Origin of the sequence: Joostella atrarenae, from assembly GCF_021764745.1 — a bacterium.
GTDB classification, from domain to species: domain Bacteria; phylum Bacteroidota; class Bacteroidia; order Flavobacteriales; family Flavobacteriaceae; genus Galbibacter; species Galbibacter atrarenae.
The window spans coordinates 173014-230684 of sequence record NZ_JAETXX010000006.1; the positions used below are offsets into that span (position 1 = coordinate 173014).

Genomic DNA, 57671 nt, shown 5'->3' on the forward strand with positions numbered 1-57671 from the left:
ATAACGACTTAGCAAAAGACGTTCCAACGAGTAGTGAACCCATTAATCCAGGTCCGCGCGTAAAAGCTATTGCAGCTAACTGTTTTTTATCGATATTTGCCTTGCTCAAAGCTTGATGCACTACAGGGACAATATTTTGTTGATGCGCTCTAGAAGCAAGTTCTGGAACTACGCCACCATATTCTTCGTGAATTTTTTGGCTAGCCACAACATTGCTAAGCACTTTATCGTTGTGAAGAACAGCTGCAGAAGTGTCATCGCAAGAAGATTCTATAGCTAGTATGTAAACATCTTGAGTATTCATGCTATATTTGAACTGGAATTAAGTGGCAAAGGTAAAACATTAAAATCTATCAGAAAACTAAGAAAAATATTATTTAGAATACTCCTTGTTGTCATCTTAATATTGGTGTTGGCAAGTATTTTTCTGTCCCTACCATTTGTGCAAACTTCTATTGCAAAAAGAGCTACAAACTATTTAAATGAGACATTTAATACACACATTTTTATAGATGGTGTGCAGTTTATGCCTTTTTTTGGAGATGTAAATATAAAAGGGGTTTATGTTGAAGATTATAAACAAGACACTTTAGTTTATATAAATAAATTAAATACTTCCATTTTAAGTTTACAAAATATAGTAAAAGGAGATTTAGAATTTGGAGATATAAAAGCAGATGAGTTATTGCTGAATCTTAAAATTCATAAAGGAGAAGATAATACGAATTTAAATGTTTTTGTTGATAAATTAGATAAAGGAGAGGGAGACCCTGAGAATCCATTTTTAATGACTTCTTCTCATATTTCCGTAAAGAAAAGTGAATTCCGTTTGGTGGATGAAAATAAAGAGACACCTCTTATTTTAGGATTAGAAGATCTTCATATTGAAGCTGATGATTTTCAGATTTTAGGACCTAAAGTTACTGTGGATATAAATCAATTGGATTTTACCTCTAAAAAGGGAGTTGTTGTAAATCAATTAAAAACAAACTTTTCTTATTCTAAAACGGAAATGAGACTGGATGAATTTTCCTTAGAAACTCCAGAATCATTTATTCAAGGGGATATCGTTTTTAATTATGAGGTTGAAGATTTTAAAGACTTTTTAAATAAAGTGAATCTAAAAGGTAACTTTAAAGAGTCTACCGTAGCATTGGATGAGATAAATCTTTATTTCAATGAATTTGGTAAAGGAAGAGAGGTTAGATTGTCATCAGATTTTGAAGGAGTTTTAAACAAACTCTCAATGAATAATCTCGATATGACTTCTGAGAATACCATTATAGATGGAGATTTTGTTTTTAATAATTTATTTGAAAAAGCAAAACCTTTTAGCATCGAAGCAAAGGTTAATAATGTATCTTCTAATTATTATCAGTTAACCAATTTATTGCCTGGAATTCTAGGTAAAACTTTGCCTTCTTCATTTAGTAGATTAGGGCAGCTTTCTATATTTGGAAATATGACAATTACGGAGCAATCTGTATATGCTAAAGTAAATTTGATTTCAGATATTGGGAAAGGGTATTCCGACTTAACGCTTACTAATATTGATAATATCGATAATGCTTCTTATGATGGATTTCTTTCATTACAGGATTTTGATATGGGAATTTTTCTGGAAGATGAGTCCCTTGGATTAACAAATTTAGATGTTAATGTAGATGGACTTGGATTTAAGCAGGAAGTGCTCAATACAGAAATTATAGGAGAGATATATAGCGTTGATTATAATGGATATAAATATAGTAATGTAAAGGTTTCAGGAATTCTTAAAGACCAATTATTTGATGGGTCCGTAACTTCAAAAGACAAGAACTTTGATATAGCTTTTAAAGGGCTTGCAGATCTTTCTGGAGAGACCAATGAGTTTAAATTTGTGGCTTCCGTAAATAATATAGACCTAAATAGATTGAATTTTGTTAGCAGGGATAGTATTTCCGTATTTAAAGGGAATATTGTAGCAGATATGGCTGGAAATACGCTCTATGATCTTGCTGGGGAGATTAGCTTCAATAAGACTAACTATGTAAACCAGAATGACAGTTATTATTTTGATGATTTTACAGTCACTTCAGAATTTAAAGGTGTAGAGCGAATTATTACAGTTAATTCTCCGGATATTATTACAGGATCTTTAAAAGGTAAATATCGAGTTAGAGAACTCGGGAATCTTGTTAAGAATTCTATAGGTAGTATTTATACAAATTATAAACCAGAGGAAGTAGCTCCAGGACAATATGTAGACTTTAACTTTAAGATTTATAATAAAATTGTAGAGGTCTTTTTCCCGAAGATAGAATTTGGTAGTAATACTCTTATAAAGGGAAGCATTGTTGCTGATGAAGGGGATTTTAAATTGAGTTTTAATTCACCTAAAATTAATGCGAATGGAAATATTTTTGATAATATTGAAATTCAAATCGATAATAAAAATCCACTTTACAACACATATGTAGAAGTTAAAAATATCGATTCTAATATCTATGATGTTAATGATTTCTCACTGATAAATACTAAGATTAACGACACCCTATTTTTTAGAACTGAGTTTAAAGGAGGGAAGGAGTTTAATGATGTTTACAATCTTAATTTCTATCATACATTTAATAATAAGCAAGAATCTGTTATCGGATTAAAACGTTCACAACTAGGTTTTAAAGGACGCGATTGGATTATTAATGAAAACAACGATACCGATAATAAAGTGAGCTTTAGTAAGACGTTAGACACCGTGAATATTAGTCAGGTGGTAATGAATTACAAAGAGGAACAAATAAGTTTAGAAGGTACCATAATTGATAGTACATATAAAGATATCGACCTTGAATTCGATAAGGTTACTTTAGATAAAATCATTCCAGATATAGATAGTCTAAAATTAGACGGAACAGTAGATGGTTATCTTAATATCTTACAGCGAAATAGTAATTATACGCCTTCTTCGAATGTGAAAATTTCAAACTTCGAAGTGAATGATTATAAGTTAGGAAATCTTTTCCTTTCTATTCTTGGGAATGATAACTTAACCAAGTTTGGTGTAAACGCTAAAATTGTAAATCAAGATAGAGAATCTTTGAATATTCTCGGAGATATTATTTCTACTGAAGAGCAAACGGAATTAGATTTAAGGGGGCATTTGGAGAATTTAAATCTAAGTGTTTTAAGTCCTTTAGGGGGAGATGTTATTTCTAATATGCGGGGATTTGCTTCTGGAGATTTTAAAATGACAGGTCCTATCGATAATCCAGATATGGACGGTGGGTTACAAATTACCGATGGAGGTTTAAAGATTCCGTATCTAAATGTAGACCTTGATTTCGAAAAGATTGCCGATGTTAGTTTAGAGGGGCGTTCCTTTAAATTCGATAATGTTGGTATTACAGACACCCAATATAATACTGAAGCTACGCTAAATGGATCTATAACATACGATTATTTTAGAGATTGGTATTTAGATTTAAATTTAGACACCAATGGCGAGCGGTTTTTGGTGCTTAATACAAGAGGCGAAGAGGAGTCTTTATATTACGGAACAGGATTTATAAGTGGAGATGCTCAGATTTATGGGCTCACCAATAAGATCATAAATATCGATGTGAATGCTAAAACGGAGAGAGGGACAACTTTTGTAATTCCGTTAAGTGATATTACAGAAATTGGAGATACTTCTATTATTAATTTTATCGATAAAGGAGAAACTGAAGAAGAGGCTTTTCAGCAAAAATTAGCAGAGGTAAAAGGGGTAGAGATGCAATTTGATCTCGATGTAACTCCAGAAGCCGAAATTGAAATTATTATAGATCCAAAGACAAGAAGTACTCTAAAAGGAACTGGAGCGGGAAGTTTATTAATAGAAATAAATACCAACGGTAAGTTTAGGATGTATGGTGACTTTATAACCTATACAGGAGAATATTTGTTTAAATATGGCGGTTTTATAAACAAACGCTTCGTTGTACAGCCAGGGGGAACCATCAACTGGGAGGGAGATCCTTTAGACGATGTAGATATGAATATTGCAGCTAAATATTCACTCTACGCAAATCCAGCCGTATTGTTAGAGAATAGTCAGCTTACAAGGAAAATCGAAACGGACGTTATCATAGAGCTTCAGGGGCAACTTATGCAGCCATCTTTAGATTATACTATCAATTTTCCATCTGCAAATGCTGTTATAAATGCAGAGTTACAATACCGATTAGATGATAATGCAAAAAGGGAGCTTCAAGCCTTCTCTTTATTGTCGCAAGGAGTGTTTTTAAATGAGTTAAGTATTAATCAGACAGCTGTAACGGGGAATTTAGTACAAACAGCTTCGAGTTTATTCAATCAAGTTTTAAATTCTGGTGATGGTAAGTTTGATGTAGGTGTTTCTTATGATATTGGAGAGCGAAACCCAGAATTAGATTTTGTTACAGAAGATCGTTTGGGAGTTACCGTTTCTACACAGATTAGTGATAGGATACTTATAAACGGAAAAATTGGAGTTCCAGTTGGTGGAGTTACAGAAACAGTTGTTGCAGGAGATGTAGAAATACAAATTCTTTTAAATGAAGAAGGAAGTTTAACAGCAAGGATATTCAATCGTGAAGATGAGATTCAGCAATTCTTTGCACAACAGCAAGGATACACTCAGGGAATGGGAATTTCATATCAAGTAGAGTTTGATACTTTTAGAGAACTCATGAAAAAAATATTTGTTGGTAATAAAGATAAAAAGGAAGAGAAAAAAGCCCCAGAAAAAAAGGAAGAAAAGAAAGACGATTCTATGGGGAATGGTTTAGTTAATTTTAGAACTAAAAAAAGTAAGGAATCACCTTAGATTTCGTCTAAAGAAGAGCAATACGATTTTCGTAATTCTTCAGAATTATATTTTAGCAATTCATACTTCTTGATTTTCAATCATAATTTTTTAGTATTTTATCTTTCTGAAGCGTTTTTTTCTTGAAAATCGGAAAATAACTCACATAAAAAATAACAGAATTGTTAAGAATTTATCAACGAAAACGATTGAAACTTTCATTATTGTATTTTTAATTAAAACAATATGAGAAAATTGAAATTTCTTTGGTAGTTTTACGATTCAAATAATTTAATTAATGTCTACAAACATCAAAAAAATAGGAGTTTTGACGTCTGGTGGCGATGCGCCAGGAATGAATGCTGCACTTCGTGCGGTAGTAAGAACTTGTGCATACCATAATATAGAATGTGTTGGGATCTACAGAGGATACCAAGGACTTATTGAAGGAGATTTAGAAGCATTAGACGCAAGAAGTGTAAGAAATATAATTAACCGTGGAGGTACGATTCTTAAATCGGCAAGATCCAAAGATTTTAGAACTAAAGAAGGAAGAGCTAAAGCACATGAGCAGCTTATAGCTAATGAAATTGATGCCTTAGTTTTAATTGGAGGTGACGGTACTTTCACTGGAGGAATGATTTTTAATGAAGAATATGGGTATCCTGTTATTGGAATCCCTGGAACTATAGATAACGATATCGATGGTACAACCTTTACTTTGGGTTACGATACAGCTTTAAATACAGTTGTAGATGCTATTGATAGAATTAGAGATACAGCGAGTTCACACGATCGTTTGTTTTTTATTGAAGTAATGGGACGCGATTGCGGACAATTAGCTTTAAATTCTGGAGTAGGAGCAGGAGCAGAAGAAATTCTTATTCCTGAAGCAAATCTAGGATTAGATCGCTTATTACATTCTTTAGAACGTAGTAGAAATAGTGGAAAAACATCTAGTATTGTTGTGGTTGCTGAAGGAGATAAATCTGGGAAGAATGTTTTCGAACTAGCAGAATATGTAGAAGAAAACCTTCCAAATTACGACATTAGAGTTTCTGTATTAGGACATATGCAGCGTGGAGGATCACCTTCTTGCTTTGACCGTGTGTTAGCTAGTAGAATGGGAGTTCGTGCGGTAGAATCGCTTATGGAAGGTAAATCAAACTTAATGGTAGGACTTATTAAGGATGAAATTGTATTAACACCAATAGAACAAGCAATCAAAGGGAAGTCGTCAATAGATGCTGAGCTGATGAGAGTTTGTGAAATAATGTCAACATAAAAAGTAATTAATCAACACACCTCTCGGGGTAAAAACGAGAAATAAAGCCACTTAGTGGTAATTAATAATTAATAATTAAAAATAAGAGTAAACATGTCAACAGTTAAGATTGGGATAAACGGATTTGGACGTATTGGAAGATTAGTTTTTAGAGCTACTGTAAAAAGACCAAATGTCGAGATTGTAGGAATAAACGATTTATTAGATGTAGAGCATTTAGCATATTTATTAGAATATGATTCTGTACACGGTAGATTTGATGGAAAGATTGAGGTAAAAGACGGAAACTTAGTTGTAGACGGAAAAACAATCAGAATTACTTCAGAAAGAGATCCTAAAAACTTAAAATGGGACGCTGTAGATGCAGATATCGTTGCTGAGTGTACAGGTATTTTTACAACTTTAGAAACTGCTCAATATCATTTAGATGCAGGAACTAAGAAAGTTGTTATCTCTGCACCTTCTAAAGATGCTCCAATGTTTGTAATGGGAGTAAATCATAAAGATGCTAAAGCTTCAGACAAAATCGTTTCTAACGCTTCTTGTACTACAAACTGTTTAGCACCTATTACTAAAGTATTACATGATAACTTCGGAATCGAAGAAGGATTGATGACAACAGTTCACGCTACTACTGCAACGCAGTTAACAGTAGATGGACCGACTAAAAAAGATTACAGAGGTGGGCGTAGCGCTATGCTAAATATTATTCCAGCTTCTACAGGAGCAGCAAAAGCTGTTGCTAAAGTAATTCCAGCTATGGAAGGGAAACTAACAGGTATGGCTTTTAGAGTGCCAACTGCAGATGTTTCTGTTGTGGATCTTACTGTGAAGTTAGGAAAAGAAACTTCTTACGAAGAAATTAAAAAAGTAATGAAGTCTGCTTCTGAAAATGAACTAAAAGGAATTTTAGGATATACAGATGAATTAGTAGTTTCTCAAGATTTTATAGGGGAAACTTGTACTAGTGTATTTGATGCTGATGCAGGAATTGAATTAAATTCTAAGTTTTTCAAAGTTATATCTTGGTATGACAACGAAACTGGATACTCTAATAAATTGGTAGATTTAGCAGAATATATTACTGCACTATAAATTTATATAGGATCTAAAGAAAAGTAATCTAAACAAGATTACAATTTTATTAAGATCTGCTTATTAAACTAACTCAAGAGCTAACTATTTGGTAGGTTATAAGCCTTAATACAATTATTAAGGCTTATTCTTACTGATTTTCGAGAAACCTAAAGCAGACTTAATAGTTTTTCAGGAAGCTATTAATTTAATTTTAACGTATGATTTTAATTGTAGATAGTGGTGCAACAAAATCTGATTGGATCGCATTAGATGAAGAAGGGAACAAGTTATTTGTAACAAAGACCTTAGGGTTAAGTCCTGAAGTATTAACAAAGGAAATTATAGACGAACGTCTAGCAAATAATTTTGAACTCTATAAACATCGTAAAGAAGTAACACAACTATATTTTTATGGAGCTGGTTGTGGTACAGATAGAATGCGAAAATTTTTAAAAGGTATTTTTGTAGAGTACTTTCCTGAAGCTAAAATTTCAGTAAAAGAAGATACATATGCTGCTATTTACGCTACTGTAGATCCAGATCAACATGCAATTGTATGTATATTGGGAACTGGTTCTAATTGTAGCTATTGGGATGGTAAAGAATTGTTCCAGAAAGTAACCTCACTAGGATATATTTTAATGGACGATTGTAGTGGTAATTATTTTGGAAGACAACTTCTAAGAGATTTTTACTACCATAAAATACCAAAAAAATTAGCCGAGAAATTTGCAAGTGAATACGATCTAGAAGAAGATAGTATAAAAAATCATTTGTATAAGCAACCGAATCCAAATACCTATTTGGCAACGTTTGCTAAGTTTTTGATCCAAAACAAGGATGAAGAATATTCTCAAGCTTTAATCAGAAAGGGAATGCAGTTATTTATAGATAACTCTATTACCCAATTTGAACAAGCAAAAGATGTTCCTGTTCATTTTATTGGAAGTATTGCTTATTATCTACAAGATGAGTTAAAACAAGCGCTTTCTGAAAATGGATTGTCTATTGGTAAGGTTTTAAGAAGACCTATTGATGGATTAGTGGAATATCATAAATCTGTTCTTTTTGAATAGTATATAAAATATATAATTAAAAGGCTGCTTACAAGATTCTAAGCAGCCTTTTTGTTTTGTAAATAATTCAACGAAGCGCTATTTTTATAGCTTCAAAGCATATAAGTATGAATATTATTTAATATTCTCTTCGAAAAATAAACTTTGATTCCCAACGCGATCTACCGCAGTAATTCCAACTTTTATTAAAGGATTTTTAGAGTCCCCTTCATAAAATGGGAGTGAGGTTGAAAAATCATTTCTATTGAGTATTATATAATCCCAGTTTTTACCTTTGTATTTAAAGTAAACAACATATCTAAATATTTCTTTTTTTGTAGAATGTTTCCATTCTAAGTTAATGATTTCATCTTTTTGCTCGACTCTCAAAGTAGGTTGCAGTGGAGGGATGTTGTCTAACCATGGACTAGGCGGAACGATAGTTTTTTTAGCATATGGCTTTTCTTTAATGGCTATAGAAAGCGAATCATATTTAATGAGAGGACCTATACTCCAATGTACGGATCCTTTGCTTTTAGGTGTTATTCCTCGAGTTATCATAATTTGATTGATAACTTCATCCGCATTTTTTTCTCCTCCTCCACGATCCATTTTTATACCTGGCCAAAGATGTCTTTGTTGAGTGTTTTCATTTTCCCACCAGCCTAGTAGTTCAGGAAAGCTTTGTCCAATCTTATTGGTTTCCCAATATAACTGTGGGGTAAAATAATCAATCCATCCTTTATTAAGCCATAGTTTAGCATCTGCATAAAGTTTATCATATTGATCAAATCCAACAACAGACTGAGGATATCCAGGTCTCCATATTCCAAATGGACTTAAACCAAATTTTATAGAAGGATTTTCTTCTTTAATAGCTTCATAAACCATTTTTATAAAACTGTTCACATTGTCTCTTCTCCAATCGCCTCTAGAAAGTTCCCCGCCTGAATTTAAATATTGTTGCCAACTTTTGTCATCAGGAAAATCTTTACCATTATTATAAGAATCATATGGATAAAAATAATCATCAAAATGTACTCCGTCGATATCATATCTCTTTACAATATCTTTAACTACTGCTAGAGAATGTTCTTTGGTGCCTTCTAAGGAAGGGTCCATCCAATACATTCCATTCTCGAGTTTTACTACAAGCTCTGGATGCATTTTTACGATAGATTTTTCGGTAATTTGTTTTCCTTGAGTATGATGAGCTCTATATGGATTAAGCCATACATGAAGTTCAATACCCCTTTTATGAGCCTCTTCAATCCAGAATTCTAATGGGTCGTAATATGGAGATGGAGCTTCACCTTGTTTTCCAGATAAATAATAAGACCAAGGCTCTAAGTTGCTTTTGTACAAAGCGTCTGCTTGTGGTCTTACTTGAAAAATGGCAGCATTATAGTTATGTTGCTCTAAAAAATCTAAAAGTTTAATAGCTTCGTCTTTTTGCACTTTCGTAGAAAGGCCTGGTTTACTTGGCCAGTTGATATTTGCCACTGTTGCTATCCAAGCGGCTCTAAATTCCTCAATATTATAGGGAGTTTTTGGGTTCCAAATTTGATTACGTTGTTTTTTGTTTGATAGGTTTACGCCATCTTTTTTATTATAGTATGTTAAGGTTGCCTCAGATTTACAAGAGATTATAAATAAGAAAAGGAGTAGTGAGTAAATTATTTTTTTAGTCATTGTTAAGTGTTGGAAGGAATATTTAAATTTAATTATATTAAAATCATATAAGCTCTCCTTTAAAATAAGAGAACTTATATGATAGTTTCTATAGTTACCAGCCAGGGTTTTGTTCTAAAACAACTCCTTGGTCGCTGTATAGTTTTATTTGGTCTAATGGAATAGGGCTTAAATAAACTCTAGGATTGTCGAAAACTCTAGCTGATTCTTGGGCTGATGCTGGGATAATATATCCTTGGTCACCTTCCGTAAGACTAATACTTTCGAGATTAGCATCTGGATAATCAGATTTTACAATCCAAGCACCTCTATTTATATCTTCATTTTCAATCATATCTGTATATTCGAGCTTTTTCCACCTTCTTAAGTCGTCTAATCTAAAGCCTTCCATCATCAGTTCTATTCTTCGTTCTCTTCTTATTTCCCAAAGAATAGGAGTTACATCAGAATCTCTATTAGGGTCATCGTAGGTTGTTCCGTTTACAGCAACCGAGGATCCTGATACTTGTAAGTGAGGTAAATTAACCCCTGTTCGATCTCTTAATACATTGATAGAAATATTTATATCTTGTTGGGATAGAGAAGGGCCTCCAACAGAAGCTAACTCTGCTGCAGCTTCTGCATAATTAACTAATACCTCTCCATATCTAATTATAGGGGCATCTGTTGGATTTAGATTTGAACTGCCTTCTGGGTCATCTTTTATTTCTTCATTTAAAAACTTATGAACAGCATAACCAGTTGTAGAGAAATTGAAGTCTATTCCATTTATTCTTAAAACATTAGGTACAAAGGTTTCATACATCCTAGCGTCTCTGTTGGACATAGCATTCTCAACTCCCATATCACCTTGATAAGCAGGAGATATATCGATTGGAAGACCATCATTAGCTAAATAAGATTCAAAGGCATTTTTAGAAGCCCCTGTTTGTGGTTCTTTATTATTATAACTATTTAGAGAGTGAGTTAATAAGCCTGCTTCATATTCTCTAAATAAAATCACTTCTGGGTTACTAGCTAAATCTAAAGAGTTAAAAACATTTCTATAATTACCTAAAGAGTAATTACCACCATCTATTACTTGTTTTGCCGCCCATTTTGCAGCTTCTAGATATTCTGCTGCTTTACTAGTGTTATTTTCATGATATTTTTGCCATGTACCTTCAAATAAGAATATTCTTGACATATAGGCTAGTACAACATCTCTGTTCACTTCACTTCCTTGTGCATCAACTGTAGTTCTTACATTATTTGCAGCAAACTGGAAATCTTCTAGAACTTTATCCATAACGAAAGATCTATCGTCTCTTTCTTTATATAACAATTCTGAATCATTTTCGGACAACTCCTCATCGTAATAAGGGACATCTCCAAACCTGTTAACTAGATCGTGATACTCCATTCCTCTGAAGAATCTTCCAACACCTGTCCAATGGTTAATTGCTTCTTCTTCCATCGGAACAGTCTGAACTCTATTAATAAAAATATTTGCTTTTCTAACGTAGCTAAAAGACCAACCTCCTCCAGAGGCAGGTACTTGTTGTTGAAATTGAGGTGGATTCGTAGGAGCAAAATCATCATTTAGAGATTGTCCAGAGAAATAGCTACCCCAAGTATATCCAGAACCATATCCCCTAAAGTATCCTGTATAAAACCCAAAGGCAAAAGTTCTTACATTTCCTTCATTTGTCCAGTAGGTTTCATCAACTAGTAAATCTTTTGGAGGCTGATCTAAAAAATCATCTTCACAACCAAAAAATGATATCAAGGATACTAGAATTATTGATAATCTATATATATTTTTCATCGCTTACATTTTTAAATTAAAAAGTTAATTGTAGACCAAAAGATAAAGATCTTCTGAATGGATATACTCTCCCGTAAGAAGAGGTGTCGTTTAGCCCCGCAGTAGTGTAGTCTACTTCAGGGTCTACTGGAATTTGACTTCCTGTAAACTCAAATAGATTTTCTCCACTAAAATAAACTCTAAAACGCTCAATATTTATTTTTGAAGTTAACGATTGTGGAATGGTGTAACCAAAGGTTAAGTTTTTCATTCTTAAGTAAGATAAGTCTAATAAATATTTAGTTTGTGGCAAAAAGTTCATAGAGCCATTAGATTGTTGTTGGTCATTAGGCCTTGGGTAATATGCATCGGTATTTTCTGGTGTCCAATAATCCAGTTGGTGCTCATACCATGCTTCTGCATAGCGATATCCAGGAATAAAAACAGGACCATTAGCCCAGAAGTCTCTTTTCCCAACACCTTGCATAAAAAAACTTAAATCGAAACCTTTCCAATCTGCTCCAAATTGAAAACCATATTGATAGCGAGGTGTAGTATTTCCAATAACTTTCATGTCGCCAGTATCTCCAACAGTAGCAGACCCATAATCAATTACTCCGTCTCCGTTTTGATCTTTATATTTAATATCTCCTGGTCCATAATTAAACCATCCATTAGTTTCATATAGCTCTTGGCTAGGTACTCCGTCTGCATAACTTCCGTCAGAATTAAAATCTCCTTCATTAAAGAAACGATCAGTCTCATACCCCCAAATTTCTCCTAGTTGCTTTCCTTCGTAGTAGGAGTAAATACCTTTAGTAGTATTTGCATATTTTGTTATTTCCTCTTTATAATCACTTAAGGTGGCAGTAGCATTGATATTTAGTCCGTTTTTAAATTGATGTCTAAAATTAATAGCTAGTTCCCAACCAGTGGTTTGTAATTCTCCGTAGTTTCTAACAGGAGATGAGGTTCCAAATGAGCTAGGTAATGTTACTCCAGGACTATGCATATCTGAAACTGTACGCTCGTACCAATCGAAAACAACACCTAGTTTGTCGTTAAAAAACTTAGCGTCAAAACCAAGATCTAATGTTGTGATTGTCTCCCAAGTTAGAGATGAAGGTATAGCTCCAGGTGTTCCTGTGGTTACTTGGTTCTGTCCATCTATAAGCCATCCAGAATTATACGATGACATTATTCTGTAAATGTTTGATAGATAAGTATTTTGATTTCCTACTGAACCGTATGATCCTCTGAATTTAAAAAACGACAAGGTAGGTTTTAGGCTTTCCATAAATTTTTCCTCAGTTATAACGTATCCAGCTGAAAAGGAAGGGAAATACCCCCATTTTTTATCACTCGATAATCTTGAAGAACCATCATATCTTGCATTAACCTCTAATAATATTTTATTTTTATAGCTATAATTAACACGGCTGAAGAAACCTAACGTAGTCCACTTATCTCTATCACCACCAACAAATTGATCTCCTGTTGCTAAATCTAACTCTCCTTGATCAGGGTTTAATAGATTTCTTCTTTGTGAATATTGAAACCAATCTTCATATTCTTCTAAATCCCCACCAACTGTAAATTTAAAATCATGTACGTCATTAAAAGAAGCACTATAATTAGTAAACATTTTTGCCGTATTTCTTCTACTCCATTCAGAATTGTACTGTACCCTATCGTAAGCAGGGCTGCTATATGGACCATATGAAAAATCTGCTCCTTGGGCCCAAAAATTATAAGCATAAAGAGTACCACCTGTTTGATGTTCATGCTCCTCTTCTCTGTCATGTGTGAAATCAAGGTTGATGGACAAATCTTTGATTGGTTTAATAGTAGTACCAAGATTTAATCGAGATAATGAATAATCTTTTTCATTCATTTTTGCTTGTTCAACTTCAGATATATGATTTCTAAATGGTTTTCCATCTACTGTACCGTAAGGATAGTACGCTGGCCATCTAGTGGTGTAGTACCATGCATCGTAAGTTGCAGAACCAAATTTAAAAGGTTCTGTGGTGATAGAATTTGTGTTTAAAACTTTTGCTCTTATATCTAACCAGTCTGTAACGCTTGTATTAATACTCAAATTAACATTATAGCGTTTGTATTCATCAGGGTTCGTTTTATAAACTCCACCTTGATTTAAATATCCTAATCCTAAATAGTAGTTAGTACGTTCGCTTCCCCCTGAAACAGAAACATCATGCTTTTGTTGTAATGCCCAATCATCTACAAACATTTCTCCAGGATCCCAGGATCTATAAAAAAATAGTCTTCCGTCTCTTACCTCATAATCACGTCCTTCAACCATTTCCATTCCTAGATCTTGCCCTCCATAAAGGTTTTCCCATTCTTTCATTTTTTCAATAGCAGTTTGGTCTAAGTACATTCCGACCAATCCAAAAGCATCTAAAGAAGGAATTCTTCTATTGACAGCAGCAAAGGCCATTTCTGCTCCTTCTGCTGCTGGAGCAACTTTAGGGGTTTCTGTAGGAGTTGCCCATGAAAAGTTGTTTGAGTAGCTCACCGTAGGTGTTCTTTGTCTATTACCACTTTTGGTTGTAATAAGAATAACTCCCCAAGCCCCACGAGCTCCGTAAATAGAAGTAGAAGCAGCATCCTTTAATACAGATATATCTTTTACATCTTCTGGATTAATGGATTGTAAACTCGGAATTTCAACATTATCGACTAAGATAAGTGGGCTAGCTCCTCCTGAAGTACCTAAGGTACCTACTGAACCACGTAGCTTAATAATTGGATCTTGCCCAATTTGTCCACTTGCTGATTGAATTGTTAACCCCGGAGACACTCCTTGTAGTCCTCTTCCTATATCTGTTATGGGTCTTGATTCTAATACCTTACTATCAATAGTAGCTACAGCACCAGTTAAATTTCTTTTTTTCTGATTACCATAACCTACTACGACTACTTCATCTAAACCTGTAACGTCCATTTTTAGCTCTACACTGATATATGATTGTCCTTTAATAGGCATTTCTAGTGTAATATAGCCTAGGTACGAAAACACTAAGGTACCATTCGATTGCGAGGCAATGTTTATGGAGTACTTACCGTCAAAATCAGTAGCAACACCATTTTTTGTTCCTTTTTCTACAACGCTTACTCCAGGAAGTGGGACTCCGTCAGAATCTAATACACTACCTGTAATTGGTCTGGTTTGTCCCATTAGGGATAAGGATGAAATAATTGCAAAAAACAGCAATAATTTGTTGAGTTTTTTTTTCATAACTAGTTCTTTAAGTTGGTTTGTTGTGATATAAAACATTTATTTTCAATGCATTAATTTATTTTTTTAAAATTGTTAAATAAATGTTATATCATTAAAATTAAAAATAAATTTATGAAAAATGCTTTTTTTTGCAACTTTTGTTTGTTTTTTGCAACTTTTTACAATAAAAAGTAAAAACTATTCTTTAAAATGGTATTTTTATTATTTTTATATAGTTTAATTGTGATATGTTAAAAGCAGAAAGGAAGCAGATTATATTAAATGAAGTTCGAATTCATAATCGAATTTTACTTAATGATATTTCAGAGGTTCTCAAGGTGTCAGTGGATACAATTAGGAGAGATGTTACTGAACTGCATAAGGAGAATAAATTAAAGAAAGTTCACGGAGGGGCTATATCACTTGGTTTTGATAATTATAATTTTAAAAGAGATGATATTTATTCTCTTGAAAAAAAATCTAAAATAGCAGCAAAAGCAATAAATTTAATTAAAAAAGGTCAAGTCGTTTTATTAAGTGGAGGAACAACTAATATGGAATTGGCAAGACTATTACCTCCAGATCTTCATATAACATGTTTTACTCCAAGTCTTCCTGTGGCAAATCTTTTACTTACTAAACAAAATATTGAGCTTATTTTTATAGGGGGGAAAGTTTCCAAGAGCTCACAAATTTCTATCGGAGGAGAGGCGTTAAATTTATTATCTAATATTAAGGCGGACATTTGTTTTTTAGGGACTAATTCTATTGATGTTAATTTTGGGTTGACTGAATTTGATTGGGATATAGTTCAGTTGAAAAAAGCGATGATTCGAGCATCTAAGAAAGTCGTTTGTCCAGTAATTTCTGAAAAATTGAATACTATTCAACGTTATAAAATATGTGATATGGAGGAAGTCGATATTTTAATAACTGAGCTACCATCAAATAGTAATAAGTTGAAGGCTTTGAAGGAAAGAAAAATCTTACTTATGTGATTTTAAAGCATGAAATTTAATTTGAAAACTTATTTAATATTCTCTTCGAAAAATAAGCTTTGATTCCCAACGCAATCTACCGCAGTAATTCCAACTTTTTCAATTTTATGTTTGTTAGCATTTGTTACGGGGAGTCTGTATGAGATATTGCTTTCATTTAAAATAATGTAATCCCAACCTTTCTCAGCATATTTATAATAAAGTACATATTTAGAAATATCCTTTTTATTGGGGTGATTCCATACCATATTTACTTGTCCTGCTCTTAAAGTTACATTTATATTTGGCCTTTGTGGTGGTGTATTATCTAACCATGGGCTAGGAGGGACTAATGCTTTTTTAGCATAAGATTGTTGTTTAATGCCTTCTGCTAGCGATTGGTATTTTAAAAGAGGACCGATGCTCCAATGAATAGCTCCTTTGCTTTCAGGAAGAATCTCTCGAGTTAGTTTCAGTTGATTTACAATCTCTATGGTATTCTGTTCATCTCCATCAAGATCCATTTTTAAACCAGGCCATAAGTGTCTATGAAGTGTGTTTTCTCCTTCCCACCATTTTAATAAATCAGGGAAACGCTGTCCCTCTTTATCTATTTTCCAATATAATTGTGGAGCGATATAATCTATCCAGCCTTTGTTGAGCCATAATTTTGCATCAGCATAAAGTTGATTATAAGCATCAAAACCTACAACAGATGCAGGGTATCCTGGTCTCCATATTCCAAACGGACTAATTCCGAATTTGACATCTTTTTTTTCAGTTTTTATCGCTTTGTAGACCATTTCTACAAAACTATTTACATTGTCTCTTCTCCAATCACCTCTAGAAAGTTTACCGCCTGATTTTAAGTATTGTTGCCAACTCTTATCATCTGGAAAATCTTTTCCATTGTTATAAGAATCATATGGGTAAAAGTAATCATCAAAATGTACTCCATCGATATCATATCTCCTTACAATATCTTTAACTACTGCTAGCGAGTGGGCTTTAGTTTCTTCCAAATAAGGATCCATCCACCACATTCCGTTTTCTAATTCTACAACGAGTTCAGGATTCTTTTTTACGATGGAGACGTCACTTATCTCATTATTTTTAGAATGATGTGCTCTGTATGGGTTAAGCCATACATGGAGCTCAATACCTCTTTTATGTGCCTCTTCAATCCAAAATTCTAAAGGGTCGTAATAGGGAGAAGGTGCTATTCCTTGCTTTCCAGTTAAATAATGAGACCAAGGCTCTAGCGTACTTCTATATAATGCATCTGCTTGTGGTCTCACTTGAAAAATAGCAGCATTATAATTATGGGTTTCTAAGAAATCCAAGAGCTTTACAGCTTCATCTTTTTGTGCTTCCGTAGAAAGCCCTGGTTTACTTGGCCAGTTTATATTTGCCACTGTTGCTATCCAAGCAGCTCTAAATTCCTCTATATTAATTGGAGTTTTGGCGTCCCATTTTTTGTAGACTCCGTTTTCGTTAGGGATACTCCAATCTTCATTTTTTTCAACAGGAGCTTTAGGAGGCTTTGGGGTAGTTGGTTTTGTAGCTACCTTGGTAGATTTACAAGATGCACATATTATAATAAGCGCTACTATTCTAAAACTAAATTTTAGTAAAGACTTCATAAATACAAAATTGACGGTATAGAAAGTGTATCTATTTTTTACTGAAAACGATTCAGTTAAAAAAAGAAATTACTTTTAAAATAGAATAGAGGAGTCGCTAATAAGTTTATTGGGGTAACTATTATTTAACAGCAATCATAGAAATTTCTACGTTTACACTTTTTGGTAGTGTTTTCACAGCAACTGTTTCTCTAGCGGGAGCAGTAGCTTCATCAAAATAAGCTCCGTAGATAGCGTTTATTTTAGCAAAATCGTTCATGTCGTTTAAAAAAATAGAACTTTTCACTACATTCTCAAAGGTCATATCAGCAGCAGAAAGAACAGCTTCTAAGTTTTTCATAACTAATTTCGCTTCGTCTTCAACACCACTTGTAATTAATTCATTAGTTTCTGGATTGATGGCAATCTGACCAGAAATAAAGAGGGTGTCGTTTGCTAAAACAGCTTGGTTGTATGGTCCTAATGGAGCTGGTGCTTTATCGGTGTTGATTATTTTTTTCATCTGAAAAATGTTTTATAAATTATAATGTTTTGTCTGGTTCACTTCTCTTTTCCCACTTAAGGTCACTCAACATAGAAGACTTGATTCCGATGAAGAAAAACCATGATGCTCGAGAGCTAAATGGTACCCAGTTAAAGTTAAGTCGGAAACTCTTTAAATCTCTCGCAAACCTTAATTGTGTGTAGGTAAATCCGTTGTTTTTAAAATCGTAACCAGAAGATACTCCTACTTTCCATTGTGGGGTAAGGTCTATATTCCCTGAAAACATCAGGGAGTTGTTGGTAATTTCATTCTGCCTATTGCTATTGGAATAAGTTAAGGAGTATGCGAGCCTTAAATCCCAAGGGAGCTTTGCAGAATAAGCCTCTGTGGGCACTTCTTCTTTATCTTCTTTATCTTCGTCAGCAAAAGTACGATCGTCACTAAAATCTTGCGCACGCCCAAATAAATCATCATCACGACCACCACTTTCTGTGTTGTCCATCTTCTTTTTATCATCATCACCAGAGAAAGTCTTGCTATTAATAGAATAACTAACATTCATATTGGCGCTTGTCATTCTAAATAAACTCCCTCCATTTTCGTAGTTAAAAAGGTCTATTCTCGTACCATTATTATCAATGGCGTAAGGATCTAAAGTAGCACCGAAGTTAACACTCATTTTATTTTGAAAGAACTGTGTACCTCCACTAACTCTAACGGGGCTCCATGGAAGAGAATCTGCAACAATGTTATATCCTGTGCTAAAGTTTAAGTTGTTAAGCAACATCACTTTTTTAGGCTCTGTGGCTGTAGTATCTTTATCTCTTACTTTGGCTTCTACAACATTACTTAGCGAAAGACCAATGTTATTCGAGTTACTTAAGCTTGGAGTACCATATAGTCCGTCTTCAAAAGGGGAGTATAGTTGTTTAACTCCGTCCTCATCTACATATTCATCGTAATACTGCTCAAAAGAAGGTGTGTATCCATAACTTACAGAAGGCCTCATGGTATGCCTAATAGCCTGTATTTTTTTATCTTCACCGAAATTAAAAGTACCATAAAGAGTGGTTCCTATACTAGCATTTAAATTGTATGTTCCAAAACGATCAAATCCACTTAGCGTATCGATGGTAGCATCTTCTAGTAATTCATCGTAGTCATTACGCTTTATGGTTTTTAATTGCCAAACTTCATTATAATTTGCTCCTACGGAAGTACTAAAGAATTTAAAGATTTTAAAGTTTGTGCTAATCGGAATGGTGTGTTGAAAAGCAGACTTCGCATCATCAAACATTTCACTTTTAAAAAGCAACGTATCTATTGTACTAATTCTATTTTCTGCCTTGAAATTATATTGAAAATTCACATTTTGAATAATTCCCCTTTTGGTACCATCCTTTTTTGCAAACGGATAAATACGTTCCATGCTTGCTTGTAAACTAGGAAGCGTCATGTTTACCGATTGGTCGTTCGTATTTTGCTGAATGGAAGTAGTGGCATTTAAATTCACCATCGGGTAGGATGGAAAAGTTTTGTTATATGAAATGGACGACTGCAAGGTGTTATTCAAGAAATTCGGTGTATTCAATTGGTTAAAAGAATCTTGGTAATACTGGCTACTACCAAAGTTAACAGAAGCAGAAAGTCTTGAATTTGGACTTGCTTTTGCGTCTTGACTATGATTCCATTGAATATTGTAAATAGTTCCCCTGCTATAATCTGGGAAACCACGCTGGCTGGTTATATTATTTTCATACCTAAGCCTCACAGATCCACGGTACCTATACCTTTTAGCATAGTTGGTTTCTGTTCGCAATCCATAACTTCCGTTGGTGTAATAATCCCCAAGAACAGCAAGATCAAAATAGTCACTAATAGCAAAATAGTAACCTCCATTCTGTAAGGAGTATCCTCTAGAATTGGTTTGTCCAGGTGTAGGCATTATAATCCCAGAATTTCGTCTTTCTTGAGACATTGGAAAATATGCAAAAGGTACCGCTATTGGTGTCGGTACATCTGCAATATACATATTACTAAACCCAGCTATAATCTTTTTATTGGGAACAAATTTACCCTTACGAACTCGTATATAATAATCAGGATTGTCTACATCTTCCGAAGTAGTTATTTTTCCTTCCTTTAAAAAATATACAGAGTCATTTTCTTTTTTTACAATCTCCGCAAAAACATTCATAGATTCTCCAACAGATTGCTCCGTTCTAGAATTGAAAATAAGAGCTTTCTTGGTGTCGAAATTAAACCGAATAGAATCGGGTTCTATAACACTGTTTCCTTGTTTAAAGTATGGAGGTTGTGATAATTCTCCTGTAGAATCTTTAATTCGACCAGCATAAACTTCGTTGGTTGTATAGTCAATCACTATTATTCCTGATTTCAATTCGTAATCTTGGTAATAGATTTCTGCCTCATTATACAGGTAGATTTTCTTCTCCACCCGACTCATTTTCATGTAATCTTTAGCCTTGTATTTTATTTTTCCTTGAAGAAAACCTTGTTTTGTAGTGTCTTTAGCAATCGTATCTCTTGCTGTGGTATCTATTACAGCAGTATTCGTCAATACTTCGTCAGCACTAATGTTTACAGTGTCTTTTGGTTCTTCTTGGAACTGAATATCGAGTGCTTGAACCTGAGGTCTTTCTTGCGCATAAAAGACACCACTGATAAACAGAGTGAATAGCGCTAAAAGTATGTTATGTTTCTTTGCTTGCAAAGCTTTTAATCCTATTTTTGTATAAAGAGTGGCGCGGTTTTTGCCCTGCCAAACATACGCATATTTTTTTGTCTGTTTGTTATACATTAACAAATTTTAATCAAATAAATAACAGCTATAAACCGTTATTATTTTATGAATAGTTTTTTTAGTACGATTTTTTTATTGATAAGCTTAAGCTTGTCGCAGTCTATATATTCTTCGGATATTACTCCTCCGAATGATGGTAAATTTATTGTCGTTTTAGATGCTGGACATGGGGGGCATGATCCTGGGAATTTAGGTAACGGATTCAAAGAGAAAGAGATTGCTTTGAAAATTGTACTTCAGGTTGGAGAAATCTTAAGTCGCAATCCAAATATTAAAGTCGTTTACACACGTAAAGATGATAGTTTTGTAGATTTATATGTACGTGGAAAAATTGCGAACGAAGCTAAAGCTGATCTTTTTGTTTCTGTACATTGTAATTCTCATAATTCTAGCGCTCACGGTACAGAAACTTTTGTTCTTGGACTTCATGTCAACGAAAGGAATTTTGACGTAGCAAAAAAGGAGAACTCCGTAATTTATTTGGAGGACGATTATGAGGTTAATTATGCAGGTTATGATATCAACTCTCCAGAGTCTTTTATTGGACTTACAATTATGCAAGAAGAGTTTTTAGATCAGAGTATATTGTTGGCAAAATCGATTCAAGATAATTTCACAGGAAAATTAAAACGTGTAAATAGAGGAGTAAAGCAAGCAGGGTTTATTGTATTGCATCAAACATTTATGCCAAGTGTTTTAATAGAAACTGGCTTTTTAACCTACAAACCTGAAGGTTCTTATTTAAATTCAGGAAAAGGGAAATCGGATATGGCTACTTCTATTGCAGATGCAATTCTTAATTATAAACGTGCTGTAGATGAAAATGTAGGAGATGATTTTTCTTTTGAAGTGAAAGACCATTTGCCGCCATCTGGTTCTAGTTCTGTAGCAACAGCAGCTTCAAATAATAGTATGGAAGGAGTTACTTTTAGGGTGCAAATAGCTGCCGGATCTAAATCCATTCAGACAAAAGCATACAATTTTAAAGGTTTATCACCTATCAGCAAAGAAAAGGAAGGCAATATTTATCGTTATTATTATGGTGAAGTTACTACTTATGATCAAGTGAAGGTATTGCAGCAGCAAGCAATAAAGAAGGGTTATAAAAGTAGTTTTGTTGTAGCTTTTAAAAATGGTGAGAAAGTAAAAGTGAAGTCAGTAATTAATTCAATGTAAAATTAGAACCAATCTTAATAAATTATTTCTAATTTTGTTGTTTACAGTTAAAAAATAAAAGCTTTTGAAATTAACTAAAGAATTAAAAACTGGAATTATAGTAATAGGGGGAATTGTCTTGTTTATCTTAGGCTTTTCATTTTTAAAAGGAAATAAGTTATTTAATTCTACCCGTACTTACCATGCTGTTTACAAAAATGTAGACGGGCTAGCTTCTGGAACTACGGTAACTATAAATGGTTTGCCTGTAGGAAGTGTGAATGATATTGATTTTAAAAATAGCAAAGGGGATTTGGTGATTACTTTTTCTGTAAACAACGATTTCCAATTTTCTAAAAATAGTATAGCTGAAATATTTGATACTGGAATTATTGGAGGTAAAAGTCTTCGTGTAGTTCCTGTGTATGATAATAGCGAGCAATCTAAAGACGGAGATACTTTAAGGAGTAATATTCAACCTGGAATTACAGAATTGGTTACTCAGAAGTTATCGCCACTCCAGAAAAGTTTAGATGCTGTATTAAAAAATGCAGATTCTGTAATGGTTGGTGTAGACGATATTTTGGATGAAGATAGTAGAGCCAGTATTAAGAATAGTATTAAAAATTTAGATGAAGTAATAGCGAATTTTAGTGAAGCCTCTGGTTCTCTAAATGTGTTACTTTCTGAAAATAAAGACAAGCTGAATCGTTCTATCTCTAATATGGATAATTTAACTACGAATCTCTCTAATGTAAGCGATTCTTTAGCAAAAGCAGATGTAGGAGCTGCTATTGGTGACCTTCAAAGTAGTATGGCGAAGTTGAATAATATCATGACGAAGATTGAGTCTGGAGACGGTTCAGTAGGGAAGTTACTTAATGATGAAGAGTTGTATACCAATTTAACAGATGCTTCTATGGAGTTAGAATTGCTTTTAGAAGATCTTAGATTGAATCCGAAGCGTTACGTACATTTCTCATTATTTGGAAAGAAAGCGAAGCCATACGAAGAACCAGCACCAGAAGAAGAAACTAATTAATATATAGATGAATTATATTCCACAAATACTTTTTGCAGTACTCCTAATTGTAGGCTTTGGATATTTTGCTAATAACATTAAAAAATTAGTTAGAAATATAAAGCTTGGAAAAGCCGTAGATCGAACAGATAATAAAGATATCCGTTGGAAAAATATGGCTCGTATTGCTTTAGGTCAGCAAAAAATGGTGGTGAAACCTATCGCAGGATTTCTTCATATAATAGTATATGTAGGTTTTATAATTATCAATATTGAAGTATTAGAAATTATTATAGACGGACTTTTTGGTACACACAGAATATTTGCACCTCTAGGATCTGTATATGACTTTTTAATTGGTTCTTTTGAAATATTAGCGCTACTAGTAATTGTATCGGTAACCATTTTTTGGATCCGTAGAAACATAATAAAATTAAAGCGATTCTTTTATTCTGAAATGAGAGGATGGCCTAAAAATGATGGGAATATCATTCTTTATTTCGAAGTAGTATTGATGCTTTTATTCTTAACGATGAATGGGGCAGATTATACACTCCAATTAATGGATGCTCCTCATTATGTAAAAGCAGGAGCTTTTCCTGTAAGTCAGTTGTTTGTTCCTCTCTTTGAGAATATGGAGCAATCTTCTCTAATTTTAGTAGAGAGAACAGCATGGTGGCTTCATATAATTGGGATATTAATTTTCCTTAACTACTTATATTTCTCTAAACATTTACATATTCTTTTGGCATTTCCAAACACATGGTTTGCAAACATCAATCCGAAAGGGCAATTTGATAATTTAGAGTCGGTTACCAAAGAAGTAAAATTAATGATGGATCCAGATGCCGATCCATTTGCTGCACCAGCGGAAGGTGATATGGATGAAGAACCAGAAAAATTTGGAGCTTCAGATGTATCAGACTTAAATTGGGTACAGCTATTAAATGCATATACCTGTACAGAATGTGGGCGTTGTACAAGCGAATGTCCAGCAAGTCAGACAGGAAAAAAATTATCTCCTCGTAAAATCATGATGGATACCAGAGATCGATTAGAGGAGGTAGGAAAAAATATCGATGCCAATAAAGGTACGTTTGTAGACGATGGTAAGCAATTGTTAGATGATTACATTACGCAAGAAGAATTGTGGGCTTGTACCACTTGTAATGCGTGTGTAGAAGCTTGCCCCGTTAGTATTAGTCCGCTATCAATAATTATGGATATGCGCCGTTATTTAGTAATGGAGCAATCTGCAGCACCAATGGAGCTGAATAATATGATGGGGAATATTGAGAATAACGGAGCGCCATGGCCATACAACCAAATGGATCGATTAAATTGGAAAAATGATTAATATTCACCAACAAACATAACTAAATAATGAACAAAGAAGAAGTTGAAAATTTGCTTAATGAAAAATTAGAAGACGGGGAACATATAAGTCCTGTTTTACCAAAAGGAATTAAAAATTATTTAATCGATATAGACGGAACTATCTGTGATGATATTCCTAATGAAGAGCCAGAGCGTATGGCAACAGCACAAGTTTATCCTGATGCTTTAAAAACGCTAAACAAATGGTTTGAAGAAGGACATATTATTTACTTCTTTACTTCTCGTACAGAAGATCATAGAAAAACAACCGAAGATTGGTTAAACAAACATGGTTTTAAATATCATGGAATGGTAATGGGGAAACCAAGAGGTGGAAACTACCATTGGATAGACAATCACTTGGTAAAAGCTACTCGTTACAACGGAAGGTTTACAGATCTTATTGATAAGGAAGTAACAATCCAAGTTTTTGATGACGGAAAGCACGATTAATAATTGATTTTATATCAAATTATAATCGCTTAAATAAAATGTAAATGTCTGCTCGAGTGGAATTAAAAATAAGCTATTTTAGCTCCACTCGAAAGGATATTTTTTAATACTGAAGCATAATAAATTAAGGAAAACAGCATGAGTGAAGCAATAAATGTGCCTACAATGGCAGGGATGATGGCGGAAGGAAAAACTCCAGAAGTATTATTTTGGGTAGGTTGTTCTGGAAGTTTTGATGACAGAGCTAAAAAGATCACAAAAGCCTTTGTTAAGCTTTTAAATAAAGCAAAGGTAGATTTTGCTGTTTTAGGAACCGAAGAGAGTTGTACAGGAGATCCTGCAAAGCGCTCTGGTAATGAAATGTTGTTTCAGATGCAGGCAATGACAAACATTGAGGTGTTAAATGGTTATGAGGTTAAGAAAATTGTAACTGCTTGTCCGCATTGTTTTAATACAATTAAAAATGAATATCCTTCTTTAGGAGGGAGTTATGAAGTAATTCACCATACACAATTTTTACGTTCTCTTTTAGAAGAAGGACGACTTACTATTGAAGGAGGAAAGTTTAAAGGTAAAAGAATCACCTTCCACGATCCTTGTTACTTAGGAAGAGCGAATGATGTGTATGAAGCACCACGTGAATTAATTCAGAAGCTAGAAGCAGAACTAGTAGAAATGAAAAGCTGCAGAAAAAAAGGATTATGCTGTGGAGCTGGAGGTGCACAAATGTTTAAAGAGCCAGAAAAAGGAAATAAAGACATTAATATAGAACGTACAGAGCAAGCCATAGAAGCAAAACCAGATATTATTGCTGCTGGTTGTCCTTTCTGTAATACCATGCTTACAGATGGTGTAAAAGGAAAAGATAAAGAAGCAAGCATCGATGTAATGGATGTAGCGGAACTTATAGCAAATGCAGAAGATTTATAGCTTTTAAGCTAGAATCTTAGAATAAAAATAACTCACTTAGTGAGAAAATAAGAAAAGGAATCTTTTTAAAATTAAAAGAAAATGTACGTAGCTTTCAACGATTTAACAGAATCTGCAAGAGTTTGGATTTACCAAGCCAATAGAAGTTTTACCAAAGAAGAAATTGAAGAATTAAAAAATAGATTAGAATCTTTTATAGAGCAATGGACAGCTCATGGAGCAAACCTAAAGGCTTCTTTTGAGATCCGTTATAAAAGATTTATAATAATAGCATTAGATCAAGAGTTTAATGTAGCTAGTGGATGTTCTATCGACGCCTCAGTTCGATTTATCCAACAGCTAGAGCAGGATTATAATGTGACCCTGCTTGATAAAATGAATGTCTCCTACAGACAAGGTGATTTTATTGCCTACAAGCCCCTTATCGATTTTAAGAAAATGGCCAAACAAAAGGCTGTGTCTCAAAACACGATTGTATTTAATAATTTAGTAACCAATAAAGAAGAATATCAGAATTATTGGGAAGTGCCTGCTAGAGATAGTTGGCACGCGAGATTTATGAATTAACTTTTAAAGGTAGAGAACATACTTTTAAATATAATTCGTCGTTTTTTGTGCAGCAAAATCAATTTCTATTCACAGAAATTATCCTTTTTAATAAAAATTATTAAATGATTTTAAAAAAAAGTGTTTTTGTTGTTGTATTACTTTTAGCCGCTTTAAAAGGCTATTCTCAACAAAAAGATCCGTTAGAAACGAAAGATTATCAACAGCAGCAAGAATGGGTTGATAGTATATATAATTCCTTAACGCTTCAAGAAAAAGTAGGACAATTATTTATGATCCGCGCTTTTTCAGATAAAGGAAGTGCTCATATAGAGGGAGTAAAAAAATTAGTATCAGATTATCAAGTAGGAGGTGTTATATTTTCTACAGGGGGACCTTTCCGTCAAGCTAAATTAAATAACGAATTACAGGAGTTATCTAAAGTTAAGATGTTAATGTCTATGGATGCCGAGTGGGGATTATCCATGCGCTTGGATTCTACATTTGCTTTTCCATACAACATGGTTTTAGGAGCAGTAAAAGATAACGACTTAATAAGGCAGGTAGGAAAGCATATTGGAGAGCATACAAAACGTTTGGGGATGCATATTAATTTTGCTCCTGATGTAGATATCAATACAAACCCTAAGAACCCAATTATAGGAAACCGCTCTTTTGGAGAAAATAGAGATAAGGTTACAGAAAAAGCATTGGCTTTTATGGATGGGATGCAATCTGCAGGTGTTTTGGCAAATGCTAAGCATTTTCCTGGACATGGAGATACAGAACAAGATTCTCATAAAACCTTGCCTACTATTACTTTCAGTAAAGAAAGAATAGACAGCGTAGAGTTATATCCATACAAACAATTAATTCCGAACGGACTTGCCAGCGTTATGGTGGCACATTTAAATGTACCTAGTTTGGAGTCGCGTCCTGGTTATCCATCTTCTATTTCAGAAGGGATTGTAACAGGATTATTAAAAGAGAAGCTTCAGTTTAACGGACTCATTTTTACTGATGCTTTGGAAATGAAAGGTGTTGCAAACTATGCAGATTCAGGAAATGTAGATCTTTCTGCTTTTTTAGCAGGAAATGATATGCTTTTAATTTCTGGAGATACTCCGTTAGGAATTACAAAACTTATTGAAGCTTATAATAATGGGGTTATTACTGAAGAGCGATTAGCATATTCAGTAAAGAAAGTTTTAAGAGCAAAATACAAAGTAGGTTTGAATAATTATAAGCCTGTTGATACTCATAATTTATATGAAGACTTAAACCGTGTAGAGGATTCTATTTTGTATGAAGAAGTAATGGAAAATGCTATTACTGTAGCAAAAAATGAAGATCAGATAGTTCCGCTTCGAGATTTAGATAAAAAAAGTATTGCTTATGTAGGACTAGGGGATGGCGATAATAAGACTTTTGTAAACACGCTAAAGAAATATACAAAAGTAAGCTATATCCATGCAGATAATTTAGCAGATCTTACCAATAGAATTAAGCCTTATGATTTAGTGATTATTGGTCATCATAGAAGTACTGAAACACCTTGGAAAGCAGCTGATATTTCTGATCAAGATAAGGTTTGGATCTATGAAATAGCAAGGCAGAAAAAAGTTATTTTAGATGCTTTTGTAAAACCATATGCATTATTAGACTTACAGAGTATAGATAATATTGAGACTATTATTGTTAGTTATTTAAACGATCCTATTTCTCAAGAGAAATCTGCGGAGCTTATTTTTGGAGCCATAGCCTCAAAAGGGAGTTTACCAGTAATGGCACACGAAAAGCTACCAGAAAACAGAGGTTTTTTAACAAACTCATTATCAAGATTGGGGTATAGTGTTCCAGAACGAGTGGGAATGAATGCTAAGACTCTAAAAAAGGTCGATTCTGTAATGAAAACTGCAATTAGCGGAGGAGTTACTCCTGGGGGGCAAATTTTAATCGCTAGGCAAGGAAAAGTAATTTATAACAAGAGCTTCGGAAAGTTTTCTTATGGCGCTGATGCCGAGCCTGTAACAAACAATAATTTATACGATCTAGCTTCTTTAACAAAAATAACAGCCACCCTTCCAAATATTATGCAATTGGTAGAAAAGGGGGAATTAACCTTTAATTCTACTTTGGGAGAAATGTTGCCAGAATTGAAAGGGAGTAATAAGAGTGATTTAAGGTTGTTAGCCGTTTTATCTCATTACGCACGTTTAAAGCCTTGGATTCCTTTTTACCTGAGTACCATAGATAAAGGAACAAAAAAGCCTTTACCAGAATATTATAAGGAGAATCCAACTAAAAATTTTAATACACAAGTAGCAGACCATTTATATATCAGAAACGATTATAAAGACTCTATTATAGATCAGATAAAAGAGAGTGAGTTGCTAACTAGACTTCAGTACAGATATAGTGATCTCCCTTTTTTATTGTTACAACGTTATTTAGAAAATTATTATAATCGCCCTTTAGATAAAATTGCCCAAGATCATTTTTATAAATCTTTGGGGATGAATTACACAACTTATAATCCGCTTGATAAATTTGGAAAAGGGGAGATTGTTCCTACGGAAGTAGACGATTATTTTAGACATCAGACCATTCAAGGCTATGTTCACGATATGGGAGCAGCAATGTTAGGTGGTGTTGGTGGTCACGCCGGACTCTTTAGTACATCAAACGATTTAGCAAAGATGATGCAGATGTATCTTCAAAAGGGATATTACGGAGGGAAGCGTTATTTTAGTTCAGAAACATTAGATAAATTCAATACCTGCTATTATTGCGATAAAATGAATAGAAGAGGTGTAGGCTTTGATAAACCTCAGTTAGGGGAATCTGGACCTACTTGTGGGTGTGTATCAATGACAAGTTTTGGACATAGTGGATTTACAGGAACCTATGCGTGGGTAGATCCAGAAGATAGCCTTGTATATATCTTTTTATCAAATAGAACCTATCCAACCATGACCAATAGGAAATTAATTTCGGAAGGAACACGTACTGTAATTCAGGAGATTATCTATGAAGCAATAGAAAGATAGTAAAAATTGTACTTGTTTTTGTAAATAGAAATCGTTTCTACCGACTTAGTTTTAAGATAATTTATAGAAAGTATATTGATTAGAATACTACCTTAGTTAAATCAATGGAAATCTAAACTAAGACTTTTAAAGAAAGAAATATGCGAATAGGGATTGTATGTTATCCAACATTTGGTGGTAGTGGAGTAGTAGCCACAGAGTTAGGAATGGCTTTAGCTACACGAGGACATGAAATTCATTTTATCACCTATAAACAACCTGTTCGTTTAGCTTTATTAAGTGGAAAAATTCATTTCCACGAAGTAAATGTTCCAGAATACCCGTTATTTCATTATCAGCCCTATGAACTTGCTCTATCGAGTAAATTAGTAGATATGGTAAAGCTCCATAAGTTGGAAGTTTTACACGTTCATTACGCTATTCCCCATGCATATGCAGCTTATATGGCAAAAAAGATGCTAAAAACAGAAGGCATTGAGATTCCTATTGTTACCACCTTGCATGGAACAGATATAACTTTAGTAGGAAACCACCCATTTTATAAGCCCGCTGTTACTTTTAGTATCAATGAATCGGATGTAGTAACTTCTGTTTCTGAAAGCCTAAAAATGGATACGATACGATTGTTCGATATCAAAAAGAAAATCCATGTGATTCCTAATTTTATAGATGTCTCTAAATACAACCATCCATTTACCGATTGCCAACGTGGAATGATGGCTCAAGATAATGAACGTATTATTACACATATTAGTAACTTTAGAAAGGTAAAAAGAATTCCTGATGTTATTAATATTTTTTATGGAATTCAAAAAGAAGTCCCTGCCAAATTAATTATGGTAGGAGAAGGTCCAGAAAGAGAATCAGCAGAAGCCTTATGTGATAAACTCGGAATAGGGAATAAGGTTGTTTTCTTGGGGAATAGTAACGAAGTAGATAAGATACTTTGTTTTTCAGATTTATTCTTACTGCCTTCAGAAACAGAGAGTTTTGGTCTAGCTGCTTTGGAAGCCATGGTAAATGAAGTCCCTGTAATTTCTAGTAATACAGGAGGTATTCCAGAAGTGAATAAAGAAGGATATAGTGGTTACCTAAGTAATGTTGGCGATGTAGAATCTATGACCACCAATGCTATTAAGATTCTAAAAGATCCAACTGTTTTGGATACCTATAAAAAGCAAGCAAGAACTCAAGCTACCATGTTCGATATTCATAAAATCGTACCTATGTACGAAGAGATCTACGAAAAAGCATATCGTAAAGTTTTTAGTGCTAGCTAACAGTAATTACTTTTTTTGTAAAATAACTTACTTATTTTAAGTTAGTTATGTGTTTATGTACAATCTTTGTAAGATACACCTCTCTAAACGAGTATTTCTTCTATTGTTTAGTAAAAAATCTATATAATTATTTGTTTTTAAGGTAAATATGAATTACTATTGAGTATATATTTAGCGATTGGGTATTTTTATTCTCTTTCAAAGGTTGTTTAAATGATATAAAATAGTAGTTGAGACGTCAACTTAAAAAATCACTACACTTCCACTAAGAGCGAAATTATCCAGGAGTTTAAAACATTTAACTAGTATTAATTTATTAAAATTTTAAACAAATGGGATCATTTAGAGCCAGCCTTCAATTAGGCGGAAAAGAATTCGATGTATTGTATTCAGATTATGCATTCAGTAGAGATACTGATAAAAAAGGTAAACCAGCATCCAATGTATATGGAGGTCGTGTTACTTTAGAGGTAGAATCTACAGAAGATACTTCTGTAATCGAAGCGATGCTAAACAGTCAGTTTAAGGCTGTGGATGGAAAAATCATCTACAAGAAAACAGAAGAAGATGCTAAGATGAAAGAAGTAGAATTTAAAAATGCTTACTTAGTATACTACAAAGAGATATTAGATGTTAACGGAGATATTCCAATGAAGATTCGTTTTACAGTTTCTGCGGAAGAGATTGTTATTGGTAATGCTTCTATTGACAACCGTTGGCCAAAAGCATAATGCAAACGTATAGCAACTACCATACAATATGTTCGGAGTAGGCTATACATAAATTTGCTATTGTAAACCTTATAAAGGCGGTTTTCAAAACAGAAGGAGCAAGTTGCTTCCCACGTTTTAGAAACCGCCTTTGTTTTTATGTAATAAAAAGACATATAATTATATGAATGATGAGACTAAGTTAGATCGGTTAAAAGTTTACTTACAAGAATCAGTAAATACAGCATGGCATTTAACGAAGAATAGTCAGTTGTCTCATGATGAATCTTTTGGAGATGCTTTGGGTAAGGACATAAAGTTCTTATTAGATAATGACTCTGAATTACCTAATATATTAAATGATATAGCTTTTGAAGAGTACCAAGAATTAGAGCAAGAAATCCCAATAGATCCACCAAATTTTAGAGAATTTATACGTAGCACAGGAACAGCTAATTATGTAGAGGTTTTTGTAGGTAATAAATGGGAAATGGTACCTAGTGATGCATATATTGATTTTGCTACAACGTCAAACAACGGGTTTAGAGTAACAATATCACACAATGGGAATTATAGGGAAATAGTACATACTCCTGCAGCAGAAGATGTAGAAGCTTATATCAAGGAAAATAGTACTATACAAGTTACCGAAGTAAAAGATTTTGATTGGAAAAGTTTTGGTGGACAAGTATATAATAGAACAACAGATAATGTAGGAATGTTAGATGATGCTGCTTCCGTTTATATGAGTATTCCAAAAGAATTTAAGCGGCATTATGCCTACAAAATATCTAAAGTTGCTAAAACAGTTGGGCAACCAGCCAAGGCAGGTAAAATATTTCAAGGAGCAAAGAGGCTAGGTAAAATAGGAAAAAAACTAGGGCCTATAGGGGATGTTCTTACTGTTGGGAATATTGGATATGAAGTTTTATCAGATATCTGGGACGCCCATACGGTAGTAGATGGAACTCTTTTGGTAGTTGGTATTGCTGCTACTGCTGCAGGAGCACCAGCCGTTTTGATTGGAATTGCTATTTACGGTATATTAGACTATGCGTTTGATATAAGTGAAGGATTGGATAAATACATTGGGAGAGATTCGGGTTTTTGGGATAACAAACCCCTAAGAGATTTTCCTTCGAGTAGAGAACCGCTGTTTAGAGAGATACAAATAGATAAAACTTATGTAGCGCCTAAGTATAACCCTTTAAAAGAGTTAAAGAGATAATGTATAAATTTTTATTCAAAAGATTACTCTTGTCATTCTATAGTTTTGCAAGACGATGGGTAAACAAGAAGTTACCAGAAAATGTGATTCCTTTTACCTTACAAACCTTTTTGTCATCTTTTACCTTTCAAGTTTCAGGATTATATTTTGTTATATTAGGTTCTATTGATTTTAAATTTAAAAGCTTTCCTCCAATTTTTTTAGGAATAGTAATTATAGCGTTAGGGATAGGTTATGGATTTCGAAAAATGGCTAAAAAGGCAATTTTTAAATGGAATATAGAAAAGGAGTATAAAAAATTAAGTAAAGACGAACGTAAAAGAAAGAACACCTTTGCTTTTTTATTTTTCTGGGGTAGTTTCGCATTGTTTTTTTATTTAACGGTAAGATTTGCTGAGGGTTATTTGGTTAATTAATAAAGAGCCAAAATGTATCAATTTTTGTTTAAAAGATTACTTTTTGCTAATTATAGTTTTGCAAGACGGTGGGTGAACAAGAAGCTACCAGAAAATGTAGTCCCAGCAGCAGTGTATACATTTCTGACATCTTTTACCTTTCAAGCCATGGGTCTATACTGTATTATATTAGGTTCTATTGATTTTAAATTTAAAAGCTTTCCTCCAATATTTTTAGGAATAGTAATTATAGCATTAGGGATAGGTTATGGATTTCGAAAAATGGCTAAAAAGGCAATTTTTAAATGGGGAATAGAAAAGGAGTATAAAAAATTGAGTAAAGACGAACGTAGAAGGAAAAACACCTTTGCTTTTTTATTTTTTTGGGGAAGTTTTGCTTTTATGTTCTATATGGGGGTAAAATATTTAGAAGGTTATTTGGTTAACTAATAAATAATCAAAATGCATAAATTTTTATTTAAGAGATTGCTGTTTTCATGTTTTCTCTATAAATAACAGTGGTTTTATTGAGGAACATTAAAACAAGTAGTTCCTGTATATCAATAGAGTTTTTGATTGGCTTTTATATTACATGTAGTTTGTATGTGATTTTATTAGGTGTATCAGCATATAATTTTAAAATTTCACACCTTTTCCTATAAGTTGTGCTACCAAGTATTTAATACTATAAAATTATTGATTAATGGGGTGTAAATTAAAAAAAGAAACTAAGTAAGTATGAAAATTAAAGAAATAAATACTCAAGTAAGTATCGATGGGAAGCAATTAAAACGCTTTGAGAACATAGTATTGAAGCAAGCAATTAATCATCATCATTATTTTAGAGTTGTAGTAGATCATGATACTATAGAGTCTTTTGGTTCACACACACTGGAAGCTTCAAAAGAATGGTTAGGAAAATCTTTGATTATTACATTTGATGATACTGAATTTTTAGGTGTAATTACCAATGTAAAGATGTCGCATCAAAATGGTCATCATGGAGTTCTTTTAGTCTCTGGATACTCCAAAACAATCTTATTAGAACAAGGGGAGCATACCTTTTCTTGGCTTAATAAGAGTTTATACAATATTGTAAAAGATACTGTAGAAGTTACCAACATACAGGCACAAATACAGCCCAAACACACACGCGCACTTTCTTATGAATCTCAATATGGAGAGAGTCATTTTAAGTTTCTTCAGCGTTTGGCAAAGCAGCATAACGAATGGTTGTATTATGATGGGATAAAGCTCGTTTTTGGAAAACCTACCATAAGTGAGGTTACTTCCTTAGAATACGGTAGAGAACTCACTAATATTTCCATAGGAATAAATGCGAGCGCCAATAGTTACAATATATTCTCGTACAATAGTTTGTACGATACCAAGAATGAAGGAAAGACAAAGAACGATGTAGAAGGTCTTAACGAGTTAGGAATGGAAGCCTTTAATACTTCCCTAGAAATATTTAATACCATACCAAATAGTCATTCTGTAGTGCGTACCAAAGATAAGGGAGAGCTAGAGAGTGCTTTAAAAAACAAACAAGCAGCAGCGGTGGCCGATTTAAATGTATTGGAGGCCGACTGTAATGTGCAAAACTTAACGGTGGGGAGTATTATAAAAATAAGCTCCGCTATGAACCTTGGGAAAGCAGGTTTTGATATTAAGAATTATGGGGAGTATTTAATTATAGAAATCACCCACGAAGCGGCAAGTACCAATACTTATACATGCCACTTTAAAGCCATTCCAAGTGGTGTGGCTATTTTACCAGAGCCAAAAGTAAGCATGCCAAAGGCAAATATACAAATGGCAACGGTGGTATCTAATGAAGATCCACAAGGCAAGGGGCGTGTGGAAGTACAGTTTCAATGGCAAAAATACGAACAGAAAACAGCATGGCTGCGTGTAATGACTCCAGATGCAGGACAGAGTGAGCACCATGCACAGAACCGCGGACATGTATTTATCCCTGAAGAAGGCGATCAAGTAATGGTAGGGTTCCGATATGGAGACCCAAACCGTCCGTTTGTAATGGGGAGTGTATTTAATGGGACTACCGGTGCTGGAGGTAAAAACCTAAACACCCATAAAAGTATTATTACCCGATCTGGGCATGTTATAGAGTTTAATGATACCGATAAACAAGAAAGCATAACTATTACCGATAAAAATAAAAACATCATTTTTATTGATACTGCTAACTCTAGTATACGTATAAGTGCTCCTGAAAATATAAGTATGAGCGCAAAAAATATAGATATAACTGCTAGTGAAAACTTAACAGCCAGTGCAGGAGAGAATATAGGAATAAATGCTGGTGATGATATTACGATGGGTGCAGGTAGTGATGCTACTATTACTGCAAGCGAAGATTTAAGCATCTTGGCAAAGAATATTACAGAGCAAGCTAGTGAGAATTTTGAATCATTGGCTGTAAATCTAGATGAGCATGCCGATATCATATCCAAGAACACTTCAAAAGAGGATATAGAACTTAACAGTTCTGGCAATGTTAAGAGTAACACAGGTGATAAAGTAAACTTGTTTTAGGATGGCTGGAAATATTTTAAAGACAGGCAAGGTCATTACTAAGACAGCAGAGAAGATGACCCTAAACGCTAATAATGGAGATCTTATTTTAAATGCAGCTAAAAGTGTTAAATACTCTGCTAAAAAGGATATTATTTATGATAGTTACGTAGCACCCGAAGCCCAGCAAAGGGAAGAACTATTAGTAACTAAAGTAACTTGTGATGTTACAGAAGTAGAAATAGGCAAAACTTACACGTTTAAAGCAGTACAGTTTTCAAGGAAACCAAAAGATAAAAAAGAGCTAGAAAAAGTAAAATGGGCATATCAATTAGATGATGAAGGCATAAAAGATTTTCCAAAACAAGGACGTGTAGTTGGGAGTACCGTTGTAAAAGAGGTTACTATTAGCGACGAAGTTTGGGACAATAACAAAGTGAAAGTTTATGCTTATTTGCAAAAAGCAACAGATGATGTTAGTGCCGTGTGTGTAGTTAAGCTTACCGAAGTAATAAGATTAATTATAACTAATGAAAAGACAGGGTATTCAATACAAGGACTAAAGGGTTTAGATTATACTTTTTCAGACCCTGTTGTTGTTGTTCCAACCTATAAGACAGAGATTGTAAAAGCAAAAGTAGATTTTAAAAACAACATAAAACATTCAGAAGTTATTGATTCATTTAGCGTTACTAGAGATGCATGGTATAATTTAGGAAAAACTAAAGATGAAAAATATAAATTATTAAATAGGGCATTCGTTCCTGCTGATTATTCTAGCAACTTATATAGTGTTTTTTGGATACCAAGTTACCCAAACCCAATGCATATTTCATCTAAATTAGATGCTTTTATTTTTACTCGTTTTGGGGAAAGAAAAATACCTGCACAGCCTTTAAGTACTCAATTTAATATTGACGGTACACCAATTGATGGAGCTAGAGCTGATGAGAATTTTGCTACAGATATAATGATTCATGTTGGTGGTGTATATGAAGTTGGAGGTTACGACCATGTTGGAGGGTCATATGGCTGTTTTGCTTATACACCTAAAGATGATATATATGGAACACCTGAATTAGCTGAATTAGCTTCAAAGAATGATGACTATGATGACAAAGTTTCAAATAAGGATTGGGAAGATGTCGCAAACAAAATAAAAACACTTTCTTTTTTAGCAAAAATAAAGTTGCAAATTGAATTAAAAGAAAGGGATGAAAATAAAAATTATTTTCCACCAAAAGTATTAAGTGATTAAAGATGAAGAAAGGTTTAATTATAATAGGTCTGGTTTTGGGAGTGCTTATCGTTTTATTTGATGCTTCGCTTGCATATGCTGAAACTGCACCAATTAATAAGCAATGGGGTTTTTCTATTCCAAATAAAACAGCTTTTATTTTAAGGCTTACAGCAGTGAGTCTATTTGGTGGGTTTTTAGGATGGGTAATTCATAAGATTTCAAAAAAAAGATGAAAGTCTATGATTCTGCTAAAAAATAGCGAGGACTATAATTTTTAATGCCTTTAAAAAAAGAACTATGAATCAAGCCCCATACATACTAGAAAATCCTCCAAAACGGCATCCCGTTTCAGATAAGAGAACCTACAATGTAAGTATACAAACAAGTATTATAGGTGTAGAGAAGCCTGTAAAAAAAACTATAACTTATTTATTAGACATCTCGTATGAGAATCATTTTTTTTCTTTTATCAAGGGTAAGACAACTGTAGATGGTGCTCCTGTTCCAACCAAAATAAATGAGCTATACCTTAAAGCAACTGAATCTTTAAATGCTATTGAGTTTCGTTGTACCGAACAAGGTAATGTAAATGAACTTTATAAGTATCGTCATTTGTTAAAAAAATGGGAACAAGTAAAAAGCATCATAAAGAAAGAGTTTACAGGAGCGTCCGTAGATCAGTTAATAACTAGATTAGATGTTACATATAATAACAAGCAGACATTGATACAGCGTATAAATTCGAATATTGTATTACAAACATTTTATCGTTCTTTTTTAAATGATTATTTGGTGTATTATGGAAAGAGTAGAGCAACATTTAATTGTAGCGGTATTTTAGGAAATAATCTATTACCCTTTGCATCTGAAAAAACACTAAGCTTAAAAAATGAGCAATTGTATGTACAAACAGACGCTAGCTTAAACAAAGCAAAAATAAATACCGAACAACTAGAAGCTTATTTTAAAAATAAAGTTGAGGGCTTTAATTTAGACAATTTAGAAATAAGTATACAAGACTGCACCCTTTTAGATTATAAAAGTGTTTGGATAAATCAAAGTACAGTTACTAAAATTGTACAAGTTGGCAATTACAAAAAGCAAGTTATACTAACTTTACAAAACGTATAATCTTATGGAAGACGATCCAATAATACATACAAGAAAACCAGGAGATAGTCCATGGAGTTTAGCAGAAAAATATATTTCTGATTATAAGAAACACCACCCAAATACATCAATCAAAGAGCTCTTTAATAAAATAAAGGACGCTAACAAAATGTATGTGGATTGGGGCAAGTATAAGGAAGAGCCTATTTTAATTCCTATGGATATTCCAAAGGAAGAAGAAACAACAGCCCAAGAAACCAGTAGCGAAACTACTTCAGAAAGCACTAGCACTACAGAAACAGAAGGAACAACCACACAAGAATCTTCAGGGAAACCAAATAAAGCAGGCATATACCCAATATGTAATGGTGCAGAATGTATGTGTGATCAAAGTAAAGAGAAACTGCCAGCATTATTAAAAGTAATAAGTCATGGACATGTTTATATAAACGATAAAGATGGAGCAGAAAAGTTAATAGCCACTACAAACGATTTACCTTTACCTTTTGAAAAACAAGCCAATACTTTTGGTACGTGTTTAAAGCAGCCTTTAGGTTTTGGACAATACAAAGCCTGTATACCTAATATAACCAAATGGGATAAAAGTTACCAAGCCATAAAATTAGCGCAAGCAGGAAATGGCGAAGCTTTATTAGAGGAGAGCGAAGGCGAATGTAGTTTTAAAGGTAAAATAACTTTTACTACTCATGGGCAGAGCCAAGTAGTAACTATATCAGATGTTTCTCAGGTATCACCAGAAGTAGCACAAATGCTTTTAGGAGGTTTGCTGGATGAGGAGGAAATAGAAAAGTTAGCAAAAGGTGAGTTTGAAGACAAGGAGTCAATAGAAATATTAGACATTAACGTAAAAGGGGCATTAGCTCCAGATGATACTGGTACGTATAGGATAAACCAAGAGCTGTCAAAATTAACATTTCAGGTTAATAATCCTAAAACAATAACCAAGGAACAAGCATCAGCCATAAATTGGGCAGTATATGTTAAAAATAAAAATGGAATTTATAGGCATCATCATACGTTTATAGATCATGGAAAGACTTTTGTTTTTCCTTATCGCACTTTAGGAACATATGCAATAGAAGCCTATGGTGATACCAAAAAGTTTGATACTAATACAGGTAAAGGAGTAGCCAGTAACTTACTAGAGATAGCATACCAGCAAATAAAAGGATTAACTCTTTATGGAAATGAAGATAACCGCACACACATAAAGCAGATTCGACCTAAAGAAACAATTGTTATAGCTACTGATACGCTATTTCCAGATGGTACAGCAATAAAACATAAAGATATTTATTGGGAAGTTATTTGTAATAAAGAGTCTATTGATTTTGAAAGAGTAACAGGTTCGACGCAAATAAAAATAAAACCACAACTAAATACTAGCAGAAAAGAGGTTACTGTTAATGCAGCTCTAAATGGTAAAACAGAAAGCATAACTTTTACAATTAAAAATAATGTAGTTGCTAGGGTGAGTGCAGATAAAAATACGATTAGCGTTTTAAATCAGGGTGAATCTGCTAAAGAACGTCATCAAGTTACCTTTACCGCACATTATGTATTGCCATATAATCAAGCATTGGGCGATGCTCCACCCAAATGGTGCATTTATGATAAAGGTGAAGCAGCAAACGATAATAATATAGTAGCAAACGAAAATGGGTTAACCTATACAGGTACATCCGAGAAAGAAGGGGAGTGGCATGTAGAAGCTTTTGCAAAATATCCAAATGGAACCAACGCTACGATAAAGGCTATTCAACCCAAAATTACCAAAGCCTACTGGGCTGATAAAAATGGTAATTCAATAAGTAAAAGTGGTTTTGAACATAAAGTGTATATCCATATAGAAACCGTAGGTTTACAAGGAGAACAACTACAACCAAATGTTTGGTTTGGTAAAAAGGGGAGCACTTCCTATACAAAGCAACAAGCAAACTGTATAGAAATAGAAAAAGTAAATGGTATTATAAACCAAGGTTTTAAATTACCAAAGTATGAAAAAACAGATAATTTAGAATATTTTTTTACTATTGAAGAGTTTGGTTTTTATGTACAAGGTACAGACCAATTTCCAAAGGCCAACAATGAATATATAATATCGGACAATTGCACACCAAAATACCTAAATGTAAGTAGCAAGAAAAAAATAACAGGCTTAAAAATTTATGAAAGCGATGGAAGTTTACATACAGGTATCATTAAGTATGGCGATACCGTAAATATAAAACTTAGCAGCAGAAATTTTGTTGGAGAAACCTTAAACTTTGAAGTATTTGAAGATGTAAAGCAAGACAACTATACCGACAATTATAGTAGCTATGATACTATGGATGATGTTAATAAAAACATCACTGTCTGTGTAGAAATAGATGACGAAGGTAATGGTGAGACTACTTTTGCAATACCTCAAACATGGGAGAGTGAACATAAAGTAGGCAAGGAAGGTATTCCGCGTATGTTTTATCTTAAATGTAAAGAAACCGAAGAAGAGTTTCCAAGAGCCTATTTTATTAAAAATGTAAACCAAGGCACCGAAGAAAAAAAGCAAAAAAATGACTATGAGCTAGACATAGGGATCTTTTCAGGAGGTTATGTAGTACATAAGCGCATAAATGCCCTCATGCTAAAAGTAGCCACGTCTGTAGAATTAAGCGAAGCTACTGAAAAAAATAATGCTGTTATCCTTGGGGAGGAGTTAACTCCTATTGAAAAAAACAACCTCGCAACTTGTGAGCCTTTAAGCTGGGGAAAGAAACTCTCTTGTGATGAAAGAAAAAAAGTTATCGAAATTGCTGAAAGATTACAAGCAGACCCAAATATTTTTATGTGTGCTATGGCTCTGGAAACAGGTGGTAAATTCGACCCTTCAATTCAAAATAAAAAAACTAAAGCTACAGGTTTAATACAATTTATGCCAGATACAGCTAGAGGCCTTGACACTAGTGTTCAAGAATTAAAAAAAATGACTGTTTTAGAGCAACTAGACTATGTTGAGAAGCATTTAAAATCAAAAAAGGGAAAGTTAAATACATTAGTTGATTTTTATTTAGCAATACTTTTTCCTGTTGATTGTGGTAAAGGTAACGAGCCTAACCATATTGTGTTTGATAAAACCTTAGAGTTAGATTATAAAAATAATGAGGTAGTAAAAAACACAAAATATTATAGATACTATGGTTACGATGCAAATTCAGCATTTCACAAAGAGAAGCCAGAAAATAACAAAACATATGTTTGGGAAATTAAAAAAGAGATTGAAAGATGGGAACTACAAGGAAAAGGATTTGTTAATAAGTGTAAAAGAGATACAAGTAATTGTAAATATGGTAGTAGTACTGCATTTGCTGAAGGAGTTTGCCCAGATTGCGGACAAGTACATATTGATTTGAGAGGAGATAATAATAAATGGAAAACTCAAGAACCTCAGGAATGTTGGAAAGCTTGTATTGATATTTTAACAAATTATTCTTTACCTCACTTGTCTGGATATCCACAAAATAGAATTTTAGTTTCCAAGCAGGAAGGAACAACGATGAGTAGCTTAAATGATTATCAAATGGGAATTGATTATATTGATAATCAATTAAAATTGAAGAATCCTGTACTAGTGGGTGTAGACCGTTCAGTGAAGATATCTACATATAATTCTCATAAAGCAACAGATCATTTTGTTGTTATAGTTGGTAAAATATGTAAAGACTCTAAAGTTAGTTACATATTTTATGAAGTAGGAACAAGTCATAAAGATAAAGGAACAAGTTCTTTAAATTTACTTTCATTAGAAGACAATTTTATAAAAGGATCTCCTGTTTATAATTCAGCTCATAAGTATACAGTAACAGAAATAAGAAAGAATAAATGATGAAGAAAGCAACTATAATCTTTATATGCTCTATCATAATGATTGGGTGTGAGACAAACAGTAGCATTGATTATTATAAAAAATATTTATTAGGTTCAAATTATTATAGATTAGATGAGTATAATTCAAAACTTGTAATTTTTGAAAGCTGTGCAGCATCTGTACCTTCTTTTAAATTTTACACAGACAGTCTTTATCAGAATTGGGGACAAGAGTCCTACTATCTTTACATAAAAAAGATAGATTTTAAAAATAACATAATGTCTATTAAAGCATCATATTCAAAAAAAGAAAAATCTTTTGAAGAAGTAATTTTCTTATTAGACACTGTGAATAAAACAGTAAAGTATAATAATCAAATATATATTGACTCATTATACTCAAATAAATATGAATATGTAAAAGAACCTTGTATTAATTGTTGGGATAAGGAAACTTGTAACAAATTAGCTCTTGAAGAAAAAGAAAGAAAGGAAAGACCATTATATATTAAAAATTGGCAAGGTGTTTATAGTTTTAATTATCATATTATTCATATGGGTGAAGAATTTAAAGGCATTGTTAAATTTTATCTAAAAGAAACTTTATATGTTTTGTTTGATGAGGATAAAGAATCTTTAGAAATTGTAAAGGCAACCAAGGACACATTAAAATTACAAAATTCTAACGGAGATATTTATAAAATAAATAAAGATGAACAAGGCAATTTTAGTGTGAGTGGTAATAATATCTATATGTTAAATCCACCTAACGAAAGTTATTTGTTAACTAAAGAAAAATAATTTCCAAGAGCCCACAACATAACAAACCCCAATACTAAGTAAATAAACCGAAAAAGAAAGCACCAGCAGTATAATAGCTTTAATGTTAAAAGTATCAAGCAGCAAAGAATTTGATATCCTTGCAGAAACCAATAATGCTGTTATCCTTGGGGAGGAGTTGAAGTTTGAGGAGAAACAAGAAGAAAAAAAAGTTTGTGAGTGTGAAGCAAGAGTAAGAGCATATATGCGAATGTTAAGGGCTGGTGAAGGAACAGAAAAAGAAGTTGGGTATACCAAACTATTTGGGCATGGTGACTTTACAAAATCACCGCATAATAAAGATATGTCAGACCATCCCAAAATAAAAGTATATTGGTATACCAAAAGTGACGGTGTTAAAGTTTACAGCTCTGCTGCTGGCGCATACCAAGTAATGGGATATACTTGGGATGACACTAATATGAAAATACAGCGTAAAGTTTATGGTATAAAAGATTTTTCACCATTAAATCAAGACTTATTCTGTATTATCATTTTTAAGCATAAACGTAAGGGGATGCTTAAATTAATTCTTGAAGGGAAAATACAAGAGGCTACCGAGAAATACGGTAGTTACGAATGGGCAAGCTTACCCCCTGGAAGATATGGTCAACCAAGTAAAACAATGAAGGAAGCTCTTAAGCTTTATGATGACAGTTTAAAGGATGAATTGGCAGAAAAGAGTAATTTACATCTTGAAAAAGGCTTTTTAAAGAAGTTCGGGGTTAGTTGTAAATGTGGTAAAAAAGAAGTTTGTTTAGATTGTAGAAAAGAACATATTGATTTAGCAGATGAAAGTAAATGGGTATCTCAGTTTGATATAGAAAGACCTAAGCTGGCTTGTTGGAGGGCATTTAATAAGATACTTATGAATTATGGTTTAAAAGAAGGATCGGGATATCCAACAAATTTGATTCAAACTGTGCTTGAACAAAATGATACATTAGTAGTGAAAAAAGCAAAAGAAGGATTGGACTATTTGGATGAACAAATAAACAAAAAATTCCCAGTACTAGTAGGAGTAAATCATACATTAAGAAAAGATAAAACAAGAAATAAGAATATTAATGAGGGCACTACAGACCACTTTATTGTTATTGTTGGTAGGGGATGTGAAGAAGGAAGAATATTTTATAGATACTTTGAAGTAGGAACTTATCCTATCAATAAAAATGTAAAAGGTATTAATGCAAATAATAAGCTTTATTTGCAATTAGATAATAAAATTACGGGAGAATTTGCTGGAGGGTCTAAAACTTATACAATAACCCAAGTTAGAAGAAATAAATATTAAAAAAGATGAAAAAAGGGAATTTATATGCATACATACTTATATACTTATTTATTACCTCTTGTGAGACAAGTAAAGTACCAGAAAGCTTATCAAATACAACATGGCAATTTATCGAATATAAAGAAGAGAAAAAGTATAGACCTTGTATGAAAAGTTTTTTAAATTTTGAAATAAAGAATGATAGTCTATATTTCTACAGGATGTCAGTTGAAGTTGAAAAAATAAAAAAAATAGAAGAGATTACTGATGGATTTATTATCTCTTTTGAAGATTTTACAGAAAATGTAGAATATAGGCTGTATTGGATAGATGAAGAAAAGAGAATAATTCTGTGGGAGTACTATAATCTTGATGATGAAAAGGTTAATCCTGACTTTAGCTTTTATACTATTGATAATAAAAATTATGATTCTTTACCTAAGGAGCAATGCAATGATTCACGCATAAAAGAAAAATCTTCTCCTTTAGGATTAAACGATAACTGGAAAACAAATTGTGATGATTTAGGAATACTAAAAATAAATAATGAGAACATCTTTATTGAAGTAAATTCAAATCAAATTTATGTAGATGGAGAATTAAGAAAGGAAAATGATTCAATATATCATATATATTTAAACAAGCCTAATGATTTAGGAGCTGGGGGCGCGCGCTTAAATTGGGGTAGCTTTTCAAAAGATAGTATAATTGGTGTAATCAGCTATAATAATGTATCAGACATTATAAATTTTAATTGGCTTGGTTTTTACAATACAGAAACTCATCATAGAGATTGGACTGAAAATAGTGACTTTCAATTGCAATCGGAGAAACTAAAAGATATAAAACTAATAAGGTGTAAATAGAAGGAATATAATAAACTTAAAATATCATTCAAGTCACAACTTTTTAGCATCCTCTAAGAAGGTATTCCGCGTATGTTTTATCTTAAATGTAAAGAAACCGAAGAAGAGTCTCTGATAGTGATTCTTGGTAGCTTAAACAATGCTTTCTTCTATCTAAACCTCCTTTTAAGGTATTTCCTTACTGGTTCATCGAAGTAGGTCATAACAAAATATGCAACAATTAGAAATAGTATAGTACCTCCAATAACTATAAATGTAAGTTCACCTTTAGAAGGGTTTTTTGCTATTAAATAATTCCCGAAAACCCAGATCCCAGCGTAGTGGGTCATGTAAAGGGGATATGAAATTTTCCCAGAGAAAACACAAAGTCTTTTGGTTTTAACGGGTTCAATTGTTCCTGCCCCCAACATTATAAGTAGCGGGAAGTAAATTAAAACACACAGTAGTTCATACAGCCAATTAAAAGAAAAATAGGGCATAAGAAAAGCTCCAGCAATCAATAATGAAAGACCTATAAATCCTAAGTTATTTTTTATAATCCAATTACAGCGGTAGATTAAAATCCCAGCAAGGAAAGAATAAGAGATCCTTGCAAAACCATCCCAGAAATTATCTTTAGACCAACCACCCATTAAATTACCTGCATTATAGGCTACATAAGATAAAAAACCAGCAGCTATTATGGTGAGTACAATCAGCACAGGCTTCTTTAGTTTATTCAGAAATAGTGCGTATGCAATGTTGGCAATATATTCCCAAAATAGCGACCATGAAGGAGCATTCAATCCAAAGTTATTAAATCCTCTTTCGCCCATCACAGGGTAGGGTATTAATAATAAAGAGCATAAGAAAATGAGTCCCATTTCTAAAAAGCTATAGGTAACCTCACTTGCATCAAAGGGATCTAAAAAGAAAAGTAGTAACCCTAAAACAGAGCCGAAAATTACCAATGGATGTAATCTTATAATTCGCGATTTAAAAAACTTTAATATTCCTATATCTGCAATGCGATCATCATAAGCATATGCAATTACAAACCCAGATAAGCAAAAGAAAAAATCTACAGCAAGAAAACCATGACCAATAAAATTCAGTGTAAAATCGGTATAAATCCATTCCATAAAATGAAATATAACCACTGCAAGGGCGGCTACACCTCTTAATCCATCTAATACTATAAAATGTTTTTTAGATTTTTTGGGGGTAATTTCAGAAGTCATTTAAAGCTACTATATTTAGGTTGGTTGTAATAAGGCCGCAAAATATAAATTTTTTTACTATTTGCTGCTTTTTTAAAAGTACTTTGTTACTTTATTTTATAGCATTGTATTTTTGTGATAATATTTTTTTAAAACTCAGTATTAAAACAAGCTTATAGTTCCCTTTCAACTCAAAATATCTTTTATCTTTGCAGGAGAAAATCTAACTTCCATTCAGCTATAAATTTATCGGAGTTAGTATAAAAAATTTAATATATCCCTGCTTTTTATAAAGGGAATATGAAGGTGTTTTTAAAATCAACTATTAGAAATAAATAGCATATACCTATGAGTAATACAATCACAGATACAAATTTTAATTTTCCAAATCAGGAAAGTTTATACAAAGGGAAAGTAAGAGAAGTTTATAATATCAATAACGATCAGTTAATTATGATTGCTACAGATAGACTTTCTGCTTTTGATGTGATTATGCCTAAAGGGATTCCTTATAAAGGACAAATATTAAATCAGATTGCTACCAAAATGATGGATGCAACTAAAGATATTGTTCCAAATTGGTTACTGGCAACGCCAGATCCTAATGTGGCTGTAGGGTACTTATGCGAGCCTTTTAAAGTAGAAATGGTTATCCGTGGATATTTATCTGGGCATGCTGCTCGTAAGTATAAAATAGGGAAGAGAACGTTATGCGGTGTTGCAATGCCAGAGGGAATGAAGGAGAACGATAAGTTTCCAACTCCAATAATAACACCTTCTACAAAAGCCGATCAGGGAGATCATGATGAAGATATCTCTCGTGAGGATATTTTAAAAAAGGGTATTGTTTCTGAAGAAGACTATTTAATTTTAGAAGAATATACACGAGCTTTATTTAAAAGAGGAAGTGAGATTGCGGCGGAACGCGGACTTATTTTGGTAGATACAAAATATGAGTTTGGAAAAACTAAAGAAGGGAAAATCGTATTGATTGATGAAATCCATACTCCAGATTCTTCTCGTTATTTTTATGCTGATGGTTATGAAACCCGCCAAGAGAAAGGAGAAGCTCAAAAGCAGTTATCCAAGGAATTTGTACGTCAATGGCTAATTGAAAATGGTTTCCAAGGTAAAGAAGGGCAACAGATTCCAGAAATGGATGAGGCATATATAAACAGTGTATCAGAGAGATATATTGAGCTTTATGAAAATATTACAGGAGAGAAGTTTATTAAAGCTGATGTTGAGAATATACAGGCTAGAATAGAAGAGAATGTATTGAATTACCTTAAATAGATCTTTATTATTCGCTTAATATCTCTAGAATAGATTGTAGGATTAAAAATAAAGCTACTTAGTTGTGATTTATTGCCGCTATTATTAATGATTTGATATCAAAAGAATGAGCAACGAGCAAACTGCAATCCGTACTACATATTTTAGCATTATAGGAAATATAGGTTTAGCACTAGTTAAAGGATTAGCAGGCTTTTTTGGGAATTCTTATGCGTTAATAGCAGATGCAATCGAATCTACCTCAGATATTTTTGCCTCTTTAATGGTTTTATTTGGGCTGAAATATGCAAAAAGACCAGCAGATAAAAATCACCCATACGGACACGGAAAAATAGAACCTGTAATTACATTTTTGGTAGTAGCCTTTCTTGTGACTTCTGCCACTATAATTGCATATGAGAGTATTCAGAATATAAGAACACCACATAAAAGTCCTAAAGCATGGACATTAATTGTTCTCGGTATTATTATTATTTGGAAAGAAATTTCATATCGGATAGTAATTAATAAAAGCAACCAAACAAATAGCTCTTCTCTACGTGCCGATGCTTGGCATCACCGTAGTGACGCATTAACTTCTGTGGCTGCTTTTATCGGAATTTCTATAGCTGTTCTTTTTGGAAAAGGGTACGAAGCAGCAGATGATTGGGCTGCTTTATTGGCGTCAGGAATCATTTTATATAATAGCTATTTAATCTTCAGACCTGCTTTGGGAGAGATTATGGACGAGCATTTCTATGACGACCTTATCCATGAAGTTAGAGAGAAATCTACAGATGTAAATGGAGTTATAGATACCGAGAAGTGCTTTGTAAGAAAGTCTGGAACTAGATTTCTTGTAGACCTACACATTATTGTAGACGGTAGTATTTCTGTGAGGGAGGGACACGATATCTCTCATAACCTAAAAGATTATCTTCAAAAGGAAATACCTAATATTGCAGATGTTCTTATTCATATAGAACCAAATTAGAACAAAAAAATAGCGAGGAAATTTCCTCGCTATTTATATTTATAAACCTATTTTATATGGTTTTAGAATCTATATAATAAACCAAATTGAGGTTGGTCAAATATATTTTCAAATAAGTTAATATTTAATTCAAAAGTATTTGAAGAAGGTCCTTCTTCAGGAGAAACGCTATTGTAAGAAAGTACATTTGCTAATGTAAAGGTTGCAGCTAAGTTCTTAGTAATGAAGTAATTCAATCCTAAATTAATGTCAGCAGTAACACTATTACTAATATCTTCAATATCAGCAATTTCTGTTTTATTTCTTCCGTATCCTAAACCAGCTTCACCATAAGCTTTAAAACGTTTTTTCCCTAATTCTAAGAAATAGTATCTAGCAAAACCACCTATTCCAAAGATATTAGTTTTAGAGTCTAGTGTTTCAACTTTATTAGAAGCAAAATTTACTTCTCCCCCTACAGCAAGTTTATTGTTTAAAAAGTATCCAAATTTTGGATTGAACCCATAATAATCTTGTTCTCCACCTGTACTTATTTTAATAGCACCTTCAACGAACATATCTCCTTTAGCAAAAGTGATGCTTTCACCAGATTTCAATTGTGATTTTAATTCTTTCTCTTGTGCACTTACCAAACAAATAGTAGCGAATGCAAACATTGTTGTAATTAAATTTCTCATCATTATTTGATTTTTTAAAATTTGTAGCGGCAAATATATACTTATATTCTATAATAAATATATTTTTTTCTACATTTTTTAAAGCCTTATTTTAGATGATTGAATACCAGTTGTATTCCTCGATAAAACAGGTGTTTTCTGCTTTTCATTGTTATGATTTGAACACTTTGCAATCATATGTTAAGTCAATATTGAAGAATAAAATCAATTAAAAAGTTAAATAGTACAGTAAATAATTTATTTTTGAATGAAGAACTTCACTTAAACTTAGCTATACATTTAGTTTTATTTGTTGAGTATAAGCAAGGCATGTCGATTTTTATGCTTTAGTTCCGGATATTCTAAATTTAGCATACATTAACTATAAGGATATATAAAGTAATACGACAAAGTATTATATACAGTAATATTAAAGTTCAAAAATGAAAGATAAAATTAAGTTAGATATTATTTCTGATGTTGTTTGCCCTTGGTGTATCGTTGGTTATAAACGTTTGGAGGCAGCAATTACAGAAATGGGAATTGAAGATCAAGTAGAAATCGAGTGGCAGCCTTTTGAATTAAATCCTCATATGCCTGTAGAAGGGGAAAATGTGCAAGAGCATATTGAAAACAAGTATGGAGCAAGTAGAGAAGATCAAAAGAGATCTCAAGAGCAAATGGCAGCAGCAGGAGAGGCGCTAGGATTTAAGTTTGATTATTTTGATGATATGAAAATTGTAAATACTAGAGATGCCCATGTTTTAATAGACTTTGCAAAAGAAAAGGGAAAACAAACAGCATTGAAACTCCGATTGATAACCGCCTTTTTTAGTGAACGTAAAGACGTTTCTGATAGAAAAGTGTTATTAAAAGAAGTAGAAGCAATAGGATTAGACTCAAAAGAGGCATTAGCAAGGCTAGAAAATAAAGAGGCTAAGAAGGAAATCCAAACCAAGGAAGCTTACTGGCAGAGTTTAGGAGTAAATTCTGTTCCAACAGTAGTTTTCAATACTAAAAGTGCATTAACGGGTGCACAGCCTATAGAAGTTTACAAGCAAGTGCTTACAGAACTGCTTCAAGAATCAGAATCTTAATACTATAATAGTAACCAGTGCTTGGTTATTTTATAGTGATTTGAGAATATACAGTTAGTTAAGACTTCAAATTAAGATAATAACTAAAGCCTCGTTTAATATGTACGAGGCTTTTTTATGTTTTTCTTAAAACCTATTTTCTCTTGAATCGTTATCTTTGATAGAGAGAGGAATAGATATGGAGAGATGTGCAATTGAAGTTAGTAATTCCTTTAATTAGAAAAGAAAGAAAATATGAAGCTGAAAGAAATAGATCGCGAAGAATTATACAAGGCAATGCTTATCTTGGAAAATCCTGGTATTGCAGCTAAGATCACCAATTTTATAGGTACTCCAATTGAAAAAAGTATAGAACTATTACCAGAAAACTGGAGAGATAAAGTAGGAGAGATTACAAAAACAGCTTTGCTAAAAGCTACCGATGCCGCAGTTCTTACCTTAAAAGATAATAATAAGAATAGATCTTCTAATATGTTGCATAAAATAGGAGTAGCCTTTTCTGGGGGAGTAGGTGGTTTTTTTGGATTACCAGCATTGGCCATAGAACTTCCTGTTTCCACCACTTTAATGTTACGATCTATAGCAGATATAGCAAGGGCAGAAGGAGAATCTATAAATAATCCAGATACAAAGTTAGCCTGTATTGAGGTCTTTGCACTCGGTGGGAGAGGAGCTGCAGACGATGCCGTAGAAAGTGGGTACTTTACGGTAAGAGCAGCCTTAGCAAAATCGGTTTCGGAGGCAGCAGAATTTGCAGCCACCAAAGTATTAACAGACGAAGGAGCACCAGTATTAATACGACTCATATCAAATATTGCAGAACGTTTTAGCGTTCAAGTAACCGAAAAAGCAGCAGCACAATCTATTCCAGCAATTGGAGCCGCTGGGGGAGCAATATTAAATACAATCTTTATAGATCACTTCCAAGATATGGCAAAAGGTCACTTTATAATCCGAAGATTAGAAAATCAATATGGAAAAGACCTTATTAAAAGTGCCTATGATGACATGCTTAAAAGGAGTCTAGTAGCCTAAAAAGGCAATTATTATTTTCAGAAACTATAAAAAATCTCCCGTTTTTTCGTCTAACAACGATTTTCACACTACAAACACCAAAAAAATCCAAACAAACGGACAAATTATAGGGTTTTCAGAAGCAATTGAATATAGTTGACGATTAGAGTGTTTTGTGTTGAATATCAATGTTTTGCTATGCTTATTGCGTATTTTCTTTAATACTGACTGTGATATTTCTAACGTTTTCGCTTTAGGTATTTTGCATAAAAATAATTACTTTAGTCACCATGAGTAATTACCACATCAAACACTTAGAAGAGTATTTTCAAGTTTACCGAAAGTCAGTTCGCGATCCGGAGAGTTTCTGGGGCGAAGTAGCTGAAGAGCACTTTGTATGGCGAAAAAAATGGAATAATGTTTTAGAATGGGACTTCACCAAACCCGAAATTAAGTGGTTCGAAGGAGCTAAACTAAACATAACAGAAAACTGTATCGACAGGCATCTTCGCGTTCGTGGGGATAAAACAGCCATTGTTTGGGAGCCGAACGATCCAAAAGAGGAAGCATTACATATCACCTATAAAGATTTGCACGAGCGCGTTTGTAAATTCGCCAATGTATTAAAATCAAAAGGAATCCAAAAAGGAGATCGTGTATGTATTTACCTTCCTATGATTCCAGAACTAGCCATTTCCGTATTGGCATGTGCTAGAATAGGAGCGATCCACTCCGTAGTTTTCGCAGGATTTTCATCCACAGCATTGGCAACAAGAATCAACGATTCCGACTGTAAAATGCTAATCACCTCAGATGGTTCTTTCCGAGGGAGCAAATCTATAGACCTAAAAGGTATTGTAGACGAAGCTTTAGAGAAATGCAATAGCATAGAATCTGTATTGGTAGCTAAAAGAACAGGTGCAGATATCCATATGGAAGAAAACCGAGACGAGTGGTTACAACCATTATTAGATGCCGCAGATAGTAATTGTGAGCCCGAAATAATGGATGCCGAAGATCCACTTTTTATATTATATACCTCAGGATCTACAGGAACACCAAAGGGAATGGTGCATACCACGGGAGGATATATGGTGTATACGGCCTATACTTTTAAAAATATATTTCAATATCAAGAAAACGATGTCTATTGGTGTACCGCAGATATCGGTTGGATTACTGGCCATAGTTACATTGTTTATGGTCCACTAGCCAATGGTGCTACTACTGTGATGTTCGAGGGAGTACCTTCATATCCAGATTACGGTCGCTTTTGGGAAGTTATAGAAAAGCACAAAGTAAATCAGTTTTATACGGCGCCAACAGCAATCCGTGCTTTGGCAAAAGAGAAATTGGATTTTGTAACCGAGCACGATCTATCTTCTTTAAAAGTTTTGGGTTCCGTTGGAGAACCTATAAACGAAGAAGCATGGCACTGGTATAACGATAACGTTGGGAAATCACAGTGTCCAATTGTAGATACTTGGTGGCAAACGGAAACAGGAGGAATTATGATCTCTCCAATTCCATATACCACCCCAACAATTCCAACCTATGCCACACTTCCATTACCAGGAATCCAACCAGCATTAATGGACGAGAATGGGAAGGAAATTAAAGGAAATCGTGTGAGTGGACGTATGTGTATTAAATTCCCGTGGCCATCTATTGCAAGAACCATTTGGGGAAATCACAAACGTTATAAAGAAACATATTTCTCGGCATTTGAGAACATGTATTTCACTGGAGATGGCGCGCTAAGAGACGCTGTAGGATATTATAGAATTACGGGTCGTGTAGACGATGTAGTTATTGTTTCCGGCCATAATCTAGGAACTGCGCCTATAGAAGATGCCATTAACGAGCATCCAGCAGTTGCAGAATCTGCCATTGTAGGTTTCCCACATGAGGTGAAAGGTAATGCACTTTATGGATTTGTAATCCTTAAAGAAGTAGGAGAAACTAGAGACCGTAGCAATCTAAGAAACGAGATTAATCAGCAGATTACAGAACATATTGGGCCGATTGCAAAGTTAGATAAGATTCAATTTGTAAACGGACTCCCAAAAACGCGTAGTGGTAAAATTATGCGTAGGATTTTACGTAAGATAGCATCCAACGATTTATCAAATCTAGGAGATATCAGTACGTTATTAAATCCAGATGTTGTGGACGAAATTATAAAAGAGAAATTAGATTAGGAGCCCAATAGCACGCTGTAAAAAGCCAATGCTGTTGCCCGCTCTCGCTCATACACGGTATCCGCTCCATCGGGGCTAGCAGCCAAAGTATGGGTGTAAAATAAAGGGCCCCCAAAGAGTAATCCAAATAGGAACTCTTTTGGGGTTAAAAATATCTAATGGTATTTATATAGGTATTATGGCGTGTTACACGTACCTAGTTTAGCAAATAACAATCGAATAGAAAATCTACTAAGGATTTTGTAAGTAGTTGTTAAACAGATAATTATTTTTATACGGTGCTACCACCAGTTTTCTATTCAATTGTTAATTTCTTCTCAACCAATAAGGAATAAGCTATATCAAATTCTGATGAAACAGTTTTCCAATCGGATTTTAATTTTTCAGGTCTCTTTATGTAATTCAAAAATTTTCTTCCGTTATGAAATTTTTCAACTTCCGATTCAGTCAAATTTTTTAGAGTGGAAATCTCATTTATTACGTTTTCAAGAGTTTTTCTATCCTTTTTAAATCTTTTATTATTTAGATGCATACGTAATCCAAGTTCAAATATTGCTGATTTTTCAAAATATGAATCTGATAAATCAGCATCAACTATTTCTCCGAATTTTAAATAACATTTCTTATGAAATTCTTTCAAGGATTCACCTGATTTTATTAGTCCAACATAATCAATATCGTCTTTTTTAATGTCTGTTTCTTTGTTAATTAAACCACTATTATAAACCACAATAAAATCAATTTCCTTTCCTATTAATTTAGTGAAGTTGAAATAATCACCGTGTCGAATTGCTGCGAATTCATCTTTGAAATCAGAAGTATCAAGTTTATTTTTTAGGACTTTATACATATATCCAATTACTACTTGAATTATCAATTTTTGTTTCATTTTATAATGTGGTCAATCATCAAACAAACTCACTCACGTTTATTCCTCCCTCAAATATAAGCATTCAATAAATATGCTATCTACGGAAATCCATAATCAGAAGGAAAAGAGAGAATAGAAAATAGAGAGACTAGAAATTAGAATAAAGAGAAAAGAATCTTAAAAGCAGATTCGCAACTTCACGATTTTGCAAATTCGCAGTTTTACAATTTCACAATTTAAAAAAGTATAGCTAGAAATAGGGGAGCAGCAATTAGATTAGCTAAACCTTAATATTTCATTAACCCATTTTTAAGTCTACCTTTTTTAATTTTAAGCAATCGTAAAAAATATAAATAATGGAAAATAAAGTTATTGTAATTACAGGCGCAGCAATGGGTCTGGGTTATGCAGCAGCAGAAATATTAGGCGAGAAAAAGGCTAATTTAGTTTTAGTAGATTATAATGAAGAGGCATTAGAGGAGTCTGCGAATAAATTAAAAAAATTATATCCTGAAATAAAAGTACTAACCGTAAAAGCGGATGTTTCGAAAGAAGAGCAGGTTAAAAATTATGTAGATGCCACAGTAAAAGAGTTTGGTAGAATAGATGGTTTTTATAACAACGCTGGTATTGAAGGTAAGCAAGCTTTATTGGCTGAATATGATTTAGAAGTATTTAAAAAGGTAATAGATATAAACTTAATGGGTGTTTATTACGGATTGCGGTATGTTATCCCTGTGATGCAAAAACAAAAATATGGCCGAATTGTAAATGTATCTTCCGTTGGAGGAATTAGAGGTGTTTTAAACCAAACGCCATATGTGGCTAGTAAACACGCGGTTTCTGGAATGACAAAAAATGCGGCCTTAGAATATGGTAAAGATGGAATATTAACGAATGCTATTGCTCCTGGAGCGATTTTAACTCCCATGGTAGCCGAATCATTTAAGCAAGTAAATCCAGATAATCCAAAAGCAGCAGAAGAGGCCTTTGCCAAAAATAACCCTACAAAATCTCTTGGTGATCCAAAAGATGTGGCCGAATTAGTAGCCTTTTTAATTAGTGATAAAAACGGATATATAAGCGGTCAAACTATTGCTATAGATGGCGGAGAGTCTAATATGTATGGTAATTCTGAAAATTAAATAATAATTCAGCAGTCATAAAATATTATTATAACTGTTAACCCCCAAAGAGTAATCCAAATAGGAACTCTTTGGGGGTTAAAAATATCTAATGGAACTAATATTCCTGTAAAGCGGTTAAAGAAGAAAGGATATTTTAGTTGAATCGAATACTGTAAGCGATAAGTTTCATTATCGAACTGCCCAGATATGAGACCCGTTTGTTCATGGTGTGAGGGGTGTACTCTGTTAATTAATAGGGGAGATATCTACTCGGTTGGTAAATCTATTTTCATTTTAAAGTTGTTTAATTGTATGAATAGTGTTTAAAATAACACTTTAAAGTTGTTTGATATAGATTTAAGTTTATCTTTGCAAAGAATTTAACACGCTAGTATTGTGGATAAGTTAACTATAAAATCTTTTTTGCAAGAACTTAAGGCGGTTATAAAGTCTCTTGGCATAATCTTCTCCAATCGTCCTAAAAATAGTATTCAGAATCTTGCAGATTTAAGTATTACCGCTAAAATGCGTGAAGAAATAATTTTGAACTTAGAAGTAGAGGACTATAGTGAAGGTCCTTTGGAAGAAACTCAACAAGGTGGAACAGAAATGTGGGTTTTCGGAAAGGTAATTAAAGGTCAACAGGTTTATATTAAATTGACTATTTCAAAAATGACAGGAACAGCAGTATGTATATCTTTTCATAAGGCAGAATGTCCTATGGAATTTCCTCTGAAAAACCTAAGCTAAAAAACAAACAATTATGAAAAGTCCAATCACAGGTAAGGAAATGACCTTACAAATTGAAAAGAGTATTTTGGTTTTTAGAAAAGAAAAATTTGAATATAATCACAAAAGTTATTTATGTGAAGATAGTGGTGAGTCATTTACGACCACAGAGTTAGACGAATTTAATTTAAATCAAGTATATAATCAATATAGAGATAAACATAATATTCCATTTCCAGATGAAATAATTAATTTGAGAAATACTTATGGTTTGTCAGCAGGAATGATGTCTCGTATATTAGGGTTTGGAATAAATAGTTATAGGAATTATGAAAAAGGTGAAGTTCCAAGTTTAGCTAATAGTAAGTTAATAAGTTCGGTTTTAAATAGTATAGATAATTTTAAATACCAAGTCGATTTAAATAACGATTTAAATGAGGAAGAGAAAATTAAAGCTCTTAAAAGAATAGAAGTAGTAAAAGGTAATTATAGAGAAAATAAGGATGATAAAAAATATGTAAATATTTTATTTGAAGATAAACTTCCAAGTAATTTTTCTGGTTATAGAAAACCAAATATGGAAAAAATGTCAAATATGATTTTATTTTTTGCTGATAAATTGAACCCTACAGAAACAAAAATGAATAAGCTACTGTTTTATGCTGATTTTCTTAATTTTAAGAATACTGCATATTCAATAAGTGGCGCGAATTATATGGCACATAATTATGGACCTGTTCCAGTAAGGTATGGTGGTATTTTTGATTATGCTTCTAATAAAGATTATGTTTTTATGAAAATGGAGGATTATGGAGATGGGTATTTGGGAAAATGTTTTTATAAGTCTAACAACAAAGATTTTAATTCAGATTTATTTAGTTCTGAAGAAATAGAATCATTAAATACAATTGTTCGTATTTTTAAAGGTTGTAATGCAACTCAAATAATGGAAAAAAGTCATGAAGAAAAAGCATGGCTTGACAATGAGGAAAGTAAAGGATTAATAGATTATAATTATTCTTTTGAGTTAATTCACGTTTGATTTAGGGTATGTGGTCAATCATCAAACAAACGCACTCACGTTCATTCCTCCCTCAAATATAAGCATTCAATAAATAAGCCTTTTACGGAAATCCGTAATCAGAAAGAAAAGAGAGAATAGAATAAAGAGAAAAGAAGCTTGAAAGCAAATTCTCAATTTTGCAAATTAGCAGTTTCATTAATCAAAAATCTCACTCGATACGTTAAAGATCCTTCCGTATACGTGGTGCCACCTATCTGGATACGTTCCTGATATATATTTATACGTGGCATAACGTATCGAGATACGTTAGGAACCCCAAATTATACGTGGTGGTACGTATCTGGATACGTCCAGGACGTCAAATTATACGTTGCATGACGTATCGAGATAGGTATAAAATGGCTTCGTATGGGTGTTAAACGTATCCAGATGCATCTGTAAGCCCTATAAATAGGTGTGCTAGCGTATCTGAAGGTGTCTTTTACCCCTCGAGATGGGTTTTATACGTATCAGTACAGGTTTAGGAAGGGGAAAACGGCATAAAAACCCGGGTTAGTGTATAAAAAAGTGGAAGTATAGGGAGGTGGATTGGTAAACAATCATTTAAATACTTTCAATATTTTTCAATCATCCCTGTAATGATGTAGAATTTCTTTCGTCAAACATTTTAAATCTAATCATTCATGAAAAAAATAACTACATTATTAATTATCGCTATTGTATTAGTAGCATGTTCAACAGAAAAGAAAAAG

General features: G+C 33.2%; 44 protein-coding genes (2 of these 44 only partly in view). 34 read left to right on the plus strand and 10 right to left on the minus strand.

Translation table 11 applies throughout. From position 1 onward, the window contains the following. Positions 1-304 carry the start of a tRNA (adenosine(37)-N6)-threonylcarbamoyltransferase complex transferase subunit TsaD gene (gene tsaD, locus JM658_RS10780; RefSeq protein ID WP_236959272.1) on the minus strand. The gene continues 719 nt to the left of window position 1, outside the view, so only the first 304 of its 1023 coding nucleotides appear in the window; the start codon lies at positions 302-304; its stop codon lies off the left edge, out of view. A gap of 93 nt (positions 305-397) precedes the next feature. Here tsaD and JM658_RS10785 point away from each other — a divergent pair, with 93 nt between their 5' ends. The 4 genes from JM658_RS10785 (at position 398) to JM658_RS10800 (ending at position 8242) form a co-directional block, all read left to right on the plus strand. Then, complete coding sequence (locus JM658_RS10785) at positions 398-4825, plus strand: translocation/assembly module TamB domain-containing protein (RefSeq protein ID WP_449555720.1); 4428 nt, start codon at positions 398-400, stop codon at positions 4823-4825. A 277-nt stretch (positions 4826-5102) separates the two neighbouring features. Beyond that, positions 5103-6089 (plus strand): 6-phosphofructokinase, encoded by a 987-nt coding sequence (pfkA, locus tag JM658_RS10790; RefSeq protein ID WP_236959273.1) that lies wholly within the window; start codon positions 5103-5105, stop codon positions 6087-6089. A 93-nt stretch (positions 6090-6182) separates the two neighbouring features. Further along, positions 6183-7184: a type I glyceraldehyde-3-phosphate dehydrogenase gene (gap, locus tag JM658_RS10795; RefSeq protein ID WP_236959274.1), complete on the plus strand. Its 1002-nt coding sequence runs from the start codon at positions 6183-6185 to the stop codon at positions 7182-7184. A 200-nt stretch (positions 7185-7384) separates the two neighbouring features. Next, positions 7385-8242 carry an N-acetylglucosamine kinase gene (locus JM658_RS10800; RefSeq protein ID WP_236959275.1) on the plus strand — a complete coding sequence of 286 codons (858 nt, stop codon included), beginning with the start codon at positions 7385-7387 and terminating at the stop codon, positions 8240-8242. A gap of 114 nt (positions 8243-8356) precedes the next feature. Here the strand turns inward: JM658_RS10800 and JM658_RS10805 are convergent, their stop codons facing one another. The 3 genes from JM658_RS10805 to JM658_RS10815 form a co-directional block, all read right to left on the minus strand. Next, positions 8357-9913: a glycoside hydrolase family 10 protein gene (locus tag JM658_RS10805; RefSeq protein ID WP_236959276.1), complete on the minus strand. Its 1557-nt coding sequence runs from the start codon at positions 9911-9913 to the stop codon at positions 8357-8359. A gap of 94 nt (positions 9914-10007) precedes the next feature. After that, positions 10008-11720, minus strand: a complete 1713-nt coding sequence (locus JM658_RS10810) for a RagB/SusD family nutrient uptake outer membrane protein (RefSeq protein ID WP_236959277.1) — start codon at positions 11718-11720, stop codon at positions 10008-10010. 16 nt (positions 11721-11736) lie between these two features. Next, on the minus strand, positions 11737-14964 hold the full coding sequence (locus JM658_RS10815; RefSeq protein WP_236959278.1) for a SusC/RagA family TonB-linked outer membrane protein: 3228 nt from the start codon (positions 14962-14964) through the stop codon (positions 11737-11739). A 230-nt stretch (positions 14965-15194) separates the two neighbouring features. Between JM658_RS10815 and JM658_RS10820 the strand changes: the two genes are divergently transcribed. Further along, positions 15195-15944 (plus strand): DeoR/GlpR family DNA-binding transcription regulator, encoded by a 750-nt coding sequence (locus JM658_RS10820; protein WP_236959279.1) that lies wholly within the window; start codon positions 15195-15197, stop codon positions 15942-15944. A gap of 29 nt (positions 15945-15973) precedes the next feature. Here the strand turns inward: JM658_RS10820 and JM658_RS10825 are convergent, their stop codons facing one another. The 3 genes from JM658_RS10825 to JM658_RS10835 form a co-directional block, all read right to left on the minus strand. Then, positions 15974-17566 (minus strand): glycoside hydrolase family 10 protein, encoded by a 1593-nt coding sequence (locus JM658_RS10825; protein ID WP_236959280.1) that lies wholly within the window; start codon positions 17564-17566, stop codon positions 15974-15976. Positions 17567-17687: 121 nt separating this feature from the next. Then, entirely contained in the window at positions 17688-18068 is a 381-nt protein-coding gene (locus tag JM658_RS10830) for a Rid family detoxifying hydrolase (protein WP_236959281.1), read from the minus strand. A 19-nt stretch (positions 18069-18087) separates the two neighbouring features. Further along, complete coding sequence (locus JM658_RS10835; RefSeq protein ID WP_236959282.1) at positions 18088-20871, minus strand: putative LPS assembly protein LptD; 2784 nt, start codon at positions 20869-20871, stop codon at positions 18088-18090. Between the two features lie 48 nt (positions 20872-20919). On the opposite strand from JM658_RS10835, the gene JM658_RS10840 reads away from it, so the two are divergent. The 20 genes from JM658_RS10840 to JM658_RS10935 all read left to right on the plus strand — a co-directional run bounded on the left by JM658_RS10840 (position 20920) and on the right by JM658_RS10935 (position 44732). After that, positions 20920-22050 (plus strand): N-acetylmuramoyl-L-alanine amidase family protein, encoded by a 1131-nt coding sequence (locus tag JM658_RS10840; RefSeq protein ID WP_236959283.1) that lies wholly within the window; start codon positions 20920-20922, stop codon positions 22048-22050. Positions 22051-22114: 64 nt separating this feature from the next. After that, positions 22115-23071, plus strand: coding sequence for an MlaD family protein (locus tag JM658_RS10845; protein ID WP_236959284.1), 957 nt, complete (start codon positions 22115-22117; stop codon positions 23069-23071). Positions 23072-23078: 7 nt separating this feature from the next. Continuing rightward, positions 23079-24407 carry a (Fe-S)-binding protein gene (locus JM658_RS10850; RefSeq protein WP_236959285.1) on the plus strand — a complete coding sequence of 443 codons (1329 nt, stop codon included), beginning with the start codon at positions 23079-23081 and terminating at the stop codon, positions 24405-24407. Between the two features lie 26 nt (positions 24408-24433). Then, positions 24434-24880 carry an LNS2 domain-containing protein gene (locus tag JM658_RS10855; RefSeq protein ID WP_236959286.1) on the plus strand — a complete coding sequence of 149 codons (447 nt, stop codon included), beginning with the start codon at positions 24434-24436 and terminating at the stop codon, positions 24878-24880. Between the two features lie 138 nt (positions 24881-25018). After that, entirely contained in the window at positions 25019-25810 is a 792-nt protein-coding gene (locus JM658_RS10860; RefSeq protein WP_236959287.1) for a (Fe-S)-binding protein, read from the plus strand. Between the two features lie 81 nt (positions 25811-25891). Further along, positions 25892-26377: an ABC transporter ATPase gene (locus JM658_RS10865; protein WP_236959288.1), complete on the plus strand. Its 486-nt coding sequence runs from the start codon at positions 25892-25894 to the stop codon at positions 26375-26377. Positions 26378-26481: 104 nt separating this feature from the next. Then, a complete protein-coding gene (locus JM658_RS10870) occupies positions 26482-29406 on the plus strand; it encodes a glycoside hydrolase family 3 N-terminal domain-containing protein (protein WP_236959289.1) in 2925 nt (974 codons plus the stop codon). Positions 29407-29546: 140 nt separating this feature from the next. Next, the gene (bshA, locus tag JM658_RS10875; RefSeq protein ID WP_236959290.1) at positions 29547-30686 is read left to right on the plus strand and encodes an N-acetyl-alpha-D-glucosaminyl L-malate synthase BshA; all 1140 of its coding nucleotides are present in this window, start codon (positions 29547-29549) and stop codon (positions 30684-30686) included. 332 nt (positions 30687-31018) lie between these two features. Then, complete coding sequence (gene tssD / locus JM658_RS10880) at positions 31019-31417, plus strand: type VI secretion system tube protein TssD (RefSeq protein WP_236959291.1); 399 nt, start codon at positions 31019-31021, stop codon at positions 31415-31417. 163 nt (positions 31418-31580) lie between these two features. Further along, entirely contained in the window at positions 31581-32624 is a 1044-nt protein-coding gene (locus JM658_RS10885) for a hypothetical protein (protein WP_236959292.1), read from the plus strand. Positions 32625-32653: 29 nt separating this feature from the next. Next, on the plus strand, positions 32654-33040 hold the full coding sequence (locus JM658_RS10890) for a hypothetical protein (RefSeq protein WP_236959293.1): 387 nt from the start codon (positions 32654-32656) through the stop codon (positions 33038-33040). 24 nt (positions 33041-33064) lie between these two features. Continuing rightward, positions 33065-33469 (plus strand): hypothetical protein, encoded by a 405-nt coding sequence (locus tag JM658_RS10895; RefSeq protein ID WP_236959294.1) that lies wholly within the window; start codon positions 33065-33067, stop codon positions 33467-33469. Between the two features lie 288 nt (positions 33470-33757). Next, a complete protein-coding gene (locus tag JM658_RS10900; protein WP_236959295.1) occupies positions 33758-35578 on the plus strand; it encodes a type VI secretion system Vgr family protein in 1821 nt (606 codons plus the stop codon). 1 nt (position 35579) lies between these two features. Beyond that, positions 35580-36815, plus strand: coding sequence for a hypothetical protein (locus JM658_RS10905; protein WP_236959296.1), 1236 nt, complete (start codon positions 35580-35582; stop codon positions 36813-36815). Positions 36816-36817: 2 nt separating this feature from the next. Next, positions 36818-37030: a hypothetical protein gene (locus tag JM658_RS10910; RefSeq protein ID WP_236959297.1), complete on the plus strand. Its 213-nt coding sequence runs from the start codon at positions 36818-36820 to the stop codon at positions 37028-37030. Between the two features lie 64 nt (positions 37031-37094). After that, entirely contained in the window at positions 37095-37928 is an 834-nt protein-coding gene (locus tag JM658_RS10915) for a hypothetical protein (protein WP_236959298.1), read from the plus strand. Positions 37929-37932: 4 nt separating this feature from the next. Continuing rightward, a complete protein-coding gene (locus JM658_RS10920; protein ID WP_236959299.1) occupies positions 37933-41793 on the plus strand; it encodes a DUF4280 domain-containing protein in 3861 nt (1286 codons plus the stop codon). Then, positions 41790-42575, plus strand: coding sequence for a hypothetical protein (locus JM658_RS10925; RefSeq protein ID WP_236959300.1), 786 nt, complete (start codon positions 41790-41792; stop codon positions 42573-42575). Before JM658_RS10920 ends, JM658_RS10925 begins: the two co-directional genes overlap by 4 nt. Before the next feature lie 82 nt (positions 42576-42657). Continuing rightward, on the plus strand, positions 42658-43887 hold the full coding sequence (locus JM658_RS10930) for a glycoside hydrolase family 24 protein (protein ID WP_236959301.1): 1230 nt from the start codon (positions 42658-42660) through the stop codon (positions 43885-43887). A gap of 5 nt (positions 43888-43892) precedes the next feature. Continuing rightward, a complete protein-coding gene (locus JM658_RS10935; RefSeq protein WP_236959302.1) occupies positions 43893-44732 on the plus strand; it encodes a hypothetical protein in 840 nt (279 codons plus the stop codon). Positions 44733-44881: 149 nt separating this feature from the next. Here JM658_RS10935 and JM658_RS10940 read toward each other — a convergent pair whose 3' ends face one another. Further along, complete coding sequence (locus tag JM658_RS10940; RefSeq protein ID WP_236959303.1) at positions 44882-45952, minus strand: acyltransferase family protein; 1071 nt, start codon at positions 45950-45952, stop codon at positions 44882-44884. Between the two features lie 327 nt (positions 45953-46279). Here JM658_RS10940 and JM658_RS10945 point away from each other — a divergent pair, with 327 nt between their 5' ends. Continuing rightward, complete coding sequence (locus JM658_RS10945) at positions 46280-47227, plus strand: phosphoribosylaminoimidazolesuccinocarboxamide synthase (protein ID WP_236959304.1); 948 nt, start codon at positions 46280-46282, stop codon at positions 47225-47227. 106 nt (positions 47228-47333) lie between these two features. Further along, positions 47334-48200, plus strand: coding sequence for a cation diffusion facilitator family transporter (locus JM658_RS10950; protein ID WP_236959305.1), 867 nt, complete (start codon positions 47334-47336; stop codon positions 48198-48200). 62 nt (positions 48201-48262) lie between these two features. Here JM658_RS10950 and JM658_RS10955 read toward each other — a convergent pair whose 3' ends face one another. Further along, positions 48263-48880 carry an outer membrane beta-barrel protein gene (locus JM658_RS10955; protein ID WP_236959306.1) on the minus strand — a complete coding sequence of 206 codons (618 nt, stop codon included), beginning with the start codon at positions 48878-48880 and terminating at the stop codon, positions 48263-48265. A 419-nt stretch (positions 48881-49299) separates the two neighbouring features. Between JM658_RS10955 and JM658_RS10960 the strand changes: the two genes are divergently transcribed. The 3 genes from JM658_RS10960 to acs all read left to right on the plus strand — a co-directional run bounded on the left by JM658_RS10960 (position 49300) and on the right by acs (position 53168). Continuing rightward, a complete protein-coding gene (locus JM658_RS10960; protein WP_236959307.1) occupies positions 49300-49953 on the plus strand; it encodes a DsbA family oxidoreductase in 654 nt (217 codons plus the stop codon). Between the two features lie 234 nt (positions 49954-50187). Continuing rightward, positions 50188-50988 (plus strand): EcsC family protein, encoded by an 801-nt coding sequence (locus JM658_RS10965; protein WP_236959308.1) that lies wholly within the window; start codon positions 50188-50190, stop codon positions 50986-50988. A gap of 269 nt (positions 50989-51257) precedes the next feature. Continuing rightward, positions 51258-53168 (plus strand): acetate--CoA ligase, encoded by a 1911-nt coding sequence (acs, locus tag JM658_RS10970; protein ID WP_236959309.1) that lies wholly within the window; start codon positions 51258-51260, stop codon positions 53166-53168. Positions 53169-53463: 295 nt separating this feature from the next. Here the strand turns inward: acs and JM658_RS10975 are convergent, their stop codons facing one another. Further along, positions 53464-54057, minus strand: a complete 594-nt coding sequence (locus JM658_RS10975) for a hypothetical protein (protein ID WP_236959310.1) — start codon at positions 54055-54057, stop codon at positions 53464-53466. Between the two features lie 338 nt (positions 54058-54395). Between JM658_RS10975 and JM658_RS10980 the strand changes: the two genes are divergently transcribed. The 4 genes from JM658_RS10980 to JM658_RS10995 form a co-directional block, all read left to right on the plus strand. Then, complete coding sequence (locus tag JM658_RS10980; RefSeq protein WP_236959311.1) at positions 54396-55184, plus strand: glucose 1-dehydrogenase; 789 nt, start codon at positions 54396-54398, stop codon at positions 55182-55184. Between the two features lie 378 nt (positions 55185-55562). Further along, on the plus strand, positions 55563-55916 hold the full coding sequence (locus JM658_RS10985) for a hypothetical protein (protein ID WP_236959312.1): 354 nt from the start codon (positions 55563-55565) through the stop codon (positions 55914-55916). 13 nt (positions 55917-55929) lie between these two features. After that, positions 55930-56937 (plus strand): type II toxin-antitoxin system antitoxin SocA domain-containing protein, encoded by a 1008-nt coding sequence (locus JM658_RS10990; RefSeq protein ID WP_236959313.1) that lies wholly within the window; start codon positions 55930-55932, stop codon positions 56935-56937. A 665-nt stretch (positions 56938-57602) separates the two neighbouring features. After that, positions 57603-57671: the 5' end (the start) of a DUF6503 family protein gene (locus JM658_RS10995; protein ID WP_236959314.1), read on the plus strand. The gene runs 681 nt beyond the window's last position; only the first 69 of its 750 coding nucleotides appear in the window; the start codon lies at positions 57603-57605; its stop codon lies off the right edge, out of view.

Bases quoted from the DNA above. Each gene is read 5' to 3' on its own strand.
- pfkA (WP_236959273.1), top strand. From the start codon at position 5,103: ATGTCTACAAACATCAAAAAAATAGGAGTTTTGACGTCTGGTGGCGAT.
- gap (WP_236959274.1), top strand. From the start codon at position 6,183: ATGTCAACAGTTAAGATTGGGATAAACGGATTTGGACGTATTGGAAGA.
- JM658_RS10800 (WP_236959275.1), top strand. From the start codon at position 7,385: ATGATTTTAATTGTAGATAGTGGTGCAACAAAATCTGATTGGATCGCA.
- JM658_RS10805 (WP_236959276.1), bottom strand. From the start codon at position 9,913: ATGACTAAAAAAATAATTTACTCACTACTCCTTTTCTTATTTATAATC.
- JM658_RS10810 (WP_236959277.1), bottom strand. From the start codon at position 11,720: ATGAAAAATATATATAGATTATCAATAATTCTAGTATCCTTGATATCA.
- JM658_RS10815 (WP_236959278.1), bottom strand. From the start codon at position 14,964: ATGAAAAAAAAACTCAACAAATTATTGCTGTTTTTTGCAATTATTTCA.
- JM658_RS10820 (WP_236959279.1), top strand. From the start codon at position 15,195: ATGTTAAAAGCAGAAAGGAAGCAGATTATATTAAATGAAGTTCGAATT.
- JM658_RS10825 (WP_236959280.1), bottom strand. From the start codon at position 17,566: ATGAAGTCTTTACTAAAATTTAGTTTTAGAATAGTAGCGCTTATTATA.
- JM658_RS10830 (WP_236959281.1), bottom strand. From the start codon at position 18,068: ATGAAAAAAATAATCAACACCGATAAAGCACCAGCTCCATTAGGACCA.
- JM658_RS10835 (WP_236959282.1), bottom strand. From the start codon at position 20,871: ATGTATAACAAACAGACAAAAAAATATGCGTATGTTTGGCAGGGCAAA.
- JM658_RS10840 (WP_236959283.1), top strand. From the start codon at position 20,920: ATGAATAGTTTTTTTAGTACGATTTTTTTATTGATAAGCTTAAGCTTG.
- JM658_RS10850 (WP_236959285.1), top strand. From the start codon at position 23,079: ATGAATTATATTCCACAAATACTTTTTGCAGTACTCCTAATTGTAGGC.
- JM658_RS10855 (WP_236959286.1), top strand. From the start codon at position 24,434: ATGAACAAAGAAGAAGTTGAAAATTTGCTTAATGAAAAATTAGAAGAC.
- JM658_RS10860 (WP_236959287.1), top strand. From the start codon at position 25,019: ATGAGTGAAGCAATAAATGTGCCTACAATGGCAGGGATGATGGCGGAA.
- JM658_RS10865 (WP_236959288.1), top strand. From the start codon at position 25,892: ATGTACGTAGCTTTCAACGATTTAACAGAATCTGCAAGAGTTTGGATT.
- JM658_RS10870 (WP_236959289.1), top strand. From the start codon at position 26,482: ATGATTTTAAAAAAAAGTGTTTTTGTTGTTGTATTACTTTTAGCCGCT.
- bshA (WP_236959290.1), top strand. From the start codon at position 29,547: ATGCGAATAGGGATTGTATGTTATCCAACATTTGGTGGTAGTGGAGTA.
- tssD (WP_236959291.1), top strand. From the start codon at position 31,019: ATGGGATCATTTAGAGCCAGCCTTCAATTAGGCGGAAAAGAATTCGAT.
- JM658_RS10885 (WP_236959292.1), top strand. From the start codon at position 31,581: ATGAATGATGAGACTAAGTTAGATCGGTTAAAAGTTTACTTACAAGAA.
- JM658_RS10900 (WP_236959295.1), top strand. From the start codon at position 33,758: ATGAAAATTAAAGAAATAAATACTCAAGTAAGTATCGATGGGAAGCAA.
- JM658_RS10905 (WP_236959296.1), top strand. From the start codon at position 35,580: ATGGCTGGAAATATTTTAAAGACAGGCAAGGTCATTACTAAGACAGCA.
- JM658_RS10910 (WP_236959297.1), top strand. From the start codon at position 36,818: ATGAAGAAAGGTTTAATTATAATAGGTCTGGTTTTGGGAGTGCTTATC.
- JM658_RS10915 (WP_236959298.1), top strand. From the start codon at position 37,095: ATGAATCAAGCCCCATACATACTAGAAAATCCTCCAAAACGGCATCCC.
- JM658_RS10920 (WP_236959299.1), top strand. From the start codon at position 37,933: ATGGAAGACGATCCAATAATACATACAAGAAAACCAGGAGATAGTCCA.
- JM658_RS10925 (WP_236959300.1), top strand. From the start codon at position 41,790: ATGATGAAGAAAGCAACTATAATCTTTATATGCTCTATCATAATGATT.
- JM658_RS10930 (WP_236959301.1), top strand. From the start codon at position 42,658: ATGTTAAAAGTATCAAGCAGCAAAGAATTTGATATCCTTGCAGAAACC.
- JM658_RS10935 (WP_236959302.1), top strand. From the start codon at position 43,893: ATGAAAAAAGGGAATTTATATGCATACATACTTATATACTTATTTATT.
- JM658_RS10940 (WP_236959303.1), bottom strand. From the start codon at position 45,952: ATGACTTCTGAAATTACCCCCAAAAAATCTAAAAAACATTTTATAGTA.
- JM658_RS10945 (WP_236959304.1), top strand. From the start codon at position 46,280: ATGAGTAATACAATCACAGATACAAATTTTAATTTTCCAAATCAGGAA.
- JM658_RS10950 (WP_236959305.1), top strand. From the start codon at position 47,334: ATGAGCAACGAGCAAACTGCAATCCGTACTACATATTTTAGCATTATA.
- JM658_RS10955 (WP_236959306.1), bottom strand. From the start codon at position 48,880: ATGATGAGAAATTTAATTACAACAATGTTTGCATTCGCTACTATTTGT.
- JM658_RS10960 (WP_236959307.1), top strand. From the start codon at position 49,300: ATGAAAGATAAAATTAAGTTAGATATTATTTCTGATGTTGTTTGCCCT.
- JM658_RS10965 (WP_236959308.1), top strand. From the start codon at position 50,188: ATGAAGCTGAAAGAAATAGATCGCGAAGAATTATACAAGGCAATGCTT.
- acs (WP_236959309.1), top strand. From the start codon at position 51,258: ATGAGTAATTACCACATCAAACACTTAGAAGAGTATTTTCAAGTTTAC.
- JM658_RS10975 (WP_236959310.1), bottom strand. From the start codon at position 54,057: ATGAAACAAAAATTGATAATTCAAGTAGTAATTGGATATATGTATAAA.
- JM658_RS10980 (WP_236959311.1), top strand. From the start codon at position 54,396: ATGGAAAATAAAGTTATTGTAATTACAGGCGCAGCAATGGGTCTGGGT.
- JM658_RS10990 (WP_236959313.1), top strand. From the start codon at position 55,930: ATGAAAAGTCCAATCACAGGTAAGGAAATGACCTTACAAATTGAAAAG.